Consider the following 56,446-nt stretch of genomic DNA (forward strand, 5'->3'; position numbering starts at 1 on the left):
TGCCGTAAGGCATGGAGCTGACTGTTACTAATCGGTCGAGGGCTTGACCTGAATGGTTGTGTTCACAAAATGGAATGATAGATGTAATGTGTATGCGGTTTTGAAGGTATATCGGAAAGGCCATCGGAGAAATCCGGTGGCTTTTTGTAATTATTTTCCGCAAAATACTTGTTTTTCGAAAAAGATTGTGTTATAGTAACGATTGTTAGGAAAAGATTCCTGAGGTATTCCTCGATAGCTCAATGGTAGAGCATTCGGCTGTTAACCGAAGGGTTGTTGGTTCGAGCCCAACTCGGGGAGCTAAGATGAAGAAGCGATACAGAAATGAGAAATCATAGCTGTATCGCTTTTTTGCTGTCTGTAGCCATTAAGAAATGCCATCTAACATTTTGACGGTTTTCCATAACATTTCTTCCTGTTCATGGAAAAAAGATTTCGTTATAATAAAATCAGACAGATCACGGAACATGTGCAGAGTCCGGAGTCGTGTCCAGGCGGAACTTTTTCCGATAGGCGCTTGGCGTCATGCCCTGCTTCTGGCGGAAGGCTTTGGTAAAAACTTCGGCATTCCGGTAACCACAGGAAAAAGCGACCGTTTCGATGGAGAGATCCGTATACGATAAAAGCTCGAGCGCACGCGTGATCCGGCAGGAAGAAAGATAGTCCTGCGGTGAGGTATGGAGATATTTTTGAAACAGGGTATAAAGGTAACTTCGGTTGATGCAGACATATCTGGCAATATCCGAGACAAGGATTTCATTGGAATAATTATTTCGGATAAACTCAACGGCTTTTTCCACGTAAAGATTGCCGATCTCCCGTGCAGAAGGATCGGCAAGCGTGATTTCGCGGGAAAGAATTGAGAAAAACTGGTACAGACAGCCTTCCAGAAGATACTGGTCAGAGGTGTCATAGGTATTATGCTTCTGCATCTGAAACAAGAGGGACTGCAGTTCACCGGAAAAACTGCACTGGTAGACAGGGTGTTCCTCGGAAAGACCGAGTTCCTGTACATAAGAGGCAGCTTTTTCGCCGTCAAAACCGATCCAGAGATAGGTCCAGGGATCATCCGCATCGGCTTCATAGTAGGTGCGGACATTTGGCATCAGGAAAAAGCCCTGTCCGGTGGTTAAACGGTAAGTGCGGTTTCCGATGGTAAAAGTGCCTTTCCCGGAAATAATATAGTGGATCACGTAATTGGGGCGGACAGCAGGGCCGTAGCTGTGGAACGGCTGGCAGGCTTCGTAGCCGCAGAAGCAGAGATAAAGATCCGAAAATTTATGCTTTGGGACAGGAAGTGTCCAGGAAGTTTCCATAAGTATACCTCACAAAATGAATCATCAGAAAAGCTGGAATGTCACAAAGGATGAGATTCCGAAATATCAGTAAAATTATATCGTGTTTTGCAGGATACTGCAAGATGCCGCAGGAGGAGGAAATCATGGCAATCAAAGTAAGTGAAAATGGACGGTTATTTACCCTCCAGACAAAAGACAGCAGTTACCAGATGTTCGCAGATGACAAAAATGTGCTTCTGCATCTCTACTATGGAGAAAAAATCGGTGAGGAAAATCTTTCCGGTCTGATTTTCTGTACAGATATGGGATTTGCAGGAAATCCGGAGGAGGCAGGCCCTAACCGGAAATATTCTCTTGATGCACTTCCGCAGGAAATTCCGGGAAGTGGTGTCGGTGATTTCCGTGATGATATGATTGAGATCCGCCACGCGGACGGCAGCTTTGCAGCAGATTTTCGTTTCGATTCGTTCGAAATTCTGGATCATTCCTATGCTATTCCCGGAATGCCGGCGCTGTACGATACAGAGGAAGAAAAAGGTGAGACTCTTGTTATTACAATGACGGAGAAGGCTTCCGACATTGTGCTGAAGCTGTTTTACGGTGTATTTGAAAAGGAAAATGTGATTACGAGAGCGGCAAGACTCGAAAATCACGGAGAAACGGCAATTGAGCTGGAAAAAATGCTGTCATTCAGCATGGATCTGATGTATGAAAATTATGAGATGATCTATTTCTCGGGTCGTCATGCGATGGAGCGTACGGCGGAGCGGATTCCGGTGCAGCATGCAAAAGTCGAGATCGGAAGCACCCGCGGTACATCGAGCCATCATTACAATCCGGCTGTGATCCTCTGCGAGGAGGGTGCGGGTGAGACACACGGTTCCTGCATCGGCGCATGCCTCGTTTACAGCGGAAACTTTGTTGCGGCAGCACAGAAGGATCAGAAAAATCAGACCCGTTTTCAGATGGGTATTCATCCGACCAATTTCTGCTTCCATCTGGAAAAAGGAGAGGCGTTCGATACCCCGCAGGCAATCTTAAGCTATTCCGGAACCGGCCTTACCAAACTGTCACAGCAGTATCATGAGATCATCCGCGAGCATATCTGCCGTGGCGCATACAAGCATGCCAAACGACCGATTCTGATCAACAACTGGGAAGCAACCTATTTTAATTTCAACGAAGAAAAAATCCTGAAAATTGCAGAACAGGCGCAAAAGCTTGGCATTGAGATGCTGGTGCTTGACGATGGCTGGTTTGGAAAACGAGAGGATGATAACAGTGGTCTCGGTGACTGGTTCGTCAACGAGAAAAAGATGAACGGCTCCATGGCGCAGCTTGCAGAAAAAATTCACAAGATGGGCATGAAATTCGGTCTCTGGTTTGAGCCGGAGATGATTTCCGAGGACAGTGATCTTTACCGTGCACATCCGGACTGGGCATTTGCAATTCCTGGCCGTGTGCCGAACCACAGCAGAAATCAGCTTGTACTTGATATGACGCGTGAGGATGTGCGTGAGTATCTGCTGGAGCGTCTGACAACCATCGTTCATGATGCAAAGATTGATTATGTCAAATGGGATATGAACCGCAGTGTCTGCGATGTTTACAGCCATGTGGCAGCACAGAGCCGAAACGGAGAGCTGTATCACCGCTATGTGCTCGGTGTTTACGATTTGATGGAAAAATTCCTTGCCGCATGCCCGAATCTGCTGCTCGAGGGCTGCAGCGGAGGAGGCGGAAGATATGATGCCGGTATGATGTATTATTCCCCGCAGATCTGGTGCAGCGATAATACCGATGCGATCAACCGCCTGTCTATCCAGTACGGAAGCTCGTTCTTCTATCCGATCAGTACCGTTGGTTCCCACGTTTCTGTATGCCCGAACCATCAGACCGGCCGTGTGACACCGTTCCGGACAAGAGGCGATGTGGCGCTGGCAGGAAGCTTTGGATATGAGATGGATCTGAATAAGATTTCAGAGGAAGAAAAAGAGATGGTAAAAGAGCAGGTTGCTGCGATGCATGAATATTACGAGCTCACACACGAAGGCCTGTATTACCGTCTGACCGGACTGAAAAAACAGGATTTCATGGCATGGGAGTTCGTGGCAGAGGATCAGAGCCGCGCACTGCTTACGATCGTAAAGACTGACGCAGAAGGAAATATGCTTCCGGTTCACACGAAAGTGTGCGGTCTTGCAGAGGATAAGCTGTACCGCTGCAGCCTGGACCAGGAAGTCCGCCTTGGCCGTACCTGGAACCGTGCGGGGCTGACCCTGCATCAGGTGCTGGGAGAGTATGAGAGTATCCGGGTCGAATTTACAGAAGTAAAATAAAAAAGATAAGAAAAATCTTCAACTGGATTTGAGGGGGAGGGAACCTCAATCTGGTTGGAGATTTTTTTGCATAAAGAAAATCAAGGCAGGAGGGAAGGAACGTACTCTTTACAGTGCAAAAATAGTTGTGATACAATAAGCAAAAGAAATTTTCTGACAGAAAATAAAGACGGAACTGTCAAGAAAGGAAATTGTACATGAGAAACAGAAAAAACTGTTTAGCGGTTCTTCTGATGACAACTATTGTGGTAATGGGATGTGGAAATCAGCAGGTGAAAAAGGAGAATCCATCGGCTGTCTCCGAAAGAGCATCCAGTGTCCAGGATGAGTCAGAAGATGGTGAAAAAGAGTTTCTTTCTACATACCAGAATATTATAATCACACTTCCAGAAGGCTGGAATGTAATGAGAGATGAAAAAATCCAATGCAGTTTCATATCGGAAGATGGGGAAAGTCTTGAGATATCGTATCGGGAAGGAATGGCAAAAGTGATACTTATGGATTTTCCGGAGGACGAAGAGAGCGCTGAAAATTTGCTCTATCCGAATGAAATAACAGGGGAAAACAGCATCAGTGATTTTATGGTGAAAACAGCTAACGAAGGAAAAGATAACGAGAGTTCCTTTTATCGTTTCCAGGTAAAAAATTCCCAGCAGATTCCGATTGCATTTTTCTGCGGGGTGAAAACGGAGAATGAAGGGTATCAGATCATATGGAAAAAAGGAAGCGGCAGCAACGATACACAGCAAATCGTGCCGGAAATACTGGAGTCTCTGCAGTTCCCGGACAATGAGCTGCTGACAGAAACATTTCAGACGGCCTGCAAGGAGCAGAAAAGAGCTCTGGAAGCAGAAAATAATTCGGATGGCGTGAAAAAGCAGAAGGGTAAGAAAACCGTCACCTGTATCTCACCGGTCAATGTACGTACAGAACCCAACGTCAGCACAAGCCAGGTCATCGGAGCTCTGACGACAGGGGAAGAAGTGGAAATGCTCGGAAAAGAAAACGGATGGTACAAGATTTCGTATGAGGGAAAAACGGCGTATGTGTACGAAGACTATGTGAAAGAAAAAGAAAATTAAAAAAATCATATTTTCAAAAAAGCTGCCGAAGCAAACAGAACCGGCAGCTTTTTTGAAATAATTTTGAAAAAGAAAAATCCCGGAAACTATCTGTTTCCGGGAAAGAAGAGGCGTCGACCGGATTTGAACCGGTGGATACTGGTGTTGCAGACCATTGCCTTACCACTTGGCTACGACGCCATATGACTCCGACGGGAATCGAACCCGTGTTACCGCCGTGAAAGGGCGATGTCTTAACCGCTTGACCACGGAGCCGAAGTTTTTGTTTTGTCTGCCGTGATTTTTGCTCAGCGACAAGTAGTATATTATCATAAGAAAACGAGTTTGGCAAGTGTTTTTTGAAAAAAAATCAAAAATTTTTGAGATTTGTGTTGCCGTGCATTCAGAAGGAAAAAATTTGAGTTTCGCTGTGTAAGAAAGTGATTTATCTTTGCGTAGATATAAAAAGGAAACAGAAAAATTTGCCGGGTCAGGGCATGGCCTTTCGATATTCTTCCGGTGACATACCAAAAGTCCGGCGGAAAATGCTGGCAAAATAGCTGGGGCTTTCAAATCCGGTATGCAGAGCAATTTCCAAGATAGAAAGCGAGCTGCCGGTAAGAAGATCTGCGGCTTGGGTTACGCGGTACTGGTTGATATAGGAAATAGGCGTTGTGTGAAAGTGCGTTTTGAAGAAACGACAAAAATATTGTGGATTCATATTGAGTATAGCAGCAAGATCTGAAAGACGGATTTTAGAATCATAGTTATCCTGAATATAACGTAAGAGTTTTTTACACTGATCAGATCTTTCTTTTTTACGAGTGCAGAGGGGTTCCGGATGAAGAAAAAGCTGGTATTGCGCCAGAAGTGCAAGAATCCGATACATGTCACTTTTGATCAGAAGAAACCAGCCGATGGGTTTGGTATCGTATGCATACAGGATTTCCTGGAAAAGCTCAGATAATGTCAGTACAAATGTTTTCTGTGTCTGAGAGGAGGCTTCAGCAGCAGAAAGCTCTTCCAATGGAAAAGCCGGAAGAAGCAGTTGATATGCCATACTTGTTCGTGAAGAGTTCAGTTGCCTTGAATTTATCATGAACAGGGACACGATCAACTGGATTCTGAAATAACTGAATACAGGAGGTCGAACATGGAGCATTTACCAAAGAAAATCCATCAAAACGGAATCAGCTACACGCTGGTGGGAGACTACTACATCCCCGATCTGGAGCTACCGGAGGAAAGCCGCCCCATTGGGCGGTGGGGCCGGATGCACAAAGCGTTTCTGCAAGAACACCGGCCCGGCCAGTACAATGCCCTGCTTCTGTCGGGAAAACTCTGGACATATCTTGCTGACCTGAACGAACAGGCCGCTGACCGGCTGGCGTGTATCGTCTCGCAGATGCAGGAGGCGGAGGGTGTCACCGAGGAACTGAAAGCCCGTGACCAGCTTGCGTGGGTCGGGGGCATGAACAGCATTCGCAGCCGAGCAGAGGAAATCATCCTCTCTGAGATGATTTTTGTTTAAGGAGGTGCCTGTCTATGAGATACCGTATCGAATACGCCGATGGGCGTTATTGTAACTTTGCCAACGGCAGGGCTGAGCTGCTGAAATGGCTGAAACTGCTGAAGCAAGAGGAAATCTCCGACATCCGCAAAGTATATAAAAGCGGTGTGTCAGATTCCGTCCTGGAAACATACCGGAATTATATCCGCCCAGCATAAGGAGGGGCGCTTATGGGTACAGATATAGAAAAATTGGTTGATTTGATGATTCAGGAGCGGATGCAGAGCCAGTTTGCTAAGTGGCGGGAGGCAGAAACCGGCACGGAGAAAAAAGAGGACTGCCTTCGCTTGGAAAACGAGTATGAAAAAGCAATCAGCGCATTGTCTGAGGAACAGAAGGACGCTGTAAGACACTACTGTGATTCTATTTTCGATTCTGGTGCAGAAAGCGAGTGCTTCTTTTACCGGCTGGGCCTCAAAGATGGCATCCGTCTCTGGAAGTTTATGAAAAAGCTGATGAAAACGGTCAGCTAACGGATGTATAACCACATATTTTATTCCGCCCACAAACGGGTCGAAAGCCGTCCAACGGTACAGATTGGGCGGCTTTCCTGTTATCTGCGTTTCTTCCGCTTGGGCGCATAGTACGGCTGCGGCTTGGCCTTTCCTCTCATGTTGTTGGGATTTTTGAGCATTTTGGACAGGCTCAGTATCCGCAAAAATGCAGAGAAGTCCTCTGAGGAAATCTTCTCGAAGGGTATCTGCATTCTGTCGCAAAATTCGTGGATTACCACTTCCTCTTGGCTGCCCTGTTCGAGCGCCTGTTCAAACTTTTCCTTGACGTCATCCAGCGTGGGCTGCGGGTCGGCGGTGGTCTTGTCCTTGCGGTGTGCTTCCCGGATGTCCCGGACGATGCTGTCCAGATCATCGTGCATGACATGGCTGTAAAAATCGCTTTCCTGCACCTGCCCCAGTTCCAGCGTCCGCATATAGAGGTCATCTTCTCCGGGCGCATACTTGCTCATGACGGTCTGCCGGGTGGCCTCCAACACCAGATTCATCTGCTCCACCCGCATATTGGCGATCTGGTCGATGCAGATTTCCATATCTATCATCAGCCGCCGGAAATTCGGGTGGGCAGCCAGTTCGCAGAGAAGCCGGTTGTTGATTTTGCCGCTGCTCAAAAGTTCCACCATATCATCACTCAGATGCAGAGATTGAAGTTCTGTGTTTGGGTGATTTTTATTTTCCGTCAGCCCCATCAGATAGTCGGTGGACACGCCGTAAAAGTCCGCCAGCGTTGCAATCGCAAACGGGCTGATGTCCTTGTAGTCATCGGTTTCGTATTTTCCCAGCGCGGATTTAGACAGGCCGGTCTGCTCCGCCAGTTGTTCCAGCGTCAGGTGCTTGTCCACCACCCGCAGGTCTTTGAGCCGCTCCGGGATTGTCAGCTTTGCGTACATCCAAAGCCCCCTCTCTCGTTATCTTTTTCAGTGATTACACCCATTATAGCACGATTCCATAAGCGTGGAAATATGCGGATTTCGAGCGTTTTTCCGACGTTTTGGATATACGGGAAAGGGCCTCTTTTTTCGGTAAACTGGTTCTTGCAGACAGGCACAGAACCTTGAAAATCGAATGACCGGCTGCAAGGGGTATGGCCTCCGGGGAAGTGACGCCAGGACAGAAATCGAGCACACCAAAGAGGCCGATACGCCGGGAGAAATTCCGGGCAGGAGCGGCTTGCAGGCAGACCGGCGGACAGGAAACAAGTTTATCATGCGGGGCGCATGGCTCCGCAGCAAAGAAATGGAGGAAATCATTATGACACTGAGTATGAAAGAAAAGAAGATTCTCTACGCTTACGGCTGTCTCAGCCACCACAATACGGTGACACGGCTGAAATGGCTGACGGCTCTGACGGTTGACCCGGAGGCCAAACGCCGGATGCTGGGGCTGGCCCGGAAGGTGGAGACGGAGATGAACGAAAGCTGGTACGAGGATTTTTATCACCATCTGCGCATGGAGATGGACGAGTACCGCCGTCTCAAGCGCAACCTGCGTGTGCTGAAATCTTACACCGATTATGAGGAGGATCTGTATGAAGAAGCTGTCTAAGTATGAGAAAGAAACCATCATCAACTGGAACGAGGCGGAGAACCTTGCCAGCGTCTACACCTTCAACGCCAGCTTGAAGCGCAGGCTGGCTGATTTCAGCCGGAAGTACCCACTGTTGTGCCGGTTGGAGCGCAGCACGCCGGAGGGCAGCGTGACCTATGTGCTGGACAAGTCCCGGCTGTCGATCCGGCTGGTGCCTCCGTACAGCGAAGAACGGAAAGCCGCCGCAAGGGAGTACGCAAAGGAGCATGGCTTTCAGGTGGTGGTAACGGAAGAAAAAATCGCCTAAAATCGGGGTGTTTACGGGAAAAATGACGGGTCTGCACCCGATGTTTTGACCGGCAATCCCCGCAGGCGTATTCCGTATCCACTCCCCGCCTATGGGCGCAAATGTGTGGATACGGAGCCGGTGAAACTGGCAAACACCGTTCCTGCGGTGGAAGCCAGCTTCGCCGGTGCGGAAGTACAGAGGGCGGCCAGCCCTTTGTGGCGGGGTGCAGGGGCGGCAGCGCACTGCTGGGGTCAAGGGGCAACGCCCATTGGCAGGTTAAGGGCGGCAGCCATTATCGGGTCAAGGACGAAGTGCCTTGGCAGGTTGAGGGCAGCCGCCCCATCGGGTCAAGGGTGAAACGCCTTGCCCAGGGAAAGTTGATGCCTGCGTCAACTTGTATTGGGTATTACCTGACGCAAAATTCGCAGGATTTGCGGCTTCGCCGCCCCTTCCCCGGCCCCAGAACATCTTCGCAGGAAGGAGGAAATCTGTTTGAAACTGACACGACACAATGGACGCTCCGGCAAGCATGGCACCTATAATCCCCGCCACAATGACCGCCGGTTCGATGTGGAGAACAGCGAACACATTGACGCAGAACGGGCAAGGCAAAATGTCTACTGGGACTGCTACCGGGGCTTTACCACCCATGAGTTCCGGGAGAACCCGGAGCAGCCGGATTTCAGCTTTGAGGAAATCGAGCGGATGTATTACTACGAGCATTACGGCGGCTATGTGGAAGCTCAGAACGCCCGGAATGAGAAAACCCGGCACACCGAGCGCAACCGCACTGTGGAGGACTTGCTGAAAAACAACAAGACCTGCCCGGAGGAAAGTATCTACCAGATCGGCACGATGGGAGAATCCGTCTCGCCGGATACGCTCTTTTCCATCGTCAATGAGTTTTATCAGGAATTTGAGCGCCGCTTCGGTTCCCATATCCACATCCTGGACTGGGCGCTCCATCTGGACGAGGGGACGCCCCACATCCATGAGCGGCACGTCTTTGACTGTGAGAACCGCTATGGGGAACTGTGCCCCCAGCAGGAAAAGGCGCTGGAAGAACTTGGCATCCCTCTCCCCAACCCGGAGAAGCCCAAAGGCCGGAACAACAACCGCAAGCAGACCTTTGATGCGGTCTGCCGGACGATCCTGTTTGACATCGCCAGACGGCATGGGCTGCATCTGGATCAGGAGCCGTCCTACGGCGGGCGGGACTATCTGGAAAAACAGGATTATATCCTGATGAAGCAGAAGGAGCAGCTTGCGGCGCAGGAGCAGAAGCTGGAAGAACTGACGCTCAAAATCGAGGACGTGGAGACGCTGTTAGATGATGTTTCCGATGCGGCCTATGACAAGGCGGTGGAGGTGGTGACCGATACCGTCCGGCAGGAGACACACAAAGAAGATATTCGTCTGATCGAGGAAACGAAAAAGTGGGTGCTTTCGCCGGAGCGGAAGGCCCCGAAGAAGGAGCGTGACTACGCTGCCGCCCGTCTGGATGGAGTGATTACCAAAATCAAACGGGTCATGCAGAACGCCCTGGCAAAAATCCAGAAAACTCTCATGCAGCCGGAGGTCAAGAAGGCCGGTAAGGAGCAGATTAAGGAGAAGGCCAGAGAATCCATCCGGGAGAAGCTGGCGAAAGGCAGGCTGAACGCTGACCGAGATAACCGGGAACGCTGGGAACGTGAGGGGCGGATTGCTCCGAAAAAGAAACACGATATGGAGTTATGAGGCACCTGATTTTCTGCGGAAACGGGTGCTTTTTTCTCTGCCTGGAGGTGAGAAAATCGAATATATTTGAAGCGGTGAAGGAGTCTGTCACCACAAGGCAGGCTGCGGAATATTACGGGGTGCAGGTTGGCAGGAATGGCATGGCCTGCTGTCCCTTCCATGATGACAAACATCCCAGTATGAAGATTGACCATCGGTTCCACTGCTTTGGCTGTCAGGCAGATGGGGATGTGATTGATTTTACCGCCCGTCTGTTTAGTCTGAGCAGTAAGGAGGCGGCGCTGAAGCTGGCGGAGGATTTCTCTGTCCACTATGACGCCAAAGGCCATGACCCGCCCCGCAGGAGGCCGGTCAAGCGAAAAATCAGCGAGGAACTGCGTTACCGGCAGGCGGAGCAGAAATGTTTCCGGGTGCTGTGCAATTACCTGCATCTGCTGGAACGCTGGGAGAAGGAATACGCCCCGCAGACGCCGGATGAAGCGTGGAATCCGCTGTTCGTGGAGGCCCTGCAAAAGAAACCGTACACGGAATATCTGCTGGATATTCTCTTGTCCGGCAGCATGGAGGAACGTGCTTCCGTGGTCGCTGAGTATGGAAAAGAGGTGAGGAAGATTGAGCAGCGAATATCAGAGTTTACCGCTAGCCACCCGGCAGGCCGCCATGAGCGCAGCCGAAGCCTTAGCGCCGGAGCGGAGCGTTGATGAGGTGCGGGAAAGCCTGTCCGTCACCGAGAAGGGCCAGCCCGCCAACACCATCGGCAACTGCCGGACGGTGTTCTGCCATGACCCTCTCCTGCGTGGGGCGATCCGCCTGAACCTTTTGACTGACCGGGTGGACATTGTACAGGATTTAGGCTGGCGCAGGAATACCAGTGCCCTGACGGATACGGACGTGAAATATCTGCTTCTCTATTTTGAGCAGACCTATGGCCTGACCAGTGAGAAAAAGATGACGGCGGCGCTCTCCATCGTGGCGAATGAGAACTGCTACCATCCCATACAGGACGTGCTAAACGGCCTTGTCTGGGACGGGACGCCCCGCATCCGCTCCTGTCTCCATCATTTCTTAGGTGCGGACGAGAGCGACTATGTGGAGGAAATGCTGAAACACTTTTTGCTGGGGGCTATCCGGCGGGTATTCCGCCCCGGCTCCAAATATGAGGAAATGCTCTGTCTGGTGGGCGGTCAGGGGGCTGGCAAGTCCAGCTTCTTCCGCTTGCTGGCGATCCGGGACGAGTGGTTCAGTGACGACCTGAAAAAACTGGACGATGACAGGGTGTATCTGAAGCTGCAAGGACACTGGATTATCGAAATGTCGGAGATGCTGGCTACCAGCAGCGCCAAAAGCATTGAAGAAATCCGCTCCTTTATCAGCCGCCAGAAGGAAACCTACCGGACGCCCTACGAGGCCCAGCCCAAAGACCGGCTGCGGCAGTGTGTGTTCGGCGGTTCGTCCAACACACTGGACTTCCTGCCCCTTGACCGGGCCGGAAATCGGCGCTTTTTGCCGATCATGATTTACCCGGAGAATGCAGAGGTTCACATTTTGGAGGACGAGGACGCCTCCAGAGCCTATCTTTTACAGGTCTGGGCGGAGGCCATGACGATTTACCGCAGCGGCCACTACTCTATGAAGTTCAGCAAGTCCATCCAGCGCCAGCTGGTGGAGGTGCAGAAGGATTTCATGCCGGAGGACACCGAGGCCGGACAGATACAGGGCTTTCTGGAACACTACACCGGCAGCATGGTCTGCTCCAAACAGCTGTTCAAGGAGGCGCTGGGCCACACCTACGATGAGCCGAAGCGGTGGCAGCTGCACAATATCAACGAGATCATGAACACGGTGGTGACGGGCTGGAAACCATTCTCCAATCCCCGGATGTTCACCGGATATGGCAGGCAGAGGGGCTGGGAACGGGACGTTTCCGGCAACGAACTGCCCGGCAACGAAGATGGATTTGTGGAGCTGACCGAGGAAGAATGCTGCCAGCTGGAACTGCCGAAGGAGTGGATCGCATAAAATTAGCGGTCTGTTGCCGGGATGGTTGCCACTTGGTTGCCGGGTTTGTTGCCGGGGATTCTCCGGTCTGGATACGGAAAAAGCCTGTAAATAAGGTATTTTCTAATATCTATCTCTATCTCCGGCAACGAAAACAACGAGATTTTTCAAGAAAATTGATAAAGTAAGATTTGCAGGTCAGACGGTAGTTTACAGGTTTTCAGAGGTTCGTTGCCGGACTTCGTTGCCAGTGCTGCCGTCTGGCCTGCTACTCTATGGAGGTAGCCTATGGAAAAAAGCAAACAGCAGAAAAATAAAGTCCGTTTTGTGGTGGTGCGGGAGTTCTCCGGGGAGAAGTCCATGCGGGAAGCCTTTGAGCAGCTGATCGAGCGCCAGACCTGCGAACACTTCGAGGAATGGCTGGAACAGCGGGAAATGGCCGAAAACGCTGCGTAAAAACGGTTGATTCAGGGGCAGGGACATGGTACTATAATGGTATCGTGTCCCTGTTCATAGAAGGAGAACGCTATGAGCAGGAAAAAACAAGTCTATGAGAAAATCACCGCTCTCTACTGCCGCATCTCTCTGGATGACGGCGGCGACAACGAGAGTATGAGCATCAGCAACCAGAAAATCATGCTTCGGGACTTTGCTGAAAAGCATGGAATGTTCCAGTATGAATATTATGTGGATGACGGCTATACGGGCCGCAATTTCAACCGCCCTGCCTTCCAGCGCATGATCGCTGACATTGAGGCGGGGAAGATCGGCTGCGTCATCACCAAAGACCTATCCAGGCTTGGTAGGAACTATATTGAAGCTGGCAGCTATATCGAAATCTTTTTCCCCAAACACAATGTACGCTATATCGCCATCACGGACGGCGTGGACAGCCTGACCCGTCAGGAGATGGACATTACGCCCTTTAAGAATATCCTGAACGATATGTACAGCCGGGATATTTCTAAAAAGGTGCTGGCAGGCATCACCACCCGCTCCCGGCAGGGGAAGTTCTGCGGAGGGACGCCGCCCTTCGGCCTGATGCGTGACCCGGAGGACAAGGGGCATCTCATCATTGACCCTGAGACAGCGCCAATCATCCGCAAAATCTATGACTATGCCCTTGACGGGCTGGGCTGCATGAGGATTTCCAAACGTCTGATGGAAGAAAAAATCCCAATCACCCATGTCAAAGCCAACACGGAGTTTGACGCCAACTATTATTTCTGGGGCGGAGCCAGAATCAGTCACATCCTGAGAAATCCATTCTATAAGGGCGCACATTTGGTCTTTCGGACGCATCAGAAAGGCATCCGCTCCAACACCTATGACATTATTCCCCGTGACCAGTGGGAAGTGATCGAGGGCTGCCATGAGGCCATTGTGACGCCGGAGGAATGGGAACAGGTGCAGGAACTCATTGACCGCAGGCCGACCATTCAGGGGAATTCCTGCCCCTTTTATAATCTGTTCCACGGTCTGGTCTACTGCGCCACCTGCGGGAAGTCCATGCAGGTGCGGTATGAGAAAGTGGGCCGAACCGGGAAGAACCGCTTCACCGGCGAAATGCGGGAGCCGATTGACAAGGCGTACTATATCTGCCAGACCTACAACCGCATGGGCTGCAAGGTCTGTTCCAGCCACAAGATCGAGGCCAGGGATTTATACAATCTGGTGCTGAAAGACATTCAGGAACTGGCGGCGCAGGCTATGAAGGATGCCGATGCGTTCTACCAGCGGCTCAGCCGCCGGATGGAGCACCGGTATCTGGTGGACGCCTCCCAGACAGAAAAGGAACGCCTGCGGCTGGAAGCCCGAAATCAGGAAATTGACGGGATGTTCCTGAGCCTGTACACCGATAAGGCCAAAGGCATCCTGACCGAGCAGCGGTTTGTGAAGCTGACGGCGGCGCTGGAACAGGAGCAGGAATCCAACCAGAAACGCCTGCATGACCTGGCAATGATGCAAGGTCGTGCCGATGCGCAAGAAAGCGAAGTCCGCACTTTTATCAAGGAAATCCGGCGCTATGCCGCCATCGAGGAACTGGACGAGGCGGTGCTGAACCGGCTCATTAGCCGGATTCTGATTGGAGAAATCAAGAAGATTGATGGTCAGAGGACACAGGAGGTTAAGATTATTTACAATTTTGTTGGGGAAATGTCAAGGTAGAATTTAGACGCTAAATACTTTTAATTTATATCAAAAGTGATACAACAATTTTCTTTTAATGCTATCAGGCAATAAAGTTATTCCTTTGGCCAGAGTAAAAGGGATAACTTTATTTTGCTAAAGCATACTAAAAAGGGCGCGTTGCAGAAAATTATCCGCAACACGCCCTCTTCTATAAGTCCTTATGTCAAAATCAAATTATTGGTAATCTTGAATATTGGGATAAGCGGCACCGTTATTATGCGCGTAAGCTGCTTCAAAGTAGTCGAGGCTTTCAAAAGTAATGCCCTGATAGTTTCCGACATTCAACACATCAAAAGTTAGATTCAGAACATCACCAGCGGAATATTGGTCAAGAAGATTTCCTGCAAATTTCCATCCTATGTTTTCCTCATAAGTATCCTCGGTAAAATAAAATGTAGTCGCATCCTCAGTCGCATCATAACTAATGTCAATAATTATATCAGAGAAATGAACTTGATCTCCAGCATTAAAGTCTTTGAGATAATCTACAGTTTTTCCATCAGCAGGATTAATAAATTGAGCATTAAGTTGTGTCATATCAACAACCTCTGGAGGAAGAGAATTAAGTCTGTAAGATTCTGCAACAGAGAATTGATAAACTCTGTTATTATCCCCAAAGTAAAATCCATCTTCCGTCATAGGAACACTTGAACGAGCATTGGCATTGTAATAATGGGCATAATACAACTGCCATTTGTATGTCTCAGTTGAAACAAACTGTGCTTTCCATGTACCAGAACTGTCTCCTGCTTTCTTTGTATAAAACATATACTGATTTGTACCAGTAGTTGCTTGACTTACCGTATCACCAGAGGCATCTGACAAGATGAGTGCAATCTGTGTAAAAATATCGACAAAGATAATCCTATGTCCATGCATACGGATAGAACCAACGCTGTTATCTACTTCTGGACGAAAATAAACCTCAGGCCCCATATCACCCGTGTTATATTCTATGCTAGGTGAAACAAGATAGGCCCAACTACTATCCTTTTCACTCTGTCCATCGAGATCGATAAGCTTTTCCACATAATCTGAAAGGATAATCCAGCCAATCTTCCACCAATTCACTTTGCTTGCTTCAGCAGAAGAACTGATATTCTCGTTGTCGGCATAAGCAAAAGTAGTGTTAGAAAAACTTATGCACATAACCAAGGAAAGAGTAAGTGCAACAATCTTACGTGTTAGCTTTTTCATTAAAAGCCCCCCTTCTCTTATAAAACCAAAACAATAATGCAAATGATGGATGCAATAAAAAAGAATACTCCAGCAACCCGCATCAAACCAAGATATAAATCTGTAGGTTCACCGCCTTTTACAGAAAAGAAGTGTTCAATTTTCCATAAAAGTTCCGGCTTAAAAATCATAAAAAAACTTAATAGAAGCAAAAGGATAAGCCATATGTTATCTATGTATAACACTTCCTTTCTGCTAATACTGAAAATTCAAATAAAAAAGCGCATAAGTAGACAAATAATCATGCCTAACTTATGCGCAAATAGAAACAATTTTAATTCTAAGCCTCCAAAGCTGGCAGCGCCGGTAAAAATGCTCCATTATTAAGTTAGGCAACTTAACCTTAAAACAAATCATCGGTCTTACCTCCCAACAATATAAATTTCGACTTTTCACTTTTATTTTATCACCTAAAGCAGAACTTGTCAATGAATTTGTCTAAAATAAGTCGATTTTCTTTTTTGATTATGTGCATTTTTAACTAATAGAAAGAAAGTTGTATTGAGGGCGATTGGTGTTCCTTATTCCATATGTCGGAACTGTATGAAGTGAAAATAGTTTATCCGTTGAAGAGTCACTCCACAGGTTATGCTTGATTCTTTCAAAGTTATGTTTCTATAATATGCATCCGTACTGTCATATTATAATTCACATTATTGGATAATATAAATTGACAAGTATAAGATAAACAGACAAGGAGTCGCTGCCACCCGTAAAACGGGTGGCTCGGGACGCAGGCTTTAAGCCCACTCTACTTGGCCGCGCCTCAAGGCGCTAGCTTTCTCTTTTAGGCTATACTAAAGTTTTTATTTCCCTGGTACAACCGGGGATTTTTTTGCTTCAAGCCGCCAATTAGAACGGCAGCCACAAAGATTTTTCTTTGCGGCTGCCGTTTTCTTGAATTCATCACTTGACAATGTGGCAAAGATGAGAGAGCAGCGGACGAATCCAGTCTGCTTCACAGGAATCCAGATAGGCACATGAGAGAATTTCTGGAAGAAATACAAGGGCATGGTGAATCGAAGGGGTAGTTCCAATGCTGCAGAGCTGATGCAGTTCGTGACTGTTGATGAAAAGAAAAGTACCTTCGGAAATTGTCCGGGTTTCAGTTTTCAGTGTCAGAGTGAGAGTACCTTTTTCAACCCAGATCCATTCTAATTCTTTATGCCAGTGAAAAGGAACAGAGAGCCCGCCATGCGCATAATCCTGATGATAGATATGGAGCGGAACAGGTTCGGTTCCATGCACGGTAAAATCCCGGATTCCGCCAGAAAGAACAGGGGAACAAGATTCAGGAGAAAAGAGCTCTTTTGAACGTTCTTTTTTCATAAAAGTCAAAATCCTTTCATTAAATACGAAAATCAGGTTAGAAAATATAAGATAATATCATTATACTGCTCTTATAGGAAAAAAGAAAGAGAGGACAGAAAATGAAAAGAGAGTGGTGGCATAGCTTAACCGTATATCAGATTTACACCAGAAGCTTCTGTGACAGCAACGGAGACGGCATCGGCGATTTTGGAGGGATTCTGCAGAAGCTGGACTATCTGCAGGAGCTTGGTGTTGGAGCCATCTGGCTTTCGCCTTTTAACGATTCTCCTAATTACGACAATGGATATGATGTCAGTGACTATTATAAAGTAATGGAAGAAGCGGGCACAATGGAAGAGCTGGAAGAACTGATCGCAGCCTGTGAAAAGCGGGAAATTGTGGTCATGATGGATCTTGTTTTAAATCATAGTTCCCATCTGCACCCATGGTTCCTGGAAGCCAGAAAGGATCGAAACAGTAAATACCATGATTTTTACATCTGGAAGGAAGGAACGAAGGAGCAGCCGCCAGAAGGCGGCGGAGCATTCTTTGGAGGAAGCACCTGGGAATGGGTGCCGGAGGTTCAGGAATATTATTATCACAGTTTCAGTGTAATGCAGCCGGATCTGAACTGGAAAAATCCGTCGCTTCGGAAAGAGCTGTACCGGATGATCCAGTTCTGGATGGATAAAGGGATCCGTGGTTTCCGGCTGGATGCAATTGACAATATTGTAAAAGATGGACATGGAGGAAATGATACTCATTCGGAGCAGATTCATACATACTTAATGGAAATGAATCAGAATACGTATGGAAAATCAGAACAGATCCTGACAGTGGGGGAAACCGGAGGTGCTACGGTAGAAATGGCACAGCAGTATTCTGATCCGGAAAGCCAGGAACTCAGTATGATTTTTCAGTTTGAACTGATGGGAATCGACGGCATCCGAAGTGGAAACTGGGATCCGAAACCGTATACGCTGCCGCAACTGAAGCAGATCTTTGAAAAATGGCAGACGGGACTGGAAGAAAAAGGATGGAACAGTCTGTTCTGGGGAAACCATGATTTTCCGCGTGTCGTATCGCGCTTTGGAAATGACAGGGAACCGTATCGGGAAAAATCAGCAAAAATGTTGGCTGTCCTTCTCCATGGGATGAAAGGAACTCCTTATATTTACCAGGGGGAAGAAATCGGTATGACAAATGTGTCAGGGCTTCGGATCGAGGACTATCAGGATATCGAGTCTGTAAATTTTGCCGAAGACCGTAAAAAAGAAGGCTGGGAGGAAGAAAAAATTCGTACCTATCTTGCACGGAACAGCCGGGACCATGCGCGGACGCCAATGCAGTGGAATGCGGAAAAACACGCCGGATTTACAGCGGGAACACCGTGGATGGCGGAAAATCAGAATTACGAGGAGATCAATGTGGAAAACAGCAGAAAAAATCCGGATTCCCTCTTCTATTTCTATCAAAAACTAATTGCGTTGCGTAGGAAAAATGACACTCTTGTTTATGGGGATTTCCGTCTGATTGAGGAAGAAAATCCGGATATTTTTGCTTATGAGAGAAATATGGGAGAGAAAAAGCTGATTGTGCTCTGCAATTTCCGGGATACCGCGGCAGAGATGAAAGCCCGATATGATTTGACAAAAGGAACGGTTCTGATTCATAATGATACAGAAAGTCTCACAAAAGAAGTGTGGAAGTTACAGCCGTATGAGGCGTATATGATTGAACTTCTGCAGTAAAAAGACAGAAATGAAAAGCAGCAGGAGAAGAAAACTGCAGGAGCAACTGGAAACAGGAGGGAGAAAATGTATCGCGTTCTTCTTGTAGAAGATGAAGAAATTGAACTGGAGACATTGCGGGATTATATTGACTGGAAAAAGAACGGGATTTCCAGAGTATTTACCGCGCGCAATGGCAGAAGGGCACTGGAGTGCCTGGAAGAAAATATGGCAGATATTGTGATTACGGATATTCAGATGCCAGGAATGAGTGGAATTGAACTGGCAGAGACGATCGTACGCCGGGGGTATCCATGCAAAATTGTTTTTCTGACAGGATATGATGATTTTTCCTATATCCATTCCGCTTTTCAGGTGAATGCCGTGGATTACCTTTTAAAGCCATTTACGATTGAAGAAGTAGAAGCATGTCTGAAAAAAGTGAGAAGTGAACTGGAGAAAAGTGAGATAGCAGACTGGTCGCGGAAAACGGCGGCGAAGCAGTTGCTGGAAATGGCTTTGCGGGAAAAACAGGAAACAGAGCTTTTACGGAAAAATTTCCGTGGTGTATTTGGAGAAGAACTGGAAGAGTGCAGGTTTGGAATCATAGCGGTTTATGGAAAAACGGAAGAAAACATCTGTAGCCAAATTCAGGAAAAATACAAGGGCATCCGTTACATCAGCAAAACGGAACGGATCAGCATTCTGCTGCTGGCGGGGTATCTGTCGGTGAAAGATACGGCATTTCAGATCTGGAATGATTTGAAAGAAGACGCACCGAGAGCCGTTGGATGGTGCAGTGGAGCATGGACAGCTGACTGCCTGTACGAAAAGGCGGAAAAACTTCGGAACTGTTGTGTTCTGGCATTTCATATGGATCCACCGGAACTTTTCTGTGCAGATGAAAAAGAAACGGAAGAGGAAAAAGCATATCATTTCCGGGAACAGAAGGAGCGGAGAGAAGAAATCTGTCGTCTGGTCAGCAGCGGGAAAAAGCAGGAAACGCTGCAGACCATGAAAGATTATTTTCAACAGCTAAAGGGGCTTGCGCCGAAAACATTTGCGGGAGAAGTTTATAATCTCTATATGTATCTATGGAACCGTCTTGTTTTGAGCGATGAACTGCTGGAAAACTGGATGGAAGCAGAAAAAATTTTGAGAGAAAATGAAATTTTTGAAGCAAACAACAGTTATCAGATGCGGGAAAAGATGAAGCAGTATCTGGAACGGATGTTGGCATTTTTTGAAGAACAGAATCAAAATCCAAATTACTATGCCGTTTATCAGGTAAAAACATATCTTCAGGAGCACTGCTCGGAAAGCGCAGATATCGAGAAGCTGGCCGCGGAGGTCGGTTTGTCTCCGAATTATCTGAGGAGCCTGTTTAAAGAGGCAACAGGAAAAACGATTTTGGAATACAATACGGAAATGCGTCTGCAGAGGGCGGCGGAACTGTTAAAGAATAAGAAAAATAAAGTACGGGAAGTGAGTCTGGCGGTTGGATATGAAAATGTTTCTTACTTTGGCGTTGTGTATCGCAATGGCGATGAGTGTCCTGATGGCAGCGGGAATGCTTGCAGGATGCGGATCAAATGGCAGTACATCATCAAGTACTGCATCCGGCAGTGCATCATCTGCATCGGGCGAGGTATCAACAGACGGAGTTACGATTTCTATCTTTGACAAAAACTCCGGAAGCAATACCTTTGATGATCCAGTTGCAAAAGCAATTGAGGAAAAAACAGGTGTCAAAATTCAGGTAGAAAATCCAACCGGAGATCCGCTGGAAAAATTGAACCTGATGCTGACCGGTCAGAATTACCCGGATATCGTCCTGATGGATCGTGGAAATGATATTGTAAACCGTTACATTGAGGCAGGCGCACTGCTTCCGTTGAATGATCTGATCGATGAGTACGGCCCGGATGTAAAAGAGATGTACGGGGAAACCTTAAACAAGAGTCGTTATACCGATGGAAAAAATTACTATCTGAATAACTGGTACGGAGAAGATCCGGATCCGGTAGCCGGTGTTCTGATGCGCTATGATTATCTGTGCGAAATCGTTGGAAAAGACCGCGCAGACAGCGATGAGCCATTTACACAGGAAGAGTATATTGACATTTGTAAGAAATTCAAAGAACTTCATCCGACCATTGACGGAAAAGAGAGTATTGCCATTACCTTTGATGCAGAATCCAAAAACTACGATGGAACATTAAAAGGAATGTATGGTCTGAAAACATATTATCAGGATGGGGACAATCTGGAACATGTTGCCAAAGCACCAAACTTCAAAGAGATGATGTCCTTTGCCAATGAACTGTATACCGAAGGCCTTCTGGACAAAGAGTGGGTTGTCAACAAGAAAAATCAGTGGACGCAGAAACTGTCTGCAGGCAACGTATTCAGTACCTTTGCTTCCTATTGGGATACCGATGCAGCAAATACAGCACTTGCTTCTTCTGTAGGAGAAGATGCAAAATTCTATTCCTATAAAATCCTTGGAAACGGAATCAGTGCAGATGAAACTACTTACTGCGGAAGAAGTACACTTGGCTGGGATGCAATCGCGATCACCAAGAATTGTAAAAATCCGGAAGCAGCCATGAAGATGATCAACTACCTTGCAAGCGAAGAAGGACAGTATCTTCTGATGTGGGGTATTGAGGGAACCAACTGGAATATGGAAGATGGAAAACACGTTCCGAACGATGATCTGATTGAAGGATTCCAGACGGATTTTGACAAAACAAAACTGGATACCGGCGTCCGCAAATGGACCTGGTTTGTAAAGAACGGAAATGGTACAGACGGAACTCCATACGATGTAACACAGTATAAAGTAAAAGAGACCCGGCAGGTGGCTATGAATCACTTTGGTGAGAACGACAGATGGGATACCGCAGAGTTTACAGGCCTTACCCCGGCAGGAAGCACTCCGGATGGCTTGAAATGGCAGAAAATCCAGGATATCTACGATCAGGAATATCCGAAGATTGTGAATGCAGACAGCCACGATGCGGCAATGGAAGAGTACGACAAGATGATTTCCGAAATGAATGACGCAGGACTGGAAGATGTAGAAAAAGTTATCACACAGAATTATCAGGAGCGTATGAAACTCTGGAATGAGTAAGCTAAAGTAAAATAAAAAAATCACACACGGAAAAGAACCGGCAGAAATTGAAATACAGATTTCTATGTCGGTTCTTTTTTATCAGAAGAAGCATTGCGATTTTCAAGGAATCTGGATATAATGAGGAAAACTGGAAAAACAGGGAAATCCAACCGCATGAGACAGGAGGCATCGTACATGGCAGCGAAAGAACAGTTAACCGCAATGGAAATGATCTGGGGATTTATGAGTGGGACGACAGGACATATGGGAAAGACGGACTTTGCGCCGCAGAAGGAAGCGTTCGGGGATTTTGCATCTCCGGAAACGTATTTTCCGCGCGTGGTGCCGGAGAGCGAAGGCATCTCATCGGAAAAGCTGACGCAGATGCTTCGTGAGCTCGCCGCTGCGCGCCATACGGACATGCATCATCTGCTGGTCCTGCGGAATGGACATGTCATCTGCGAATGCAATTTCGCCCCATACCGCAGCGGCATCTGGCATGCGACGTATTCTATGTGTAAGAGCATCACTGGCATGGCGGCTGGTTTTCTGATCAGTGAAGGAAAACTTTCCCTGGACGAGAACGTCTATGATATTTTTGAAAAACGAAACGGTCTGCTGCAGAAGATCCTGCGCCCGAATCTGACCGTGAAGCATCTTCTGACGATGAAGAGCGGCGTACAGTTCAACGAGATGGGCGTTGTTTCCGGCAACGACTGGGTGGACAGCTTCTTAAATGCGCCGGTCAAGGGAACACCGGGCGAAGCGTTTGAGTACAACAGTATGAACACGTATCTGCTGTCTGCAATCATACAGGAGCGCACCGGCATGAAAATGGTAGATTACCTGCGGCCGCGTCTGTTTGAGCCTCTCGGCATCCGGAAAGTTTTCTGGGAGAGCTGCCCGGCAGGGATTACGAAAGGCGGCTGGGGCCTCTTCCTGTGCCCGGAGGACGCGGCCAAGCTCGGGGTGATGTACGTGAACGGCGGAAAATTCGAAGGAAAACAGATCGTCCCGGCGGAATGGGTCGCAGCGTCCACCTCCGTTCATGCGACACCGCCGGAAAAGATGGGAAAATATGGCTATGGTTACCAGGTCTGGATGGAGGAGCGGCCGGGCAGCTTTGCGTTCAATGGCATGCTGGGGCAGAACGTGCTCGGTTATCCGGATACCGGCGTGGTGATTGTGACGAATGCGGGCAGCAACGAGCTGTTCCAGACGTGTGAGATGCTCGACATTGTGCGGAAGTATTTCGGCGCGGAATTTGGTGCAGAGCTGAAATCCGGCGAGGCGGAAAGCCCGATGGCATATCAGAAGCTGGTGCAGACCTGCCGTGATCTGGAGGGCGCGAAAGAGACACCGGGAAGAATCCTGCGCGGCGGCTGGAAGCGGAGAACACCGGGGCCGCGGAACAGCGGAACACCGCGTCAGATCGACATGGCGCAGCTTCTGCACGGAAAAGAATATAAAATGGAGGACACGCATGTCGGCATGTTTCCGCTGACGCTGCAGGTCTTCCACAACAACTTTTCCGACGGCATCCGCCGCATCGGTTTCTTCTATGAAAAAGGCCGTTTCTTTGTCGAGCTGACCGAGGGAGAAAAAACACAGCGCATTGCGATCGGTCTTACGGGGTCCAAAGTTGTAGAATGGGTGGAAAACGAGGAATCGTATCTGCTCGGAACGACGGGACAGTTTGCGGAGAATGAAGACGGCGAACTGGTGCTGAAGCTTGAGTTTGCATTTCTGGAAGAGGCCGCAAGACGGAGGGTCAAAATCATTTTCCAGCGTGATTTCGAGCGGATCAGACTGGAGTGGAATGAGACGCCGGGCAAGGATCTGATTATCGAGGGCCTTGAATCCCTCGTGACGGATGTGGCGATCGCACCGCTTCTGCCGTCGCGGTTCCGCGAGCGGAGCCTTGACATGATCCATCTGCTGATGGCACAGACCATTGAGCCAATGGTAGAGGCACACCGTGTGCGGCCGGGGGAAGAAACGGGGACAGAAGAAGCGGCAGCGGAAGCTGAATCGGCCGCGGCAGTGGAAAATGCGGAAAACGCAGAAGAAACGGTGTAAAAACAGAAAAAAATCAGAAGAGAAATGTGGATAAAAAAGGGAATGGAGCTGCCGGATGCGCAGTTCCATTCCCTTTTAAAAATACAGATTACAGATTCAAAGCCATATCGCCGGATTTGATCAGGTTTGCCTTGCGGAATACCTCTGAGAAGAACAAGGTGATCACAGCCGGAAGCACGAAGTGGAGCAGAATAATTTTGATGATAACGAGCTTCGGATCATCGTAAGTGATCATCGTCTGATACGTTGTGATCTGTCCGACAAGACCTGCGGAACCCATGCCGCTTCCCGTTGCATTATTCTGCATATTGGCGAGGATTGTGGAGACGGGTCCTAAAATCGCACTCGAGAAGATGACGGGCAGCCAGATCAGTGGATGACGCATGATGTTCGGCACCTGGAGCATCGAGGTTCCAAGACCCTGTGCGACAAGGCCGCCGAATTTGTTTTCCCGATAACTTGCAACCGCGAATCCGACCATGTTGCAGCAGCAGCCGATCGTTGCGGCACCGGCGGCAAGACCGGAAAGATTCAGAATGATGCCGAGTGCAGCGGAGCTGATCGGCAGTGTCAGAACCATACCCATGACGACCGAAACAACGATGCCCATGATGAACGGCCGCTGTTCCGTTGCCCAGTTGATGATGCTTCCAAGGCCTGTCATCATCTGGGAGATCGGCGGTCCGACGAGCAGTCCGACAACGGAACCGGCTCCGATGGTGATGACCGGTGTCACGATGATATCAACCTTGGTCTTGCCGGAAACCAGATGGCCGCAGGTGATGCCTGCGAAAGCTGCAATGAAAGCGCCGAGCGGTTCGCCAGGTCCTGCCAGAACGGCATTTCCGTCCACAAAGAATGTGCCGCCGGTGATCTTGCCGGCATAACCGCCGACCATGGCGGCGACGGCTGCAGAAACCGTGACAAGCGGGCTTTCCCCATATTTCACTGCCACGCCGACACCGATACCGGCACTTGTCAGGGCTGCGGCAGCTTTTCCAAGCAGATAGATCACATTTCCGGTCGAACCGCCGATCAGAAGACCGATCTGCTGAATCATCGTACCGATAATCAGGGTTGCAAAAAGACCCTGCGTCATGCCGCCGAAGCCATCAATGAAGATGTGCGAGGCGACTTTTTTGATTGTTCGCATATGGAATTCCTCCTCATGTATGTGGTGTGTTACTGTATTCACAAGTGACTTGTCAGTCGACTTTTAGTCTATCATAAGATGGGGGCGGGTGCAATCCTTTTCCGGGGGCATAAGTTGACAAAAGAAAGGGGCACGCTTATAATTGAGACAAATTCAGAGCGCTTCCAGAAAACAGCGCAGACAGTAAAAAAGTGATAAAGGAGACGCATGGGAAAACAGAAAAAGAAACAGAAAAAACGCGGCAATCCGCTTTGGACTCTGGTATTTTTAGCGGCACTTGCTGTTTTCTGCTTTTCCGGGTACAAGCTGATCGGCATTTACCTGGATTACAAGACCGGCACGGATGAATACCGGGATCTGCAGCAGTATACGACGGAAATTACAAAAACACCGGAGACACCGGCACCAAAGAAAACAGAGGAGCCGCAGGCGGAATCCAAACCGGCGGAGCCTTCCGAACCGGAGCCGGAACCACTGTCGTATCCGACAGAACCGCCGCTTGCCGTCGATTTTGAATCCCTAAAAGCGATTAACCCGGATGTGAAGGGATGGCTTTATATCGAAGCTCTTGACATCAGTTACCCGGTCGTACAGGGGCCGGACAACGATGCGTATCTTCATACGACGTATGAGGGAACGAGCAACTTTGCGGGTTCCATTTTCCTCGATTACCAGAATCAGGGTGATTTCAGTGATGGAAACACAATCGTTTACGGTCATAATATGAAGAATCTCTCCATGTTCGGAAAATTGAAACAGATGAAGGAGCAGGAAAAATATAGGGACAGCGTCTATTTCTGGATGCTGACGCCGGAATCAAACGATGTGTACCAGATTTTTTCTGCCTTTTATACGGAGGCAGACAGTGATGTCTACACGCTGTATTCCGGCGGGGGTGAAGCGTTTGTACAGTATCTGAATACCATGGCGGTGCGGTCAGAGATCCCGGTGGAGCAGCCGGAGATGGATGAAAACAGCCATATTATTGTGCTGTCCACCTGTGCGGCGAGCGATACGACTGGACGGTTCGTCGTTCTGGGCGTGCGGCGGAACCGGTAATGATTAGTCAGAAGGAGGAATGACAGATGGAAGAGGAAAGAAAAATCGAAGAACTGCAGAGATTGATTGATACGCATGAAAATATTGTATTCTTCGGCGGCGCGGGTGTGTCCACGGAGAGCGGGATTCCGGATTTCCGGAGCGTGGATGGCCTTTATCATCAGAAGTATGACGTTCCGCCGGAGACAATTTTAAGCCACAGCTATTTCCTGCGGTACCCGGAAAAGTTTTATGCTTTTTACCGCGACAAAATGCTTCCGGTCGGCGCAGAACCGAATGCGGCGCACAAAAAGCTTGCAGAGCTGGAAGCGGCGGGAAAATTAAAAGCGATTGTGACGCAGAACATTGACGGACTGCATCAGGCGGCGGGAAGTAAAGTAGTGTATGAACTGCACGGAAGCACACACCGCAATTACTGCATGAAATGCGGGGCAGCCTGCGATACAGAGCTGGTGAGAAAGAGCAGCGGCGTTCCAAGATGTGAAAAATGCGGAGGCATGATCAAACCGGATGTCGTACTCTACGAGGAGAGTCTGAATGAGAAAGTGCTCGACGGTGCGATCCGCGCGATTGCGGCCGCCGATCTTCTGATCGTCGGCGGAACGTCGCTTGCTGTGTATCCGGCAGCAGGTCTTCTCCAGTATTTTCGGGGCGATGCACTGGTCCTGATTAATAAAGGTGCAACACCGATGGACAACAACGCAGATCTTCTGATCCAGCAGCCGATCGGACAGGTGCTCGGCAGTATCCGGGTGTGAAACTTCAGAGCTGTGAAAAATGGAGGTGCGGCTCTGATGATACAGAGAGAACCTTGAGAAAAAATCTCGGAAAGTGTCAGGAAATATAAAAATAAGGCGGAAAAACATGGCAGAACATTACGAAGTAGGCGATATTGTAAAACTGAAAAAGCCGCATCCGTGCGGCAGCAGCGAGTGGGAAATCCTGCGTGTCGGCGCAGATTTCCGTCTCAAATGCACCGGCTGCGGCCACCAGATCATGGTAGCACGCAAGCTGGTCGAGAAAAACACCCGCGGATTACGAAAAAAAGATGCGTAATATCGTGAAAAAACAAGAAAACACGCGAAAAAGGGCTTGCTATAAGCCCTTTTTTATGTTAAAATAACAAATTGTGACGTATAAAAATAATTCCTTGCTCCCCATAATGAAAATGGGGTGCCAAAAAGTCCAAAAGGAGGTAAAGCATGAACAAGTACGAATTAGCACTGGTTGTGAATGCAAAACTTGAAGAAGAGGAACGCGCAGCTGTAGTTGAGAAAGCCAAAGGTTATGTAACCCGTTACGGCGGAACAGTTGGCGAAGTAGAAGAGTGGGGCAAAAAACGCCTTGCATACGAAATTCAGCATATGCGTGAAGCATATTACTACTTTATTCAGTTTGAAGCAGACGCAACAGCTCCGGCAGAGATCGAGAGCCATATGCGTATTATGGATAACGTACTGAGATACTTAGTCGTTAAAAAGGAAGCTTAAGAGGTAAGCGAATGAATAAAGTTATATTGATGGGAAGATTGACCAGAGATCCCGATGTCAGATACTCTGCTGGAGAGAATTCCACAGCGGTAGCCCGTTATACACTGGCTGTTGACCGCAGATTCCGCAGAGACGGCGATTCCGCAACCGCAGACTTTATCGGATGCGTTGCTTTCGGCCGCCAGGCAGAATTTGCAGAGAAATACCTGCGTCAGGGAACGAAGATCGCCATCACCGGCCGCATTCAGACCGGAAGCTACACCAACCGTGAAGGCCAGAAGGTTTACACGACAGACGTAGTTGTAGAAGAGCAGGAGTTTGCAGAGAGCAAAAATGCAGGTGGAAACAACGGAGGATACTCCGCACCGCAGCATAACAATCCGGCTCCGTCCGCGAATACATCTGACCTGGGCAGCGCCGATGGTTTTATGAATATTCCCGATGGCATTGACGAAGAATTGCCATTTAATTGATAGAAAAGGAGAGATTGATCATGGCTTATAATAATAGTGAAAGACCAGCTTCCAGAAGACCGGCCCGCAGAAGAAGAAAAGTTTGTGTTTTCTGTGGTGGAGAAGAGATCAGCTACAAGGATGCAGCTAAACTGAAAAAATATGTATCCGAGCGTGGTAAAATCCTGCCGAGACGTGTAACTGGAACCTGCGCAAAACATCAGAGAGCAGTAACAGTAGCCGTTAAGAGAGCAAGACATATGGCTATTATGCCGTACGTAGATGATTGATTCTGACTTGCGCTAAGCACTGTCCGAACGTTCATTTTGAATCGGTAAATAAATGGAGGTATCTGCCCGAAAAGGGCGGGTACCTTTTTTGTATCCAGAAGTATCTTGTTGCCAAAGTACAGGTCAAAGTGGTATAATCGGAAGGACAGGAGCGAAATACAACACGCAACGTTGGAAAGGTGTTAGGAAATGAAAAGCAAAATGAAGTTGAGCGGCCAATTGCGGAGCTATCTTCGATGGCCGCTGATTTTGTCCATCCTGATGCTTGTGATGAATATCGGCATGTATTTTGTGGATGTGATGGCAGGAATGTGGTTCACGCTGTTTTTTGCAGTCTATGTGATCGCAGCCGCAGTTCTCTATTACAGACAGCGTCCGCAGGTGATCAACGAGCTGATTACCTTTGCGACCGAATACGGTCAGGTTCAGAAGCATCTGATCCAGGAACTGGCGCTGCCCTATGCCGTTATGGATTCGCAGGGAAAACTTCTCTGGGTCAACAAAGAGTTTACAAAAATCACAGGGAAGGATACACAGTATCATAAATGTATCGCCACCATTTTTCCGGAGCTGACGGTCGAGCGGCTGCCGAAAAATGAGGAGGAGACCGACATCAACGTGGCTTACGGCGAAAAGAATTTCCGTGCCCATGTAAAAAGCGTCTGCATCGACGAGCTGATCCAGAATTCGGAGATGATCAACACAGATATCAAAGGCTATTTTATTCAGGCACTGTATCTGTTCGATGAGACGGAGCTCCGCGAGTATATGCGGAAATTCGAGGACGAAACGATGGTCACCGGTCTTCTGTATCTGGACAACTACGACGAGGCGCTGGAGAGCGTCGAGGAGGTCCGCCGTTCCCTTCTGACCGCACTGGTCGAGCGAAAGATCAACAAATATTTCAACGATCTCGATGGACTGGTGAAGCGGTATGAGAACGACAAATACATCGTGGTCATGCGCCGGAGTTCGTTAAATGAACTGAAAGAGAAAAAGTTCGATATCCTCGAGGACGTCAAGACCATCAACATCGGAAACGAGATGGCGGTCACAATCAGTATGGGTATCGGAGCAGATGCTGGATCGTTTGCGAAAAACTCCGAGTATGCGAAAATCGCGATCGACCTGGCTCTTGGCCGGGGCGGCGATCAGGTCGTTTTAAAGGACGGTTCGAAGATTCAGTATTTCGGCGGAAAAACGCAGGCTGTGGAAAAGAATACGAGAGTCAAAGCCCGCGTCAAGGCGCACGCGCTGAAAGAATTTATGAACACGAAAGAGAAGGTCGTTGTCATGGGACACCGACTGCCGGATGCCGATTCGTTCGGTGCGGCCATCGGTATCTACCGTGCGGCGAAAACGCTGAATAAAAAAGCGTACATCGTCATCGACAACCCGACCAGCTCGATCATTCCGCTGATGAATACGTTCCGCGACAACCAGGATTATGAGGCGGACATGTTTGTCAACAACCATGAGGCGAAAGAGATCATGGACGACAACACGCTGCTCGTTGTGGTCGATACGAACAAGCCGAGCATCACACAGTGTGAGGATCTGCTGTACATGGCGAAAATGATCGTCGTGCTGGATCATCACCGGCAGGGAAGCGATACGATCCGCAACTCGGTGCTTTCCTATATTGAGCCGTATGCATCATCCGCGAGCGAGATGGTTGCCGAGATTCTCCAGTATTTTACCGAGGGAATCCGCATCCGGAACGTGGAGGCGGACAGCATCTATGCCGGCATCATGATCGATACCGACAACTTTATGCAGAAAACAGGTGTCCGCACGTTCGAGGCGGCAGCGTTCCTGCGCCGCTGCGGTGCGGATGTGACGCGTGTGCGCAAGCTGTTCCGTGAGGATATGAACGATTACAAGGCAAGAGGAGAGACGATCCGCAATGCGGAGCTGTTCCGCGGCCAGTTCGCGATTTCCGAATGCCCGAGCGACTATGTGGACAGCCCGACGGTGGTCGGAGCACAAGCGGCGAACGAGCTGCTGAACATTGTCGGTGTCAAGGCGTCCTTTGTACTGACCGAGTACAAAGGCGTGATCTATATCAGCGCCCGCGCGATCGATGAGGTCAATGTACAGATCATCATGGAGCGGATGGGCGGCGGCGGTCATCTGAATATGGCAGGATGCCAGCTTGAGACCGTCGATCTGGAGGGGGCGCGCAGCCTCCTAAAATCAACCTTAACAGAAATGCAGGATGGAGGAGAAATCTGATATGAAAGTTATCTTACTGGAAGACGTAAAAGCACTTGGTAAAAAAGGACAGACTGTAAACGTAAGTGACGGATATGCAAGAAACATGCTTCTGCCGAAAAAACTCGGCATCGAGGCAACCGCAAAAAACCTGAATGAGCTGAAACTCCAGAAAGCACACGAGGACAAAGTGGCAGCAGAGCAGCTTGCCGAGGCACAGGCTTTCGCGAAAGAGATCGAGGACAAACAGGTTACCGTAGCAATCAAAGTCGGCGAGGGCGGAAAAGTATTCGGAAGTGTATCGGCAAAAGAGATCGCTGAGGCAGCAAAAGAGCAGCTCGGATACGACATCGACAAAAAGAAAATGCAGCTTCCGAACCCGATCAAGGTTCTTGGAACGACAGAAGTGCCGATCCGCCTGCATACCAAAGTAACTGCAAAGCTGAAAGTTATCGTAAAAGAAGCATAATTCTATGGAAGAAGCACTGATTAAACGAATCCTTCCGCACAGCATCGAGGCGGAGCAGTCGGTCATCGGTTCCATGCTGATGGGGCGCGAAGCCATCATGGCGGCATCGGAAATCCTGACGAGCGACGATTTTTACCAGCACCAGTACGGCGTCATTTTTGATGCCATGGTGGAGCTGTTCAATGAGGGAAAACCGGTCGATCTGGTCACTCTGCAGAACCGCCTGCGTGAAAAGGATGTTCCGCCGGAGATCAGTTCGATGGAGTTTGTCCGCGATCTTTTAAATGCGGTGCCGACTTCGGCGAATGTGCGCCATTATGCGAACATCGTCAGCGAGAAAGCGGTGCTGCGCCGTCTCATTAAGCTGACAGAAGAGATAGAGAATGACTGCTATCTGAACAAAGAGCCGGTGGAAGTCATCATGGAGGAGACGGAAAAGAAGATGTTCCAGTTATTGGGTCAGCGGAATTCCGGAGACTTCATGCCGATCCGCCAGGTTGTCATCAATACGCTGGAGAACATCGAGCGTGCATCGAAGACGAAGGGAAATGTCACGGGTATTCCGACCGGATTCACGGATCTGGACTACAAGACATCGGGTCTGCAGAACTCTGACTTTATCCTGATTGCGGCACGTCCGTCTATGGGTAAAACGGCGTTTGTCCTCAATATTGCGCAGTATATGGCGTTTAAGAAAGACAAAGCCGTTGCGATTTTCAGTCTCGAGATGTCGCGGGAGCAGCTGATGAACCGTCTGCTCTCGATGGAGTCGAAAGTAGATTCCCAGCATCTGAGAACCGGAAACCTGAAAGACGACGAATGGAGCAAGCTGATCGAGAGCGCCGGCATGATCGGTGAATCCCGACTGATGATCGACGATACACCTGGTATCTCGATCGGAGAGATGCGGTCGAAATGCCGCAAATACAAGCTGGAGTACGGTCTTGATATCATCATCATTGACTACCTGCAGCTGATGTCGGGAAGCGGAAAGAGCTCTTCGGAATCGCGTCAGCAGGAGATTTCGGATATCAGCCGTTCCTTAAAAGCACTCGCGAGAGAGCTGAATGTGCCGGTTGTTGCACTGTCCCAGCTTTCCCGGGCTGTTGAGCAGCGTACCGACCACCGTCCGATGCTTTCCGACCTGCGTGAGTCAGGAGCGATCGAGCAGGATGCCGACGTTGTTATGTTTATCTATCGAGATGATTACTATAATAAGGATTCCGAGAATAAGGGAATCGCGGAAATCATCATCGCCAAACAGCGAAACGGCCCGATCGGAACCGTCAATCTGGTCTGGCTGCCGGATTATACGAAATTTGCGAATGCAGAGAGATAAAAGAAAATATTTTATGTATCAGAACGTGTCGTGGGAAAGTCCTGCGGCACGTTTTTTGTGTATAATTGTATAAAATTGTCGGAATATTACGATGAGATTTTCTTGCGGCGGGGTGGGGACGCTCTTATAATAAAGGGAAGAAGGGAGTGGCTGCCGTATGGAAAATAGAACGTATCTGGTCACGGAGGCGGAGAAGCTGACCGGGGAGAAAGCGCATGTGCTCCGGTACTGGGAGGACGAGCTCGGCATGGAAATCCACCGCAATTCGCTGGGACACCGCTGCTATACTGCGCAGGACATTCAGATTTTTCTGGGAATCCGGGAACTGAAGAAAAAGGGGCTTCACCTGAAAGCGATCCGCGAGCTGATGCCGAAGCTGGTGCAGGCAACGGCAGAGATCAAAGCGTTTCCGGCGGAAGCGGCAGAGACGGCGAAGGAGAAGCCGGATCCGGCAATACCGGGAAAAGCGGACGAAGTGCCGGAGGTGGTTGTCGATCTTCTGCCCGAGCGGGAAGCAGAACAGCTGGCGGACACTGTGATGCGGCAGGAAGAGGAGGAGCGTCAGACGGAGTTTTACCGCGTGCTCGGCCGTCTGCTCGATCAGATGATACAGAAGCGGCGCCAGGAAGAGCGGAGCCGCCGTGTGGATGAGGCGATCCGCCGCCACCAGCAGAGCCGGAGAGAAGCAGCGGCGACGCTGGAGCAGAAAGGAAAACGGACGAAAGCAAAACGGGGCCATCGGAACAATGGGTAAATCGGACAGAAAAAAAAGAACGCCTGCGAGAGGCGTTCTTTTTGGATCCACGCGGAAATCCGACTTATTTTGCAGCCAGATAATCGTTGATCTGGTCTTCCAGAACCTGAGCGTCCAGGCCGTGAACCATAGCTGCTTCTTCCAGGGACTCACCCTGTGCAGAAGGGCAGCCGATGCAGTGCATACCGGCTCCCATCAGGATTCCGATGATATTTGTATCCATTGCGATTAACTCGCCGATTGTCATGTCTTTCGAGATCTTTGCCATCTTAAAGTTCCTCCTTTAAATGTGTATATACCCGTCGTTCCGAGTTTGACGGCTATTTTGATTATAGCGTACCCCCGGGGGGAATGCAAGAACAAATTCATAAGATTATAGAATGTTTATAATTTTGTACTTGTATTTCAGGGGGCAATCGTTTACAATGTGGATAGTACCGAAAGGGCCAAAAAATCTACAAGGAGGATAAGATCATGGCATATGTAATCACAGACGAATGTGTAAGCTGCGGAACCTGCGCTGGAGAATGTCCAGTAGAGGCTATCGCTGAGGGAGATTCCCATTACGAAATCAACCCGGATGTATGCGTTGAGTGCGGAACATGCGCAAGCGTATGTCCAACCGAGGCTATCACAGAAGAGTAATTTGTACGGAACGTACAAAAAAGGAAGTCCTTCGCGGACTTCCTTTTTTTATACATACGTTTCAAAACTTACAGAGAAGCCAGCTCCTGCAGAGCATTCTCTTTTACCATTGCATTTCCATGTTCCAGCAGAAATGCTTCAGCGGCCAGGGAGAAGGATTCCTGTCTGCCGTACTCAGAAAGAATGTTGCAGACCTTGTTGAATTCCTCCGGTTTGCAGCCGGACTGGTGCAGAACGAGCTGATAGTTGGCATCTGCCCTGTTCTTATAGAGGGAATTGCTGCCGGTAAAATACTGGTTCAGCGCTTTTGCGGAGCTGATGACATCGTCGAGGGTTGAGAAGTGGAAGGTGCGTACCAGATCCACATTCTTTTCCTCGGATGCTGCAGGCTCTTTTTCGTTTTCCTTCTGTGCCGCTTTCTTTGCGATTTCCTGTGCCTTGTTCTTCACATCGCAGAGCTTGTGGAACAGGTCGATGATGTCGTCCGCGCCGGAATACTGTACCGGTTCCGGTCCGTCCGTATCGTCGCCGGATGGAGCAAATTTGGCGAAGCGGGTGTCGAGCTCCTGTGGATCCTCGACTCTGGTGATAATGAGGACAATGCTGTCCGGAGCCACCGGAACGGCCTCGACCATGAGCGGGGCATTATCCACATTGAAGCCGAACTGCTGGTTGGCTTCAAGCATCATATCCTGAAACAGGCTGCGGGCCTTTTCCGTGCCGTAAGCCAGTTCGCTGAGCTTTAAATTTCTTTCGGCAAGATCGGCGCTGGTCAGTGTGCAGCGGATCTTGTTATCATTGATTTTTTCTATTTTCATAACTCTCACGTCCTTAATTACTCTTTACTTATATAAATAGGGCTGCTTACAATATAGTATAACACATCACGGAAAGAAGTAAAGAACTTAAGATTTTTTTTACATTTCGCATAATTTTTTCAGAAATGAAGGGACAAACTTTATTTGTAATTCCCCCGGCTTGAAGTATAATAGGAGTTGGGGAAACCTTTGCTTCTGCCCGGAGGGTGCATACTCCGGCCAGAAGCAGGCACAGAAAAAACGGATCGGATAAGAAGGCGTCCCCGTGAAACATGATCATTGAAACTAAAAACAAAAGTATTTCATACGGATCTATGGGGCTTTCTTTTTTGTACGTCACAACTGCAAATAAGCCATGAAACAAACAATCGACAAAACTTTTTAAACAGATTTTTTGAAAAATACCCAATAGCAAAAAGCAACGATACTTTCGTTACTGTTCAATCAGCAGTGAAACACCTGCTGTTTCGCTGCGTAAGAACATGATTCAGGTGTGAGCAGCCCTCCTTTTGCGAAGCAAAACTTTAAATGAGGGCTGCGAATGTTACAGTTCGCTGGGAACCAGTGAACTGTAACGATACTTTCTGACTCGCATGCGGTTCCCTTGCGCATAACGGTTGCTATTGGGTATTTTTTTTGTTATAATGGGCGCAAGTGGGGAGATCTTCAGAGCGAAGAAAAGGGGAAAAGAACACATGAAGGAGCAACAGAAGAAAAAAGCAGCGCCGGTACTGGTCGTACTGATTCTGATCGTGCTAGTCGGTGCAGCAGGCGTTGTTTCATTTTTGATAAACCGATATAAACCCGGAACCGAATACATGGCCGGGAACGAATATTTTAACCTGACAGACGAAAACAGCGTTGCGCTGATCCAGAACGGAGAACTTCTGGAAGAGCAGGCCGTCCTTATCGGAGGAGAGCCGTATGCGGCATACACATATGTAGAATCCCAGCTGAACAGCTGCTTCTACTGGGATGAAGAAACAAAAGGAATCCTGCTTACAACGAGCGGCGGCGTGCAGACACTGCTTCCGGGCGATGCGGCCGTTGCCAAAACACCGGGCGGACAGCCTGCCGTACAGCAGGAGAGCGACGGAAAGGTTTACATTTCGCTGGATGTCGTAAAAGAATACACAGATCTCGACTATGCATATTACAGCGATCCCAACCGTGTTGTAATCCGGAATGAATGGGACGGCGTGGAACAGGCGACGGTACAGTCAGACACCGCGCAGGTGCGCCAGAAAGGCGGCATCAAGAGTCTGATTCTTGCGGATGTACAGAAGGGTGACACCCTGCTGTATCTGGAAAATCTGGACAACTGGTGCAAAGTCATGACGGCGGACGGCTATACCGGCTACATCCAGACAGAGGATATCTCCGAGCCGGAGGACATCGAAGCGCGGACGGCAAAGAAAGATTCCTATGAAAGAATTACACGGGATCACAAAATCAATCTGGTCTGGCATCAGAGCACATCGACCGAGTCGAACGACGCGATGGCAGAGATGACAGCAGAAATGACCGGCGTGAACGTGATTTCACCGACCTGGTTTTCCGTGACAGACGAAACCGGTACGATTTCCAGCCTTGCGAGCGCCGATTACGTGAAACTGGCGCATGAAGCGGGACGGGAAGTCTGGGGATTGATTGATAACTTTAATGAAGCATTTGACGAAACAACCGATCTTGCCTACGCATCCGTGCGCAGTAGAATCATTGAGCAGCTGCTCGCCGAGGCAGCATCGTGCGGCATGGACGGCATCAACGTGGATTTCGAGAATCTGAAAGAGGCCGGAATCCCGCATTACCTGCAGTTTCTGCGGGAACTGACGAGCGCGGCGCATGCACAGAATCTTGTGGTGTCGGTCGATACGCCGGTACCGCAGGCTTACACGATGTATTATCAGCGCGGCGAGCAGGCAAGATTTGTGGACTATATGATTGTCATGGCCTATGACGAGCATTTCGCGGGAAGCGAGGAGGCAGGCTCTGTTTCATCCCTCCCGTTCGTACAGCAGGCCGTGGAGGAGATGACGCGGGTGATGCCTGCCGATCAGGTGATCTGCGGAATCCCGTTTTATACCCGTGTCTGGACGGAAAAGTTCGGACAGAGCGCCATTACCAGCGAGGTGCTGGGCATGGATGGCGCCAAAAACTATGCCAAAGAGAATCAGATGACAGAAACCTGGGATGCATCCCTTGGCCAGAATGTGGCAACGGTAGAAACTTCCGATGCCAGATACACGATCTGGATGGAGGATGAGCAGTCCATGGAGGAAAAACTGAAAGTGATCCAAAGCGCTGATCTCGCCGGAGTGGCAGAGTGGAAGCTCGGATTCGAGTGCGCAGACGTCTGGAGTCTGATTTCAGAATATATTGAAACAAACAGTTGACGAGGAGTCCGGGAAGGATAAGGGGAATGATAAAAGCCCGGGCACGAAGGAGGAGTATACATGTCAGAAAACAATCGCGAAGAATTATTTAAAACAACGCTGATGGGCGGTTTCGATAAGGACGATGTCATGACGAAAGTGCAGAACCTAAAAGATCAGGCGTATGCCGCTCAGAAGAAACTGGAAGCGAAGATCGAGGAAAAAGAGCAGGAAATCGAGAAGCTGAACCGCAAGATCCGCGAGCGTGAGGATAAAATCGAGGAGCTCGAAAAAAATATTCATGAGAAATACCAGAGCTATATCGACAATTATGACAGCATCAGCGGCCTTGTGTTTGAGGCACAGGTGAAAGCGAAAAAACTGACACAGGAAACAGAGGAGAGCTGCAGAAAGCTAAAAGAAGAGACCGAGGAAGCCTGCCGCCGGAAAACCGAAGAAACGGACGAGTCCTGCCGCGAGAAAACGGAGGAAACGGATGAGGCGTGCTGCAAAAAGAAAGAGGAGACAAACGAGTCCTGCCGGAAACAGAGGGAGGAGACAAAGGAATCCTGTGCAAAGCAGCGCCGCGAGACGAAGGAACAGTGCGAATACATGGTAGAGAGCGCACGTCAGAAGGGCGAGGAACTGGCTGCTGTTTATGAAGAAAAACTGCAGGCCGAAGCAGAAGAAATCCAGAGCCATATGGACGCGGAACTGCAGAAAGCCAACACCAGATACCAGAAGATTTACGCCGAGATGGAAACCATGACAAGTGTACTCGAGAAGAACCGCAGAATTTTTGAGGAGACTTTTGCCGGCATCGAAAAAATGCGTGAGGAGATGAAACGTTCTGCGTCGGAAGTGGAAACCTTCATGAAAGATCCGGTAAAAAGTATCTTTCCCGGAGAGGCAAAAGAAACAGCCGCAGAGCCAGACCGTGAAGATACCGCAGAAGAAGCAGAGGAAGAAGACGAAATCGTCGAAAATTCCGCAGTCATCGATTTCGAAAATGAGCCGGATTATCTCGATGATGACAACGACGAAGAAGAGGATGAAATCCCGAATCGCGCGCATGATGAAGAAGATGAGGAAGAGTAACCGGAAGCAATAAGAGTTGTAACCTGCCCCGCTGCTGCATAAAATGACCAAGAAAGGAAATTTGCAGCAGGGGGCTTTTTATTTGGAAAAAGGGAAAAAACTGGAATGGCTGATGGCGGTGATTCTGCTTTCGGCGGCGTATGTTCTGTCCCGCGAGGGCGCACGGCTGGTGGCAGCACAGAAGGCAGCCACAAAAGTAGTGGTGCTGGACAGCGGCCACGGCGGCGACGATCCCGGCAAAATCGGGGCAAACGGTGTCAAAGAAAAGGACATCAACCTTGCGATTGCCCGTCTGCTGAAAAAGAAGCTGGAAAAGCAGGGAATCCTTGTGGTGATGACGCGGGAAGGGGAGGATGATCTCTCCGATCCGGGAGCCGTGAATGCGAAAGTGCAGGATCTGCAGCGGCGCGTGCAGCTGATTCATAAAAAAAAGCCGGACTGTGTGATCAGCATTCACCAGAACAGCTACCCGGATGCGGCGGTCAAAGGGGCGCAGGTGTTTTATTATACGGATTCAAAAGAAGGCGAAAAACTGGCGCTCTGCATGCAGGCTGCACTGGTCGCGGGGCTCGATCCGGCGAATCACAGGAAAGCCAAGGGAAACAAAACGTATTACATGCTGAAGAAGACAGACGCAGTGCTGGTGATCTGCGAGTGCGGATTCCTCTCAAATCCGGAGGAGGAAGCGCTCCTGAACACAAAGGAGTACCAGAAAAAGGTGGCGGATGCACTGTGTGACGGCGTTTTAACGTATCTGGGAGAAAAGAAGAATGGCAAAGAGAAGACACAGACGAAGACGGAAGAGACCGCTGCGGGCGCTGCTTCCGCTTATGCTTGCCCTGCTGGCGGCTTATCTGGTATTCGGAGAATTTGATGAGAGCGATCCCGCGCAGAACGGAAGCGGAGCGGACAGCAGCACTGCTTCACAGACGGCAGACGAAAACAATGGTCTGTCAGAGAATGGCGCAACACAGTTTCAGGCGGAAAATACAGATGAGGAGGAGCTGGCGAAGCGGTATTATTACAGCCAGCTCGATGAAAACAGACAGATGATTTACCGCGAACTGGTGCAGGGAATCGCGGAACACCAGGAAACCATCATCACAAAAGGCGGCGATCCCGATGTGACGGCGGAGGTTTACGGATGGGTCTATATGGATTACCCGGAGTACTGCTGGATCAACGGAGCATCACATGTCACGGGATACGGCGAGCCGAAGAACTACTGCGAGGTAGTTCCGGAATACACGATTCCTGCGGAGGAGATCACAGGCCGCCAGACCCAGGTCGAAGGGGCGGGAAATGATTTCTTAAGTGATATCGACCGTTCGATGGATGACTATGGGAAGATCAAGGCTGTCTTTGAAAAATGTATCCGGCAGATTGATTATGTGAAAGATGCGCCGGAGAATCAGACACTCTACAGCGGACTTGTGAACGGACAGACGGTCTGCGCAGGCTATGCCAGAACGTTCCAGTATCTGATGAACCGCCTGGACATCCCGGTCATTTATGTGACGGGAACGACAGACACCGGCGAGGCGCACGGCTGGAATATCGTAAAGTGCGGAGACAATTATTACAACGTCGATGTAACCTGGGGCGATCCGGTATTCGCAGAGGGCGAGAGCGGCGAGTACAATCTGCCGGACGACCTGATCTACTACGATTTTCTCTGCGTTTCCGATGCGGAATTTTCGGACACGCATCAGGCGGATGCGAATCTGCCGCTCCCGGCGTGCAATGCAGATGACCTCGAGTATTACCGCCAGATCGGCCGGTACATGGATACATTTGATGCGACGCAGATTCTGTGGGAAATGGAGACGGATATTGAAGAGACAAAAGAGTATTCCGAATTTAAATTTGCCACCGATGATCTGATGGCACAGGTCATGGAAGCCCGACCGGAGCTTCTCGATAAGGCTTCCGGCTATCTTTGCAGCTATTACGGACTCGGGTCCGTAAAATATACATACAGCGAGGATACGGCGACAAGAAAGCTGATGGTATTCTGGCAATATAAAGGAGAACCGAGTGAATGACGGTTCTCCTTTAAAAATATCCGGAAACAGAATGTCGATCAGCTCGCGCTCGAGAAACTCGATGGTAATCAGGCACGGATAAGGGAGTTCGGAAACCTGGGAAACACTCACAAGATCCTGACGGACGGTGATGGAATGATCCGTGACATCGGTAACCTCTGCGACCCAGGCGGCATGCGGGATCGTCAGATGTTTCGCAATCAAAGGGCCGACCTGCGCGGTATCGCCGTCGGTTGTCTGACGTCCGCAGATAATCAGATCCGCGCCGCCGATCACCTGAATACCCTGCGCCGGCGTTAAGAATATCCCCCGTGGGGGCTTGTGAAAAAGGCCGATTTTTGGTAGAGTAAAGGGATATTTGAGCGGTTGGAGAACGACCGCGCCGGGAAAGTTAAGAAAAAGAAGAAAGAAGCGGAAGATATGGAACAGGAATTATTACAGGAAATTGCCTCCTACTGGGGAACCCGTGCGGAGGGGTATTCTGAGGTCAATGAAAAAGAACTGGCGGGAAGCCAGAGAGAAGCGTGGCTGCATGTATTAGAGGAGCAGTTTCCAGAGAAAAAGAAAGAAGAGATGAAGATTCTCGATATCGGAACCGGCCCGGGATTCTTCCCGATGATTTTGTCGGAGGCAGGTTATACGGTGGCGGCTGTTGACTACACGGAGGAGATGCTGGAAAAGGCGAAAGAGAATCTGGGAAAATATACGAAATACGGTCTGGAGCGCGTGACGCTGCAGCGGATGGATGCACAGAATCTGGAGTTTGTGGATGAGACCTTTGATGTTGTCATTTCCAGAAATCTGACCTGGAATCTGGAAAAGCCGGAGCAGGCATACCAAGAATGGATGCGTGTCCTGAAACCGGGCGGCGTGTTGCTCAATTTTGATGCGGACTGGTACGGTTATCTCTATGACGAGGAGAAAAAAGAAGCGTACGAGGCAGACCGGAAGAAAGTGGAAGAGCAGCAGCTCGACGACCATTATCTGTGCACGGACATTGACCGCATGGAAAACATTGCGCGCCAGGTGCCGCTCTCTGCGATGGAACGGCCGGCGTGGGATACGAAGGTGCTCGAATCCCTCGGCGTCTGTTCCATCCAGACCGATTCCGAAATCTGGAAGCGCGTCTGGAGCGAGGAAGAGAGACTGAACTATGCATCGACACCGATGTTTCTGGTGCGCGCGGAAAAAAGCGCAGAGCAGTCCTTCCAGCTTGGTGATGTGACCGTCCGCCGCGGCGAAAAATATCAGGGGGATATCTCCTTTGCGAATGGGGATATCGTGCTTCCGGGAACGATTATCTGTGGAAAACTTCCGGGAAAAACAATGCTGATCACCGGCGGCGTTCATTCCGGGGAATACGTCGGCATTCAGGCGTGTGTGGAACTGGGAGCGGAGCTTCAGCCGGAAAAAACGGTTGGAACGATCGTGATTTTAAAGGTCTTAAACCGTCCTGCTTTTGAAAACCGTGCGGGCAGTCTCGGACTTTCCGATGGCAAAAACCTGAACCGTGTATTTCCGGGCAATCCAAATGGAACCGAGATGGAGCGGCTGGCGTGGGCGATGACAAAGGAAGTTTTCCCGAAAGTAGATTACTATATCGACCTCCACAGCGGCGACGATTTTGAGGATCTGACGCCGTACGTCTATTACGCCGGAAAAGCGGCGCAGGAAGTGATGGAGACTTCGCGGAAAATGGCGGAGCAGGTGGATGTACCGTACATGGTGCGCTCCATGGTATCATCGGGCGGAGCTTACAACTATGCGGCATCCAGAGGAATTGCAAGTATTCTCCTGGAGCGCGGCGGCATGGGCGCATGGACATCCGAGGAAGTCAATTCGGACAAGCGCGATGTGCGCAATATCCTAAGCAGCCTCGGGATGTATCAGATCCGCCGCGATGTGCGGAACTACGTGCCGATGGAAGTGACGGATGTCCGCTATCAGGCGGCTTCGGAAAGCGGCCTGTGGTATCCGGCGGCGAAACCGGGAGACATGGTTGCGGAGGGTGCACTGCTTGGAACCATCCGTGATTATAATGGAAAACTCCGGGAGACATGCCGCGCCGAATACACCGGTGTTGTGCTGTACCAGACGGGCAGCCTGCAGGTAATCGAGGGAGGATCTGTTGTTGCCTACGGACGGATCGTGCGCGAGCCGGAATATGACGACCGCAAAGAACAGATTGTCCATTACTGGGAAAAGCGGAGTGAGAGCTTTTTGGAGCAGAGACGCGCGGAGCTGGCCAACCCGATTGCGAAGCGCTGGATGAAAGAGATCGAAAAACAGATTCCGGAAAAGAGACGGTTAAAAATCCTTGATGTCGGCTGCGGAGCCGGATTTTTCTCAATTCTGCTGGCAAAAGCGGGCCATGAGGTCTTCGGCATCGACCTGACACCGGAGATGGTTGAGAATGCCATCCAGCTTGCCGAGGAGGAAAACGCCGACTGCCGGTTCCAGGTTATGGACGCGGAAAAACCGATATTTGCGGATGAAACGTTTGATGTTGTCATTTCCCGAAATCTGACATGGACCCTGCCGAATGCGGAGCATGCCTACAGCGAATGGATGCGTGTGCTGAAAACGGGCGGTATCCTGCTGAACTTCGATGCCAATTACGGAAAAGACGATGCTTCTGACACGAAAGATCTGCCGGAACAGCACGCCCATTTTAAAGTGGGAAATGAAATGCTTGAAGAGTGCGAATGGATCAAAGCACAGCTTCCGATCAGCCGGAAAAACCGGCCGGCATATGATGTGGCCGTGCTGTGTGAGAATACCAGAGGGGAAATTCACATTGATCCGGATCTTGGAAAACGGATTTATCTGGAAAAAGATGAATTTTACAATCCTGCGCCGATGTTTTCGATCTGTGCAGTAAAAAAATGAAGGTTTTCATACCGGAAAGAAATGATTTGCGGAGGAAAAGGATATGAAACAGTTTCAAAACTTTGAGGAAGAAAATATTCATTACTGGACCGGAAGAACCGATGTGGCAGCAATGGAGGCAATTGCACGGCAGACACCGCTGTCAGAAAAACAGAGACCGGAATGGGATCTTACCGTATTGCGGGTGGCGGGCATGGAAGCCAAAGCCGATCCCGAAATCTGGAAAGCGGTCTGGACAAAAGAAGAACGGATCAACAATGCTTCCACCCCGATGTTCCTGGTTGAAGGAGTAAAAAAAGATGCGTAACTATGTGATGAAAAGGCTTCTTCAGCTGATACCGATTCTCTTTGTGATTACCTTTTTGTCTTTTGGAATGATGCGGCTGGCAGGAAGCGATGCGGTACTTCAGAAGATGGAAAATACCGGCATGGTTATGTCACAGGATGTGATCGAACAGGCACAAAAGGAGCTTGGACTGGACAAGCCGTTTCTGGTGCAGTACGTTGTATGGCTGAAAAATCTGCTGCATGGGGACATGGGCGTAAGCTATATCTCAGGAGAAGATATTTTTGATACCTTTCTGGCAAAACTTCCGGCGACCCTGCTTCTGACCGTCGTTTCGATTGGACTGACGATTGTCATTTCCATCCCGCTTGGCGTGCTTGCGGCGGTAAAACAGAATCGGATGATCGACTACCTGATTCGGTTCTGCAGCTTTATGGGAAACAGCATGCCCAATTTTTTCGTGGCACTGCTTTTGATGCTGTTCTTTGCGATTCGCCTGAAGTGGTTTCCGGTTATTTCGGACGGAGTCAGTCTGCAAAGCGTGGCACTGCCTGCACTGACCCTTGCGATTGCCATGTCTGCCAAGTATCTGCGGCAGGTAAGGGCAACCGTTCTGGATGAGCTGGGGAAGCCTTATGTAAGCGGAGCAAAAGCGAGAGGCATTCCCTTTTCGACCACGCTGGTAAAGAGCGTGCTCCGCGCTTCTCTTGTGACGATTCTTACACTGCTTACGCTGTCCATCGGAAGCCTTCTTGGCGGAACCGCGATTGTAGAATCGATTTTTCTGTGGGACGGAGTTGGAAAACTTGCGGTGGATGCCATCAGTATGCGCGATTATCCGATGATCCAGGCATATGTGATGTGGATGGCGATTATTTATGTCGGGGTTAATCTGCTTACGGATTTGGCGTATCGTTTTCTGGATCCGAGAATTCGCCTGGGAGGAATGGAAGGATGAAAAAAGAAAAAACCATTACCGTGCGCAGACAGAAAATTCAGCCGGACCGGACCAAAAAACGTTTGTGTTTTTTTCTGTTTCTGACGGCACTGCTTTTGCTGACGGTTGTTTTTGCAGAGCAGATCTGTCCCTATGATCCCAATGCGCAGGATACAGGGGCTGCGTTACTGCCGCCGGGAGCGGGACATCTTGCCGGAACAGATCGGTTCGGGCGGGATATGCTGTCCAGAATTCTGGTGGGTTTAAAAACCAGTGTTACTTCTACACTGATTCTGGTGGTTGTCGTTACCGTGACGGGAAGTATCCTGGGGCTGATCTGCGGATATTTCGGCGGAATTGCAGACACCGTTATTATGCGGATTTCCGATATTTGTCTTGCGTTTCCCGGCCTGGTTTTTGCAATGGCAATCGCAGCTCTTTTAAATGGAGGAATCAGTAATGCAGTTCTGGCGCTGGCGTTAATCAGCTGGCCGAAGTATGCCCGAATTGCAAGAAGCCAGACGCTGACGGTAAAAAATACAAACTATATGGCGGCCAGCCAGCTTGCCGGATGTACCGCGGCGCAGATGATCTGGCGCCATATCCTGCCGAATATTGCCGGACCGATTCTGGTAACATCGATGCTCGATATCGGAACGATGATGATGGAGCTTGCCGGACTGTCATTCCTGGGACTTGGCGCACAGCCACCTACGGCGGAGCTTGGAAATATGATGAGCGGCGGAAGAAGTATGCTGCAGACGTATCCATGGGTTGTAATTGGCCCGGGACTTGCTATTTTTACAGCGGTTGTTATTTTTAATCTGCTTGGTGATGCCATGCGCGATTATCTGGATCCCCACAATGGACGGGGGTAAGAAAGAAAAGGAGAGTGGAATTTGAAAACGAAAAACTGGAAAAAAACGATATCATTTTTAGCGGCAGTCTGTTTAAGCGGCAGTCTGCTTGCCGGATGTGGAAGTCAGAAAAGTGCGGACAGTACGCAGAAAGAGAACAGTGAAAAAACATTTGTATTTGGTGACACCACTTTTAACCCGGAAAATGAGGAAGCCGATGTCAATCCGCATAATACCTATGCCGGCTGGGCCTGTATCCGATATGGAATTGGGGAAACGCTGTTTCATTATTCCGATGCCATGGAAATTGAGCCATGGCTGGCAACCGAATATGAAAATCCTGATGATCTGACCTGGATCATCACGCTGCGGGACGATGTTTCGTTTTCCAGCGGACGAAAAATGGATGGAGAAGCAGTAAAAGAATGTCTGGAACATCTGATCGAGGTTCATGAGCGTGCCAGGGGAGATCTGATGATTGACTCCATTACGGCAGAAGGTCAGACGGTCACAATCAAAACGCAGGTTCCAAAACCGACGCTTTTGAACTATCTTTCCGACCCGTATGGATGTATCATTGATATGCAGGCGGGCATTACAGAGGATGGCATCGTAACAGGAACCGGACCGTATCAAGTCGTATCTCTTACATCCGGGGAAAAACTGGAGCTTAAAAAAAATGAAACCTACTGGGATGGGGAACCGGGATTTGATCAGATTACGGTTCGCACCATCTCGGACGGCGACACACTTACCATGGCACTTCAGTCCGGAGAGATTGATGGCGCCTATGGAATGCCGTATGCAAGCTACCCGCTGTTTGAGAATGATGATTACACATTTTCGAGCTGTGCCACAAGCCGTGCGTTCTTTGCCCATATGAACTTTGAAAGCCCGATCATCCAGGATGAGGCAGTGCGGAAAGCAATTGCAATGGGAATCGACAAAGAAGGGTTTGTCGAGACGCTTCTGGATGGAAACGGTTATGCGGCAGTCGGTGCGTATCCGGATAATTTCTCTTTTGGAGGAGACGCCGTACAGGCAGAATCCTATGATCCGGCGGGAGCCGAAAAAGTGCTGGAGGATGCCGGATGGGTGGACCGTGATGGAGATGGAATCCGGGAAAAAGACGGAGAAAAACTGTCGATCCGCTGGCTGACGTATCCAAGCCGTCAGGAACTGCCGCTTCTTGCAGAATCGGCTCAGGCAACCTTAAAAGAAATCGGAATCGATGTGTCCATCAACAGCACGGCAAATCATAACAGTCTGCGAAAAGATCCGACGGCATGGGATGTTTATGCAAGTGCAATGGTAACGGCGCCGACGGGAGATCCGGAGTATTTCTTTACGACACACTGTCTGGACAGTTCGGCGGTCAACAACGGACATTACCATTCTGACAGGCTGGAAGAGCTGGAAAAAGAAATGGCAGTTACCTTTGATACAGAAAAACGAGGAGAACTGGCGGTCCAGATGCAGCAGACGATCCTGGACGATCATGCTTTTGTGTTCTGTTCACATCTGAAAATGAGCATGATTTCACGGTCAGATGTAACCGGACTGATGGCGCATCCCTGCGATTTCTATGAGATTGCTGCAGACCTGAAACCGGCAGAATAATATGTGGGAAGAGCAAAAAGGAGAAAGAATGGAAGAACTGCTGTCTTATTCGCATGTCGATATCGCTTTTCGGGGAAACACCGTGGTACATGACGTCAGTTTCGAACTTCATCCGGGAGAAATTCTTGGCATTGTGGGCGAATCCGGAAGCGGAAAAAGTACCTTGCTGAAGGCTGCAATGGGTTTGCTTGGAAGGGACGGAATGGTAACCCGGGGAGATATTTTTTTCCGCGGGCAGGACATACCGGATCTGCCGGAAAAACAGCTGCGGACCATCTGCGGAGCAGGAATCGGCATGATCTTCCAGGATGCGGGCGCTTCGTTAAGTCCCATACGTACCATTGGTGCGCAGATCCGGGAGAGCATGGCCGTCCATAAAAAAATAACGAAAGCAGAGGCGAAAAGGCAGGCACTGCAGCTGTTTGAAAAGATTGGCCTGGAAGACGGGGAAAGAATCTGGAGAAGCTATCCGTTTGAACTTTCGGGAGGCATGAAGCAGAGAGTGGGAATTGCCCTTGCCATGCTGATGGAGCCGCCGGTTCTGCTGGCCGATGAACCGACAAGCGCATTGGATGTGGCCGTACAGAAACAGGTGGCAGAGGAGATGCTCCATCTGCGGGAAGTATTTGGAACCGCAATCGTTCTGGTGACACATGATATCGGGGTTGTATCAGCCATGGCAGATACCGTGCTTGTGTTAAAAGACGGCTGCGTGGCAGAGTATGGTACTGCAGAACAGGTGCTAAAGGAACCGCGCCGGGAGTACACCAAAAATCTGCTGGCGGCAGTTCCCAGACTTTGGAGGAAATAAATGGAACCAATTTTGAAAGTTTCCGATTTGACCAAAACGTTTGAAGACAGAAAAAAGGAAAAATTTTATGCGGTAGATCATGTTTCCTTTCAGATGATGCCGGGGCAGACGCTTGGAATTGTGGGTGAATCCGGAAGCGGGAAAAGTACGCTGGCCAGACTTTTGTGCTGTCTTGAAAAGCCGGACGGCGGCGTACTTTCCCTGTGCGGCCAAGAGATCGGAGATACGAAACGAAAAAAAAATCGAGAGGTCTGCCGGAAAATTCAAATGGTTTTTCAGGATCCGGTCAGCTCTTTCGACCCGCGCCGGACGCTGGGGGAAGGGATCGGGGAAAGTCTCAGAAATGCCGGAGTTCCCCGGAAAGAAGCAGAGAAGAGGGTAAGGCAGCTGCTGGAGCAGTGCGGTCTTCCGGAAGAGTTTGCAAAACGATATCCGCATGAGGTAAGCGGCGGTCAGTGCCAGCGTGCAGCGATTGCAAGAGCACTGGCGATCGAGCCGCAGATTCTGATCTGTGATGAGGCGACGTCTGCACTGGATGTCGCCGTGCAGAAACAGATCATGGAGCTTCTGGATCTGCTGCGGAAGGAAAAACATCTGACAATTTTATTTATCTGTCACAATCTGGCACTGGTACAGTCCTTCTGCGATCGGATTCTCGTCATGAAGCAGGGAAAAATGGTAGAAGAAGGAACACCGGAGGAAGTGATCTGGCATCCGAAACATCCGTATACCAAATTACTGGTAGATTCCGTGTTATAAGTTTAGAAAGGAAGAGCAGAAAATGTGGATTTTCTGCTCTTTCTGCGTTATGATAGAGAAAAGCGGCAAGAGCGCCGGAAAAGAAAAAGGAGAAAACTTGCGATGCGAAAAGAAGAGTTAAAAACATATATCGAAAACCATGAATCGGAGATGATCGAAGACCTGAAAAGCCTGATCCGGATTCCAAGCGAGAAACAGGCGGCAGAGCCGGGCAAACCGTTTGGCGCACCGGCGGCAGAGGCACTGGCGCAGGGAAGCCGTATCCTGGAAAAATACGGATTTGCCGTAACCAACTACGACAACTATGCGATTGCAGCGGATTTCAACGGAGAAGAAAAAGGCCTCGATATCCTGGCCCATCTCGATGTTGTACCGGCTGGCGAAGGATGGCAGGAGACGGATCCGTTCACCCCGCTTGTCAAAGACGGAAAAATGTTCGGCCGCGGAACCGCAGACGACAAAGGACCGGCCATCGCAGCGATCTACGCGATGCGCGCTGTCAAAGAGCTTGGCTTTCCGTTAAAGAAAAATGTGCGCCTCGTCCTCGGCTCCGATGAGGAATGCGGAAGTTCCGATCTTGAATACTATTATAAAAAAGAAACAGAAGCGCCATGCACCTTCTCTCCGGACGCCGAGTTCCCGGTCATCAACATTGAAAAGGGCGGCATGCGCGGCCATTTTGAAAAAGCATCCAACGCCGGAACGACAGGCGTGCGCCTCGTATCCTTACAGGCCGGAACGAAACTGAATGTTGTGCCGGGCAAAGCATACGCAGAGCTTGCCGGTATCACAAAAGAGGCGCTGAAAGCCTGCGTTGATGAGACAGAGCAGAAGACCGGCGTTTCCTTCGTTCTGGAAGATGCGGAAAACGGCAATATAAAGATCACCGCCTGCGGAGCCTTCGCCCATGCCTCCACACCGGAAATGGGAAACAATGCGCTGACCGCACTGCTGCAGCTTCTTGCATCCGCGGGAATGGAAGAGAGCGAACTGAAAAATGACATCATCTTTCTCGGTCAGGTTTACCCGCACGGCGATGCCAAAGGAGCAGCTCTCGGCGTAGCCATGGCGGATGAGGAGTCGGGTGAGCTTACGCTTAGCCTCGATCTGATGAACTACGACGGAAAAACCCTGACCGGTTCCTACGACTGCCGTGCGCCGATCTGTGCAACGAGAGAAAACCTGTACGAGACGGCTGAGCAGAATATGAAAAAAGGCGGCTTCGCCATGGAAGGCAGTGCCATGTTCCCACCACACCACGTCCCGGCCGACAGCCCGTTTGTCCAGACCCTGCTGCAGTGCTACACGGATGTCACTGGAAAACCAGGCAAACCATTTGCGATCGGCGGCGGAACGTATGTGCATCATCTGAAAAACGGTGTTGCGTTTGGATGCGCAGACCTTGAAGTCGACAACCGTATGCACGGAGCAGACGAGTTCGTGGAAATCGAATGCCTGAAAGAATGCGTTGTGATCTTCGCGGAGGCGATTCTGCGGATCTGCGGGGAATAAATAATTGAAAAATAAAAGATAAAAAAGATCTTCAGCCAAACCGATAGATTCTGAAAAGAACAAGGTTTGCCTGAAGATTTTTTATGGCTCTGAATTGTTAAAAATTTTCTCAGAACCGCAGTTCCCTGCACCGGTTCAGACATGCAAAGATTTCCTGCCGTCTCGGCCGTGCCAGGTCGCTGGGTCTTCCAGGAGCGAGAAGAGAAGCAAGGCCTTTTTCATCCATCTGTTTTTCCAGCAGATCCACTACCTGCACCAGTGTTTTCTTACCGTCCATCTTGTGCTCCGCTGCTTCTAAAAGAAGCGCAGCCAGCCCGTTCAGCTGTTCACTGTCCGTGAGCTGTTCCACGGCGCGCAGATCCGTCAGAGATTTGTTGATGAGGATGGATTCCCGTCCCATCACTTTGACTTTCGTGCGGTCACTTCCCGTCAGGCCTTTGCCCGGCTGCGGGCAGCGATGGAAGGCTGGAACGGAAAAAGGGCGTACGGAGGCAGTAAACGGCGGAAATTCCGCGGCTGTGGTTTTTGCGCGATCCGTAATGTCATAAGGAACGTATTCTTTCATCTGAATGACAGTGTCTGCCACGTGGAAGTAAGAACCGGAGCTTCCGGCGACGAGAATCGACGAGATGCCGAGCTTCTCATACAGATCCCGCACGCGGCTGATAAACGGTGTGATCGGTTCCTCGCTGTCGGCAACGACGCGCTGCATCAGCTCATCGCGCACCATAAAGTTGGTGGCGGACGTGTCCTCGTCGATCAGAAAGAGGCTCGTGCCGGATTCGATGCCCTCGATCACGTTGGCAGCCTGCGAGGTGCTTCCGCTGGCATCGGCGGTCGAGAATGAAGTCGTATCACTCTTTCCGGGAAGATTGTGGATGAAGAGGGAGATATCGACGTTGCTGATGCTTCTGGAGTCCTCGGAGCGGAGCTTTCCGGCGCTTGCATCGGTGATGACATATTCACGGCCGTCCCCGGCGATGTGGTTGTATACGCCGCGCTCAAGAGCCTGCAGAAGGGTAGATTTTCCGTGGAAGCCTCCGCCTACGATCAGTGTGACACCGAGTGGAATTCCCATGCCGGAAACAGGTCCGCGGTTTGGAAGATCGAGGGTAACGCGCAGGGATTCCGGTGAGGTAAACGGAACGGCGTGCTTCATCGGCAGATCGGAAACACCGGTCTCGCGCGGGAGAATGGAGCCGTCGGCGATGAAGGCAGTAAGCCCTTTTTCTTTTAATGCGGAACGGATCGCCTGCTGATCCTCACAGAGATAGGCGACATTGGCACATGCTTTTGGATCCAGAGCACGGTAGAACAGTGATTTTTCCACGCAGCCGGGCAGAAAGTCGAAAAGAATACGGATCAGCTCCTGCGAGGCGATGGTGCGGCCGTTGGCTGGAAAGCCGATTTCCATGTTGACGACAAGACTGCCGTCGGAAGGATTCAGAACGCAGGCAGTGCGCTCCAGAATTTCCTGTCCGCAGCGGCTTATCCCCAGCAGACCACTTTTGCCGGAACCCTTCGCGCGGAAGGAATACGGTGCGATGGCGCGCGCAAACTGGCGCAGCAGGTAATCCTGGAGGGCGACGCGCTTTTCGTATGTGTCGTAGAGAAAAGCCGGAAACGCAGCGGTTTTGCCGCTGACATGAACGCTGACCCGCGACGGAGCGGCGAACGGATCGCCCTGCACGTGGTCGATGGAGAGTGTGTAGCGCGGAAATTGATAGGCACCGCGGGTAGATTTATAGGCGGGATAGCTTTTGTGATTGATACTGAATAAAAGCTGTTTCAGGTCATTTGCAGATTGCATGAAAAAAACTCCTTTCAAAATAAAAAAGGTGAGGCTGCCGTACAGAGCATGTCTGAAAATGGCTTTTCGCAAGCTGCGAGTTCCAGGTGGTGGGAGATTTTGTCCGAATGAGGGCGGCTTAAACCCGCTACGGCAACCGAATGAGGGCAAAATCTCCCACAAAGTGGGGCTTGCAGCTTGCGGAAATGATTTTTCAGACACGCGCTGGACGACAGCCTCATCCAAAAAACTTTAACGTCTGGAAACACTCTGGCGCTTCACCAGCTTGGTTGCCATGCACATTTTCAGACATTCGCGTTTCGGATCGGCCACGCGGTCAAGCAGACGCTGGACGGCAGTGGCTCCAAGCTCCCGTTTTCTGACCTTCATGGTGGAAAGCGGCGGAACCATCATATCGCACATCGGAACGTCATCAAAGCCGATGATGGAGACATCCTCCGGGATGCGGTAGCCGTTTTCACGCAGTGCACGCATGGCAGCCGCAGCGATGATGTCATTATCGGCAAAGTAAGCATCCGCGATCGGCGCTTTCGACTCGAGAAGGCGCAGCATGTCGCGGTAGCCTTCGTCCGAGGTCGGGGAAACCGGGTGGACATATGGATGTGAGGTGCTGATACCGTTTGCACGGAGCGCTTTGTAGTAGCCGTCGGCGCGTTCGGAGAAGTTGCTGATGTCGAGGCTCGAGTGAAAGTAGCCCACGTTTTTGTGTCCGCACTGAATCAGATAATTCGTGGCGTTGAACGCCCCCTGGATGTTGTTGATCAGAACGCAGTCGTAATCGAGCTCATCGTAATAGCAGTCCACGACAACGATCGGAACAGAAAAATCGCGGAACTTGCGGAAATCGGACGGAGCCATTTCGGTTGCAAGAAGAAGAATGCCCTCACAGTCCACAGCGCGGAGTGCATCGAGCTGGCTGTCAATATCCATGGTCTCATAAAAATAGGAGATATGAAGCGCACAGCCCTGGCGGGTGCATTCGGTGGAGATTCCTTCGGTCAGCTGGGAGAAAAACGGCGTGTCGGCAGCAACCTTTCCGTGCTTCTTATAATTGACCAGCTGAATAATGCGGGAGGAAGCGCCGGAGGCTTCATTTTTTTTCGGCGCATAGCCATACTCGGCTGCAGTTTTTAAAACCAGCTCTCTTGTGGCATCACTGATGCCGGGTTTGTTATTGAAAACCATAGAAACCGTGGCAGGCGATACGTTGATCAGCTTTGCCAGTTCTTTCGCAGAAATATTCATAAGAGTTCAGCTCCTGTTCGATAAAATCAGCCCGCACGGTGCTTTCAGGCGTTTTGCGCATGCGGGGTGTTGAAATTTATTTCAGTATTTATTTGAAAAATATTAAACTTATACATTGATTTTAATATGAATTAAAAAAGAAGTCAACTTCTGAGCTGTAAAAAAATGAAATATGAAGAAATGCATAAAAGCAGCCATTCTTTTTTGTATAAATTACTAAAAAAGATTTAATAAAACTGAATTAATGTTGACAAATTCAAAAGAATTTAGTAATATAAGAGCCATAAAGAACAGAGAAATTCAAAATATAATTTAGCAAAGTTTAAAGAAAATTAAATGGAGGAAATGAATATGAAATCAGTTAAGATCGGATTTGCACCTACGAGAAGAAGTATTTTCAGCGCTCCGGATGCGGTAAAATATGCCAACCTGACGAGAGAGCGTTTAAAAGAGCTCGGCGTTGAATTTGTTGATATCACAGACATCAATGCGGAGGGGCTGTTTTACGATGAGGCGGACCGTGAGAAAATCCAGGAGAAATTCCGCCGTGAGAACGTAAAGGGAATTTTCTTCCCGCACGGCAACTTCGGAACGGAATATGTCTGTGCAAGACTGGCAAAGGAAATGGGGCTTCCGGTACTCCTCTGGGGACCGCGCGATGAGAGACCGGATGAGAACGGTGTGCGTCTCCGCGATAGCCAGTGCGGCCTGTTTGCAACTGGAAAAGTGCTGCGCCGTTTTGGTGTTCCGTTCACCTACATGACGAACTGCCGTCTGACCGATCCGGAATTTGAGCGCGGCATCAAGGATTTCCTTGCTGTATGTAATGTGGTAGATACCTTCCGCCACACCAGAATCCTTCAGATCGGACCGCGTCCGTTCGATTTCTGGTCCACCATGTGCAACGAGGGCGAGCTGCTGGAAAAATTCAACATCCAGCTTTCTCCGATTCCGCTGCCGGAACTGACCGAAGAGATGAAAAAAGCAAAAGCAGAAGGAACCGAGGTAGCAAACGTCGTTTCTTACTGCAATACCAATATGTGCGTAAAGATCAAACCGGAAGAGCTGGAAAATGTTGCGGCCCTGAAAGTTGCCATGAAGAATCTGGCTGCAAAATATTCCTGCAATGCGATTGCCATCCAGTGCTGGAATGCCCTGCAGGGTGAGATCGGCATTATGCCGTGCGCAGCAAACTCCCTTTTGAACGAAGAGGGAATCCCGGTTGTCTGTGAGACGGATATCCATGGAGCCATCACGGCGCTGATGGTAGAGGCTGCCGGCCTGAACGATAAGAGAAGCTTCTTTGCAGACTGGACGGTACGCCACCCGGACAACGAGAACGGCGAGCTGCTGCAGCACTGCGGACCGTGGCCAATCTCGGTAGCACAGGAAAAACCGACCATCGGTTATCCTCTGGCATTCAGTCATCCGGGAGCTGTAGAGGCACAGGCAAAATTAGGCGAAATGACACTGGCGCGTTTCGACGGAGACAACGGAGAGTACTCCCTGCTGCTTGGAAATGCAAAAGGTGTCGAGGGACCTTATACGAAGGGAACCTACGTATGGGTTGAGGTACAGAACCTGAAACGCCTGGAGGCAAAAATCGTGGAAGGACCGTACATCCACCACTGTGTCGGTATCCACGAGAACGTTGTGCCGGTTCTGTATGAAGCATGCAAATACATCGGCATTGCCCCGGATTTATATGATCCGATTGAGGAAGATGTCAAAGCATATTTAAGAGGAGAATGAAAATCATGAGTGAATACAAGGAATTGAGTTGTCTGGCGTATGATCTGCGGAAGAAAGTAGTGGAAATGGTAGTTTCCGGCAAGGGCGGCCACATTGGCGGTGACATGAGTGTCATTGATGTGCTTGTAGCGCTGTATTTTAAAGAGATGAACATCAGCCCTAAGAACATGGACGACCCGGACCGCGACCGTTTTGTAATGAGTAAAGGTCATTCCGTTGAGGCATATTATGCAGTACTTGCGGCAAAGGGATTCTTCCCGATGGAAGAGGTCATCGAAAAATTCTCCAAATTCGGCAGTCCGTACATCGGCCATCCGAACAATAAACTGCCGGGCATCGAGATGAATTCCGGTTCTCTCGGCCACGGACTTCCGGTCTGCGTGGGAATGGCGCTGGCAGGAAAAATGGATAAAAAAGATTACCGTGTCTACACCGTTATGGGTGACGGCGAGCTGGCAGAAGGCTCTGTCTGGGAGGGCGCAATGTCCGCAGGAAACTACAAGCTGGACAACCTCTGTGCGATCGTAGACCGCAACCGTCTGCAGATCTCCGGAAATACCGAGGATGTCATGAAACAGGACAGCCAGGAGGAGAGATGGGCAGCGTTCGGATGGAATGTTCTTTCCGTACCGGGCAACGATATGGACGCGCTCGTTCATGCGTTTGAGCTGGCGAAACACTGCAAGGGAAAACCGACGGTTATTATTGCAAACACAACGAAGGGCTGTGGTTCTTCCGTGATGGAAAATAAGGCGGAGTGGCATCATAAAGTGCCGACACCGGAGGAAGTAGAACAGATCATGAAGGATCTGGATGAGAGAAAGGAGGCACTGTCATGAATAAGATTCCAAACAGACAGGCCATTTGCGAGGTTTTAATGAAACATGCCGAAACGGATAAAGATATCGTGGTGCTCTGCAGCGATTCTAGGGGAAGTGCTTCCCTGACACCGTTTGCAAATGCGTATCCGGAGCAGTTTGTGGAGATGGGTATTGCGGAGCAGGATCTGGTCAGCGTTTCTGCCGGTCTTGCAAAATGCGGCAAGAAAGCATTTGCGGCATCTCCGGCGTGCTTCCTTTCTACAAGAAGCTATGAGCAGGCGAAGATTGACTGTGCATACTCCAACACCAATGTAAAGCTGATCGGTATCAGCGGCGGTGTGAGCTACGGTGCGCTTGGCATGAGCCATCATTCTGCACAGGATATCGCAGCAATGGCAGCCATTCCGAATATGCGTGTGTATCTGCCAAGCGACCGTTTCCAGACAGCAAAACTGGTTGAGGCGCTCCTTACCGATGAAAAACCGGCTTATATCCGAGTGGGAAGAAATGCCGTTGCGGATATTTACAGCGAAGAAAATACCCCGTTTGAGATGGATAAGGCAACGGCTCTCTCGGAAGGCACCGATGTTTTACTGGTAGCCTGCGGTGAGATGGTCCGCCCGGCGCTCGATGCAGCTGCTATGCTGAAAGAAGAGGGAATCAGCGCAGGACTGCTCGATATGTACTGTGTGAAACCGCTGGACAAAGAGGGCCTAGTAGAGGCTGCAAAGAAGGCAAAAGTTGTCATTTCGATCGAAGAGCACGCTCCATTTGGCGGCCTTGGTTCGATGGTAAGCCAGGTGGTCGGCGCAGAGTGCCCGCGTAAGGTAGTCAACATGTCTCTGCCGGATGCGCCGGTGATCACGGGAACTTCCAAAGAAGTATTTGACTATTATGGACTGAATGCCGAGGGCATTGCAAAAAAAACGAAAGAATTACTGGCTT

54 protein-coding genes, 3 tRNA genes and 2 pseudogenes (1 of these 59 cut by a window edge) are annotated in these 56,446 nt (G+C 49.7%); 43 read left to right on the top strand and 16 right to left on the bottom strand.

Annotated elements, in window-relative coordinates:
* The first annotated feature begins 228 nt into the window (after window positions 1-228).
* Window positions 229-300 (top strand) — tRNA-Asn (locus DXD02_RS05290).
* Window positions 301-458: 158 nt separating this feature from the next.
* On the opposite strand, the gene DXD02_RS05295 is transcribed toward DXD02_RS05290, so the two are convergent.
* On the bottom strand, window positions 459-1,316 hold the full coding sequence (locus tag DXD02_RS05295; RefSeq protein WP_118666494.1) for an AraC family transcriptional regulator: 858 nt from the start codon (window positions 1,314-1,316) through the stop codon (window positions 459-461).
* A 125-nt stretch (window positions 1,317-1,441) separates the two neighbouring features.
* Between DXD02_RS05295 and DXD02_RS05300 the strand changes: the two genes are divergently transcribed.
* Both DXD02_RS05300 and DXD02_RS05305 read left to right on the top strand, forming a co-directional pair.
* Window positions 1,442-3,637 carry an alpha-galactosidase gene (locus DXD02_RS05300; RefSeq protein ID WP_117804868.1) on the top strand — a complete coding sequence of 732 codons (2,196 nt, stop codon included), beginning with the start codon at window positions 1,442-1,444 and terminating at the stop codon, window positions 3,635-3,637.
* 197 nt (window positions 3,638-3,834) lie between these two features.
* Window positions 3,835-4,719, top strand: a complete 885-nt coding sequence (locus DXD02_RS05305; protein ID WP_117802317.1) for an SH3 domain-containing protein — start codon at window positions 3,835-3,837, stop codon at window positions 4,717-4,719.
* Between the two features lie 108 nt (window positions 4,720-4,827).
* On the opposite strand, the gene DXD02_RS05310 is transcribed toward DXD02_RS05305, so the two are convergent.
* The 3 genes from DXD02_RS05310 to DXD02_RS05320 form a co-directional block, all read right to left on the bottom strand.
* Window positions 4,828-4,899: transfer RNA gene (locus DXD02_RS05310), tRNA-Cys, on the bottom strand.
* 3 nt (window positions 4,900-4,902) lie between these two features.
* A tRNA-Glu gene (locus DXD02_RS05315) sits at window positions 4,903-4,974 on the bottom strand.
* 214 nt (window positions 4,975-5,188) lie between these two features.
* Window positions 5,189-5,758 carry a helix-turn-helix transcriptional regulator gene (locus tag DXD02_RS05320; protein ID WP_158565884.1) on the bottom strand — a complete coding sequence of 190 codons (570 nt, stop codon included), beginning with the start codon at window positions 5,756-5,758 and terminating at the stop codon, window positions 5,189-5,191.
* A gap of 93 nt (window positions 5,759-5,851) precedes the next feature.
* Between DXD02_RS05320 and DXD02_RS05325 the strand changes: the two genes are divergently transcribed.
* The 3 genes from DXD02_RS05325 to DXD02_RS15775 are packed head-to-tail and all read left to right on the top strand — an operon-like array spanning window position 5,852 to window position 6,741.
* On the top strand, window positions 5,852-6,229 hold the full coding sequence (locus DXD02_RS05325; RefSeq protein ID WP_055219871.1) for a TnpV protein: 378 nt from the start codon (window positions 5,852-5,854) through the stop codon (window positions 6,227-6,229).
* Between the two features lie 14 nt (window positions 6,230-6,243).
* Window positions 6,244-6,426, top strand: coding sequence for a hypothetical protein (locus DXD02_RS05330; protein WP_055219873.1), 183 nt, complete (start codon window positions 6,244-6,246; stop codon window positions 6,424-6,426).
* A gap of 12 nt (window positions 6,427-6,438) precedes the next feature.
* Window positions 6,439-6,741 carry a hypothetical protein gene (locus tag DXD02_RS15775; protein WP_055219875.1) on the top strand — a complete coding sequence of 101 codons (303 nt, stop codon included), beginning with the start codon at window positions 6,439-6,441 and terminating at the stop codon, window positions 6,739-6,741.
* A gap of 80 nt (window positions 6,742-6,821) precedes the next feature.
* On the opposite strand, the gene DXD02_RS05340 is transcribed toward DXD02_RS15775, so the two are convergent.
* On the bottom strand, window positions 6,822-7,670 hold the full coding sequence (locus DXD02_RS05340; protein ID WP_055266762.1) for a helix-turn-helix domain-containing protein: 849 nt from the start codon (window positions 7,668-7,670) through the stop codon (window positions 6,822-6,824).
* Window positions 7,671-7,845: 175 nt separating this feature from the next.
* Here DXD02_RS05340 and DXD02_RS15780 point away from each other — a divergent pair, with 175 nt between their 5' ends.
* The 7 genes from DXD02_RS15780 to DXD02_RS05375 all read left to right on the top strand — a co-directional run bounded on the left by DXD02_RS15780 (window position 7,846) and on the right by DXD02_RS05375 (window position 14,500).
* Entirely contained in the window at window positions 7,846-8,325 is a 480-nt protein-coding gene (locus DXD02_RS15780) for a hypothetical protein (protein ID WP_226906287.1), read from the top strand.
* Window positions 8,309-8,614: a hypothetical protein gene (locus tag DXD02_RS05350; protein ID WP_055222220.1), complete on the top strand. Its 306-nt coding sequence runs from the start codon at window positions 8,309-8,311 to the stop codon at window positions 8,612-8,614. Before DXD02_RS15780 ends, DXD02_RS05350 begins: the two co-directional genes overlap by 17 nt.
* Window positions 8,615-9,088: 474 nt before the next feature.
* Window positions 9,089-10,333 carry a hypothetical protein gene (locus DXD02_RS05355; RefSeq protein ID WP_055266764.1) on the top strand — a complete coding sequence of 415 codons (1,245 nt, stop codon included), beginning with the start codon at window positions 9,089-9,091 and terminating at the stop codon, window positions 10,331-10,333.
* Window positions 10,330-11,034: a CHC2 zinc finger domain-containing protein gene (locus DXD02_RS05360; RefSeq protein WP_055266766.1), complete on the top strand. Its 705-nt coding sequence runs from the start codon at window positions 10,330-10,332 to the stop codon at window positions 11,032-11,034. The genes DXD02_RS05355 and DXD02_RS05360 overlap by 4 nt, the downstream gene beginning before the upstream one ends.
* On the top strand, window positions 10,994-12,352 hold the full coding sequence (locus tag DXD02_RS05365; protein WP_055221981.1) for a virulence-associated E family protein: 1,359 nt from the start codon (window positions 10,994-10,996) through the stop codon (window positions 12,350-12,352). Before DXD02_RS05360 ends, DXD02_RS05365 begins: the two co-directional genes overlap by 41 nt.
* A gap of 267 nt (window positions 12,353-12,619) precedes the next feature.
* Window positions 12,620-12,787, top strand: a complete 168-nt coding sequence (locus DXD02_RS15580; protein WP_164468434.1) for a hypothetical protein — start codon at window positions 12,620-12,622, stop codon at window positions 12,785-12,787.
* 72 nt (window positions 12,788-12,859) lie between these two features.
* Window positions 12,860-14,500 (top strand): recombinase family protein, encoded by a 1,641-nt coding sequence (locus DXD02_RS05375; RefSeq protein ID WP_055221983.1) that lies wholly within the window; start codon window positions 12,860-12,862, stop codon window positions 14,498-14,500.
* Between the two features lie 198 nt (window positions 14,501-14,698).
* On the opposite strand, the gene DXD02_RS05380 is transcribed toward DXD02_RS05375, so the two are convergent.
* The 3 genes from DXD02_RS05380 to DXD02_RS05390 all read right to left on the bottom strand — a co-directional run bounded on the left by DXD02_RS05380 (window position 14,699) and on the right by DXD02_RS05390 (window position 17,089).
* A complete protein-coding gene (locus DXD02_RS05380; protein WP_055221986.1) occupies window positions 14,699-15,721 on the bottom strand; it encodes a hypothetical protein in 1,023 nt (340 codons plus the stop codon).
* 17 nt (window positions 15,722-15,738) lie between these two features.
* Window positions 15,739-15,945, bottom strand: coding sequence for a DUF6199 family natural product biosynthesis protein (locus DXD02_RS16225; protein ID WP_334291862.1), 207 nt, complete (start codon window positions 15,943-15,945; stop codon window positions 15,739-15,741).
* A gap of 721 nt (window positions 15,946-16,666) precedes the next feature.
* Complete coding sequence (locus DXD02_RS05390; RefSeq protein WP_117802319.1) at window positions 16,667-17,089, bottom strand: cupin domain-containing protein; 423 nt, start codon at window positions 17,087-17,089, stop codon at window positions 16,667-16,669.
* A gap of 101 nt (window positions 17,090-17,190) precedes the next feature.
* Here DXD02_RS05390 and DXD02_RS05395 point away from each other — a divergent pair, with 101 nt between their 5' ends.
* From DXD02_RS05395 to DXD02_RS05410, 4 genes are all read left to right on the top strand, one after another.
* Window positions 17,191-18,822 carry a glycoside hydrolase family 13 protein gene (locus DXD02_RS05395; RefSeq protein ID WP_118666495.1) on the top strand — a complete coding sequence of 544 codons (1,632 nt, stop codon included), beginning with the start codon at window positions 17,191-17,193 and terminating at the stop codon, window positions 18,820-18,822.
* A gap of 66 nt (window positions 18,823-18,888) precedes the next feature.
* Window positions 18,889-20,484, top strand: coding sequence for a response regulator transcription factor (locus tag DXD02_RS05400; RefSeq protein WP_117804869.1), 1,596 nt, complete (start codon window positions 18,889-18,891; stop codon window positions 20,482-20,484).
* Entirely contained in the window at window positions 20,372-21,940 is a 1,569-nt protein-coding gene (locus DXD02_RS15785) for an extracellular solute-binding protein (protein ID WP_243108241.1), read from the top strand. The genes DXD02_RS05400 and DXD02_RS15785 overlap by 113 nt, the downstream gene beginning before the upstream one ends.
* 177 nt (window positions 21,941-22,117) lie before the next feature.
* Window positions 22,118-24,001 (top strand): serine hydrolase domain-containing protein, encoded by a 1,884-nt coding sequence (locus DXD02_RS05410; RefSeq protein WP_158580156.1) that lies wholly within the window; start codon window positions 22,118-22,120, stop codon window positions 23,999-24,001.
* Between the two features lie 88 nt (window positions 24,002-24,089).
* Here the strand turns inward: DXD02_RS05410 and DXD02_RS05415 are convergent, their stop codons facing one another.
* The gene (locus DXD02_RS05415; RefSeq protein WP_117804871.1) at window positions 24,090-25,154 is read right to left on the bottom strand and encodes a PTS transporter subunit IIC; all 1,065 of its coding nucleotides are present in this window, start codon (window positions 25,152-25,154) and stop codon (window positions 24,090-24,092) included.
* A gap of 207 nt (window positions 25,155-25,361) precedes the next feature.
* Here DXD02_RS05415 and srtB point away from each other — a divergent pair, with 207 nt between their 5' ends.
* From srtB to DXD02_RS05465, 10 genes are all read left to right on the top strand, one after another.
* Window positions 25,362-26,213: a class B sortase gene (gene srtB / locus DXD02_RS05420; protein WP_118666498.1), complete on the top strand. Its 852-nt coding sequence runs from the start codon at window positions 25,362-25,364 to the stop codon at window positions 26,211-26,213.
* Between the two features lie 26 nt (window positions 26,214-26,239).
* On the top strand, window positions 26,240-26,971 hold the full coding sequence (locus DXD02_RS05425) for an NAD-dependent protein deacylase (protein ID WP_118666499.1): 732 nt from the start codon (window positions 26,240-26,242) through the stop codon (window positions 26,969-26,971).
* A gap of 106 nt (window positions 26,972-27,077) precedes the next feature.
* Window positions 27,078-27,269: a DUF951 domain-containing protein gene (locus tag DXD02_RS05430; RefSeq protein ID WP_022461609.1), complete on the top strand. Its 192-nt coding sequence runs from the start codon at window positions 27,078-27,080 to the stop codon at window positions 27,267-27,269.
* 146 nt (window positions 27,270-27,415) lie between these two features.
* Entirely contained in the window at window positions 27,416-27,703 is a 288-nt protein-coding gene (gene rpsF, locus DXD02_RS05435) for a 30S ribosomal protein S6 (protein WP_022461610.1), read from the top strand.
* Window positions 27,704-27,714: 11 nt separating this feature from the next.
* Window positions 27,715-28,176, top strand: a complete 462-nt coding sequence (locus DXD02_RS05440) for a single-stranded DNA-binding protein (protein WP_055220137.1) — start codon at window positions 27,715-27,717, stop codon at window positions 28,174-28,176.
* Window positions 28,177-28,196: 20 nt separating this feature from the next.
* On the top strand, window positions 28,197-28,445 hold the full coding sequence (gene rpsR, locus DXD02_RS05445; protein WP_022461611.1) for a 30S ribosomal protein S18: 249 nt from the start codon (window positions 28,197-28,199) through the stop codon (window positions 28,443-28,445).
* A gap of 189 nt (window positions 28,446-28,634) precedes the next feature.
* The gene (locus DXD02_RS05450; RefSeq protein ID WP_117802327.1) at window positions 28,635-30,680 is read left to right on the top strand and encodes a DHH family phosphoesterase; all 2,046 of its coding nucleotides are present in this window, start codon (window positions 28,635-28,637) and stop codon (window positions 30,678-30,680) included.
* A 1-nt stretch (window position 30,681) separates the two neighbouring features.
* Entirely contained in the window at window positions 30,682-31,128 is a 447-nt protein-coding gene (gene rplI / locus DXD02_RS05455) for a 50S ribosomal protein L9 (protein ID WP_022461613.1), read from the top strand.
* 4 nt (window positions 31,129-31,132) lie between these two features.
* The gene (dnaB, locus tag DXD02_RS05460; RefSeq protein WP_118666500.1) at window positions 31,133-32,467 is read left to right on the top strand and encodes a replicative DNA helicase; all 1,335 of its coding nucleotides are present in this window, start codon (window positions 31,133-31,135) and stop codon (window positions 32,465-32,467) included.
* Window positions 32,468-32,624: 157 nt separating this feature from the next.
* A complete protein-coding gene (locus DXD02_RS05465; RefSeq protein WP_055220134.1) occupies window positions 32,625-33,221 on the top strand; it encodes a MerR family transcriptional regulator in 597 nt (198 codons plus the stop codon).
* 64 nt (window positions 33,222-33,285) lie between these two features.
* Here DXD02_RS05465 and DXD02_RS05470 read toward each other — a convergent pair whose 3' ends face one another.
* Window positions 33,286-33,489 (bottom strand): DUF1858 domain-containing protein, encoded by a 204-nt coding sequence (locus DXD02_RS05470; RefSeq protein ID WP_022461615.1) that lies wholly within the window; start codon window positions 33,487-33,489, stop codon window positions 33,286-33,288.
* Between the two features lie 206 nt (window positions 33,490-33,695).
* On the opposite strand from DXD02_RS05470, the gene DXD02_RS05475 reads away from it, so the two are divergent.
* Window positions 33,696-33,866 (top strand): DUF362 domain-containing protein, encoded by a 171-nt coding sequence (locus tag DXD02_RS05475; protein WP_022461616.1) that lies wholly within the window; start codon window positions 33,696-33,698, stop codon window positions 33,864-33,866.
* 68 nt (window positions 33,867-33,934) lie between these two features.
* On the opposite strand, the gene DXD02_RS05480 is transcribed toward DXD02_RS05475, so the two are convergent.
* Entirely contained in the window at window positions 33,935-34,684 is a 750-nt protein-coding gene (locus tag DXD02_RS05480) for an adaptor protein MecA (protein WP_055220132.1), read from the bottom strand.
* A 695-nt stretch (window positions 34,685-35,379) separates the two neighbouring features.
* On the opposite strand from DXD02_RS05480, the gene DXD02_RS05485 reads away from it, so the two are divergent.
* The 4 genes from DXD02_RS05485 to DXD02_RS05500 all read left to right on the top strand — a co-directional run bounded on the left by DXD02_RS05485 (window position 35,380) and on the right by DXD02_RS05500 (window position 40,202).
* Window positions 35,380-37,080, top strand: coding sequence for a glycosyl hydrolase family 18 protein (locus tag DXD02_RS05485; protein ID WP_158580155.1), 1,701 nt, complete (start codon window positions 35,380-35,382; stop codon window positions 37,078-37,080).
* Window positions 37,081-37,140: 60 nt separating this feature from the next.
* A complete protein-coding gene (locus DXD02_RS05490; protein ID WP_118666502.1) occupies window positions 37,141-38,157 on the top strand; it encodes a hypothetical protein in 1,017 nt (338 codons plus the stop codon).
* Between the two features lie 82 nt (window positions 38,158-38,239).
* The gene (locus DXD02_RS05495) at window positions 38,240-39,031 is read left to right on the top strand and encodes an N-acetylmuramoyl-L-alanine amidase (RefSeq protein WP_330410121.1); all 792 of its coding nucleotides are present in this window, start codon (window positions 38,240-38,242) and stop codon (window positions 39,029-39,031) included.
* A complete protein-coding gene (locus DXD02_RS05500; protein ID WP_118666503.1) occupies window positions 38,928-40,202 on the top strand; it encodes a transglutaminase domain-containing protein in 1,275 nt (424 codons plus the stop codon). The genes DXD02_RS05495 and DXD02_RS05500 overlap by 104 nt, the downstream gene beginning before the upstream one ends.
* Before the next feature lie 120 nt (window positions 40,203-40,322).
* Here the strand turns inward: DXD02_RS05500 and DXD02_RS05505 are convergent.
* A pseudogene (locus DXD02_RS05505) lies at window positions 40,323-40,478 on the bottom strand (electron transfer flavoprotein subunit beta); the annotation flags it as partial.
* 144 nt (window positions 40,479-40,622) lie between these two features.
* Between DXD02_RS05505 and DXD02_RS05510 the strand changes: the two are divergent.
* The 8 genes from DXD02_RS05510 to DXD02_RS05545 all read left to right on the top strand — a co-directional run bounded on the left by DXD02_RS05510 (window position 40,623) and on the right by DXD02_RS05545 (window position 49,873).
* Window positions 40,623-43,091: a methyltransferase domain-containing protein gene (locus DXD02_RS05510; RefSeq protein WP_118666565.1), complete on the top strand. Its 2,469-nt coding sequence runs from the start codon at window positions 40,623-40,625 to the stop codon at window positions 43,089-43,091.
* A gap of 43 nt (window positions 43,092-43,134) precedes the next feature.
* The gene (locus tag DXD02_RS05515) at window positions 43,135-43,398 is read left to right on the top strand and encodes a hypothetical protein (RefSeq protein ID WP_117802331.1); all 264 of its coding nucleotides are present in this window, start codon (window positions 43,135-43,137) and stop codon (window positions 43,396-43,398) included.
* Window positions 43,391-44,335 carry a nickel ABC transporter permease gene (gene nikB / locus DXD02_RS05520; RefSeq protein WP_118666504.1) on the top strand — a complete coding sequence of 315 codons (945 nt, stop codon included), beginning with the start codon at window positions 43,391-43,393 and terminating at the stop codon, window positions 44,333-44,335. Before DXD02_RS05515 ends, nikB begins: the two co-directional genes overlap by 8 nt.
* Window positions 44,332-45,192: an ABC transporter permease gene (locus DXD02_RS05525; RefSeq protein ID WP_118666505.1), complete on the top strand. Its 861-nt coding sequence runs from the start codon at window positions 44,332-44,334 to the stop codon at window positions 45,190-45,192. The genes nikB and DXD02_RS05525 overlap by 4 nt, the downstream gene beginning before the upstream one ends.
* Window positions 45,193-45,213: 21 nt before the next feature.
* Window positions 45,214-46,791, top strand: a complete 1,578-nt coding sequence (locus DXD02_RS05530) for an ABC transporter substrate-binding protein (RefSeq protein WP_118666506.1) — start codon at window positions 45,214-45,216, stop codon at window positions 46,789-46,791.
* A gap of 28 nt (window positions 46,792-46,819) precedes the next feature.
* Window positions 46,820-47,602, top strand: a complete 783-nt coding sequence (locus DXD02_RS05535; protein ID WP_117802393.1) for an ABC transporter ATP-binding protein — start codon at window positions 46,820-46,822, stop codon at window positions 47,600-47,602.
* Window positions 47,603-48,361, top strand: a complete 759-nt coding sequence (locus tag DXD02_RS05540) for an ABC transporter ATP-binding protein (protein ID WP_117802335.1) — start codon at window positions 47,603-47,605, stop codon at window positions 48,359-48,361.
* A gap of 102 nt (window positions 48,362-48,463) precedes the next feature.
* Window positions 48,464-49,873, top strand: a complete 1,410-nt coding sequence (locus DXD02_RS05545) for a Sapep family Mn(2+)-dependent dipeptidase (RefSeq protein WP_118666507.1) — start codon at window positions 48,464-48,466, stop codon at window positions 49,871-49,873.
* A 109-nt stretch (window positions 49,874-49,982) separates the two neighbouring features.
* On the opposite strand, the gene DXD02_RS05550 is transcribed toward DXD02_RS05545, so the two are convergent.
* The 4 genes and pseudogenes from DXD02_RS05550 to DXD02_RS05555 all read right to left on the bottom strand — a co-directional run bounded on the left by DXD02_RS05550 (window position 49,983) and on the right by DXD02_RS05555 (window position 52,928).
* Window positions 49,983-51,683: an ABC-ATPase domain-containing protein gene (locus DXD02_RS05550; protein ID WP_118666508.1), complete on the bottom strand. Its 1,701-nt coding sequence runs from the start codon at window positions 51,681-51,683 to the stop codon at window positions 49,983-49,985.
* Window positions 51,667-51,792 (bottom strand): DUF6783 domain-containing protein, encoded by a 126-nt coding sequence (locus tag DXD02_RS16345; protein ID WP_416822207.1) that lies wholly within the window; start codon window positions 51,790-51,792, stop codon window positions 51,667-51,669. The genes DXD02_RS05550 and DXD02_RS16345 overlap by 17 nt, the downstream gene beginning before the upstream one ends.
* A 22-nt stretch (window positions 51,793-51,814) precedes the next feature.
* Window positions 51,815-51,904, bottom strand: a pseudogene (locus DXD02_RS16350) (DUF6783 domain-containing protein); the annotation flags it as partial.
* A gap of 10 nt (window positions 51,905-51,914) precedes the next feature.
* Entirely contained in the window at window positions 51,915-52,928 is a 1,014-nt protein-coding gene (locus DXD02_RS05555) for a LacI family DNA-binding transcriptional regulator (protein ID WP_022462682.1), read from the bottom strand.
* A 351-nt stretch (window positions 52,929-53,279) separates the two neighbouring features.
* On the opposite strand from DXD02_RS05555, the gene DXD02_RS05560 reads away from it, so the two are divergent.
* The 3 genes in view from DXD02_RS05560 to DXD02_RS05570 are tightly spaced (at most 5 nt apart) and all read left to right on the top strand, a layout consistent with a single transcriptional unit that may run on beyond the window.
* Window positions 53,280-54,680, top strand: coding sequence for an L-fucose/L-arabinose isomerase family protein (locus tag DXD02_RS05560; protein ID WP_118666509.1), 1,401 nt, complete (start codon window positions 53,280-53,282; stop codon window positions 54,678-54,680).
* A gap of 5 nt (window positions 54,681-54,685) precedes the next feature.
* Entirely contained in the window at window positions 54,686-55,519 is an 834-nt protein-coding gene (locus tag DXD02_RS05565) for a transketolase (RefSeq protein WP_117509781.1), read from the top strand.
* On the top strand, window positions 55,516-56,446 hold the 5' portion of the coding sequence (locus DXD02_RS05570; protein ID WP_118666510.1) for a transketolase family protein. The gene runs 2 nt beyond the window's last position; only the first 931 of its 933 coding nucleotides appear in the window; it begins with the start codon at window positions 55,516-55,518; its stop codon straddles the right edge of the window (only 1 of its three bases is visible, at window position 56,446). The genes DXD02_RS05565 and DXD02_RS05570 overlap by 4 nt, the downstream gene beginning before the upstream one ends.

Source organism: Blautia sp. TF10-30, assembly GCF_003481245.1.
Classification (GTDB): Bacteria; Bacillota; Clostridia; order Lachnospirales; family Lachnospiraceae; genus Fusicatenibacter; species Fusicatenibacter saccharivorans.

Excerpts from the sequence above, each read along its gene's own strand:
- DXD02_RS05295 (WP_118666494.1), bottom strand. The coding sequence starts at position 1,316 with ATGGAAACTTCCTGGACACTTCCTGTCCCAAAGCATAAATTTTCGGAT.
- DXD02_RS05300 (WP_117804868.1), top strand. The coding sequence starts at position 1,442 with ATGGCAATCAAAGTAAGTGAAAATGGACGGTTATTTACCCTCCAGACA.
- DXD02_RS05305 (WP_117802317.1), top strand. The coding sequence starts at position 3,835 with ATGAGAAACAGAAAAAACTGTTTAGCGGTTCTTCTGATGACAACTATT.
- DXD02_RS05320 (WP_158565884.1), bottom strand. The coding sequence starts at position 5,758 with ATGGCATATCAACTGCTTCTTCCGGCTTTTCCATTGGAAGAGCTTTCT.
- DXD02_RS05325 (WP_055219871.1), top strand. The coding sequence starts at position 5,852 with ATGGAGCATTTACCAAAGAAAATCCATCAAAACGGAATCAGCTACACG.
- DXD02_RS05330 (WP_055219873.1), top strand. The coding sequence starts at position 6,244 with ATGAGATACCGTATCGAATACGCCGATGGGCGTTATTGTAACTTTGCC.
- DXD02_RS15775 (WP_055219875.1), top strand. The coding sequence starts at position 6,439 with ATGGGTACAGATATAGAAAAATTGGTTGATTTGATGATTCAGGAGCGG.
- DXD02_RS05340 (WP_055266762.1), bottom strand. The coding sequence starts at position 7,670 with ATGTACGCAAAGCTGACAATCCCGGAGCGGCTCAAAGACCTGCGGGTG.
- DXD02_RS15780 (WP_226906287.1), top strand. The coding sequence starts at position 7,846 with ATGACCGGCTGCAAGGGGTATGGCCTCCGGGGAAGTGACGCCAGGACA.
- DXD02_RS05350 (WP_055222220.1), top strand. The coding sequence starts at position 8,309 with ATGAAGAAGCTGTCTAAGTATGAGAAAGAAACCATCATCAACTGGAAC.
- DXD02_RS05360 (WP_055266766.1), top strand. The coding sequence starts at position 10,330 with ATGAGGCACCTGATTTTCTGCGGAAACGGGTGCTTTTTTCTCTGCCTG.
- DXD02_RS05365 (WP_055221981.1), top strand. The coding sequence starts at position 10,994 with ATGAGCGCAGCCGAAGCCTTAGCGCCGGAGCGGAGCGTTGATGAGGTG.
- DXD02_RS15580 (WP_164468434.1), top strand. The coding sequence starts at position 12,620 with ATGGAAAAAAGCAAACAGCAGAAAAATAAAGTCCGTTTTGTGGTGGTG.
- DXD02_RS05375 (WP_055221983.1), top strand. The coding sequence starts at position 12,860 with ATGAGCAGGAAAAAACAAGTCTATGAGAAAATCACCGCTCTCTACTGC.
- DXD02_RS05380 (WP_055221986.1), bottom strand. The coding sequence starts at position 15,721 with ATGAAAAAGCTAACACGTAAGATTGTTGCACTTACTCTTTCCTTGGTT.
- DXD02_RS05390 (WP_117802319.1), bottom strand. The coding sequence starts at position 17,089 with ATGAAAAAAGAACGTTCAAAAGAGCTCTTTTCTCCTGAATCTTGTTCC.
- DXD02_RS05395 (WP_118666495.1), top strand. The coding sequence starts at position 17,191 with ATGAAAAGAGAGTGGTGGCATAGCTTAACCGTATATCAGATTTACACC.
- DXD02_RS05400 (WP_117804869.1), top strand. The coding sequence starts at position 18,889 with ATGTATCGCGTTCTTCTTGTAGAAGATGAAGAAATTGAACTGGAGACA.
- DXD02_RS15785 (WP_243108241.1), top strand. The coding sequence starts at position 20,372 with ATGCTTGCAGGATGCGGATCAAATGGCAGTACATCATCAAGTACTGCA.
- DXD02_RS05410 (WP_158580156.1), top strand. The coding sequence starts at position 22,118 with ATGGCAGCGAAAGAACAGTTAACCGCAATGGAAATGATCTGGGGATTT.
- DXD02_RS05415 (WP_117804871.1), bottom strand. The coding sequence starts at position 25,154 with ATGCGAACAATCAAAAAAGTCGCCTCGCACATCTTCATTGATGGCTTC.
- srtB (WP_118666498.1), top strand. The coding sequence starts at position 25,362 with ATGGGAAAACAGAAAAAGAAACAGAAAAAACGCGGCAATCCGCTTTGG.
- DXD02_RS05425 (WP_118666499.1), top strand. The coding sequence starts at position 26,240 with ATGGAAGAGGAAAGAAAAATCGAAGAACTGCAGAGATTGATTGATACG.
- DXD02_RS05430 (WP_022461609.1), top strand. The coding sequence starts at position 27,078 with ATGGCAGAACATTACGAAGTAGGCGATATTGTAAAACTGAAAAAGCCG.
- rpsF (WP_022461610.1), top strand. The coding sequence starts at position 27,416 with ATGAACAAGTACGAATTAGCACTGGTTGTGAATGCAAAACTTGAAGAA.
- DXD02_RS05440 (WP_055220137.1), top strand. The coding sequence starts at position 27,715 with ATGAATAAAGTTATATTGATGGGAAGATTGACCAGAGATCCCGATGTC.
- rpsR (WP_022461611.1), top strand. The coding sequence starts at position 28,197 with ATGGCTTATAATAATAGTGAAAGACCAGCTTCCAGAAGACCGGCCCGC.
- DXD02_RS05450 (WP_117802327.1), top strand. The coding sequence starts at position 28,635 with ATGAAAAGCAAAATGAAGTTGAGCGGCCAATTGCGGAGCTATCTTCGA.
- rplI (WP_022461613.1), top strand. The coding sequence starts at position 30,682 with ATGAAAGTTATCTTACTGGAAGACGTAAAAGCACTTGGTAAAAAAGGA.
- dnaB (WP_118666500.1), top strand. The coding sequence starts at position 31,133 with ATGGAAGAAGCACTGATTAAACGAATCCTTCCGCACAGCATCGAGGCG.
- DXD02_RS05465 (WP_055220134.1), top strand. The coding sequence starts at position 32,625 with ATGGAAAATAGAACGTATCTGGTCACGGAGGCGGAGAAGCTGACCGGG.
- DXD02_RS05470 (WP_022461615.1), bottom strand. The coding sequence starts at position 33,489 with ATGGCAAAGATCTCGAAAGACATGACAATCGGCGAGTTAATCGCAATG.
- DXD02_RS05475 (WP_022461616.1), top strand. The coding sequence starts at position 33,696 with ATGGCATATGTAATCACAGACGAATGTGTAAGCTGCGGAACCTGCGCT.
- DXD02_RS05480 (WP_055220132.1), bottom strand. The coding sequence starts at position 34,684 with ATGAAAATAGAAAAAATCAATGATAACAAGATCCGCTGCACACTGACC.
- DXD02_RS05485 (WP_158580155.1), top strand. The coding sequence starts at position 35,380 with ATGAAGGAGCAACAGAAGAAAAAAGCAGCGCCGGTACTGGTCGTACTG.
- DXD02_RS05490 (WP_118666502.1), top strand. The coding sequence starts at position 37,141 with ATGTCAGAAAACAATCGCGAAGAATTATTTAAAACAACGCTGATGGGC.
- DXD02_RS05500 (WP_118666503.1), top strand. The coding sequence starts at position 38,928 with ATGGCAAAGAGAAGACACAGACGAAGACGGAAGAGACCGCTGCGGGCG.
- DXD02_RS05510 (WP_118666565.1), top strand. The coding sequence starts at position 40,623 with ATGGAACAGGAATTATTACAGGAAATTGCCTCCTACTGGGGAACCCGT.
- DXD02_RS05515 (WP_117802331.1), top strand. The coding sequence starts at position 43,135 with ATGAAACAGTTTCAAAACTTTGAGGAAGAAAATATTCATTACTGGACC.
- nikB (WP_118666504.1), top strand. The coding sequence starts at position 43,391 with ATGCGTAACTATGTGATGAAAAGGCTTCTTCAGCTGATACCGATTCTC.
- DXD02_RS05525 (WP_118666505.1), top strand. The coding sequence starts at position 44,332 with ATGAAAAAAGAAAAAACCATTACCGTGCGCAGACAGAAAATTCAGCCG.
- DXD02_RS05535 (WP_117802393.1), top strand. The coding sequence starts at position 46,820 with ATGGAAGAACTGCTGTCTTATTCGCATGTCGATATCGCTTTTCGGGGA.
- DXD02_RS05540 (WP_117802335.1), top strand. The coding sequence starts at position 47,603 with ATGGAACCAATTTTGAAAGTTTCCGATTTGACCAAAACGTTTGAAGAC.
- DXD02_RS05545 (WP_118666507.1), top strand. The coding sequence starts at position 48,464 with ATGCGAAAAGAAGAGTTAAAAACATATATCGAAAACCATGAATCGGAG.
- DXD02_RS05550 (WP_118666508.1), bottom strand. The coding sequence starts at position 51,683 with ATGCAATCTGCAAATGACCTGAAACAGCTTTTATTCAGTATCAATCAC.
- DXD02_RS05555 (WP_022462682.1), bottom strand. The coding sequence starts at position 52,928 with ATGAATATTTCTGCGAAAGAACTGGCAAAGCTGATCAACGTATCGCCT.
- DXD02_RS05560 (WP_118666509.1), top strand. The coding sequence starts at position 53,280 with ATGAAATCAGTTAAGATCGGATTTGCACCTACGAGAAGAAGTATTTTC.
- DXD02_RS05565 (WP_117509781.1), top strand. The coding sequence starts at position 54,686 with ATGAGTGAATACAAGGAATTGAGTTGTCTGGCGTATGATCTGCGGAAG.